Below are 56,959 nucleotides of genomic sequence, written 5' to 3'. Positions count from 1 at the left end.
CAGCTACTGGCCGGCCAACGCCGCCATCGACCCCGGCGGCGACCTGTACGCGTTCTACCTGCCGCCGGTCGACCCGGCCGCCGGCCGCCCGATCCTCGGCGCCGGTGTCTTCGCGGGCGCGTTCACCGACCGGCCCGAGGTCGAGGCGTTCTCGCTGTACCTGTCCACCCCGGCCTTCGCCGACAGCCGCGCCCGCACCGCCGGCATCGTCAGCCCCAACAAGGGCCTCGACCAGAACCTGCTCACCACGCCCATCGAGAAGCTCGAGGCGGCGCTGCTGGCCGACCCCGGGGTGACGTTCCGCTTCGACGGCTCCGACCAGATGCCCCCGGCCGTCGGCGCCGGCACGTTCTGGTCCGGGATGACCGACTGGATCAAGGGCGCGGACACCGCTACCGTCCTGCACCACATCGAGACCACCTGGCCGGCTTGATCCGGTGCGGTGGATGCCGATGTGAACACCGTGTTCGGACGCGTACGGCGACGGGTGGCGGATCTGCGGATCGCCACCAAGATCGTCAGCGTGTCCCTGGTCGTGACCGCGATCTTCACCGCGTCCGGCGTCGTCGGCCTGGTCAACCTCCAGCGCCTCGTCGACGAGCAGGACCGCGAGTATCGGGTCAACGTCGTCGCCCTGGACAAGATGACCACCGTCCGCTCCGCCGTCGGCGCCCAGCTCGAGGCGGTCCTGGCCTACATCCTGTCGGAGCCCGGCTTCTACCGCGACACCTACGCCGAGATCATCACCGAGTCCGACCAGGACATCGACGCCCGCATCGCCGAACTGCGGGCCATCGCCCTGCCGCAGTCCGAGCAGACCGGCCTCAAGGCGTTCGCCGCCACCGTCACCATGTGGCGCACCGCCCGCCAGGCCGCCCTCGACGCCGCCAACGCCGGCGACCAGCAGAAGGCGGCCCAGGTCGTCCTCGTGCGGTCCGAGGCCATCGCCCGGGCCGTGAAGGACCGCGCCAACTCGTTCCTGGACCAGCTCGTCGAGGCCGTCGCCGACGGTGCCCGGCGGGCCAAGGCCAACGGCATCCGCAACACCCAGCTCACCGCGGCCCTGCTCGCGGCGGGCGCGCTCACCGCGATCCTGCTCGCCGTGCTCACCGCCCGGGCCATCTCCCGCCCGCTGCGCGAGGTCGTCGACGTCCTGGCCCGGGTCGCGCGGGGCGACCTGAGCCGGCGGGTCGACATGGACCGCGGCGACGAGGTCGGCCAGATGGGCCGCTCACTCAACGAGACCCTCGGCGTGCTGCGGGCCGCCTTCGAGGAGGTCCACCATCGGGCCTCGCACGACGGCCTCACGGGCCTCGCCAACCGCGCCCTGCTCCGCGAACGCATCGCCGCCGCCCGCCCCAACGCCGCCGCCGGGAACCGCCCGGTCGCCATGCTCCTCATCGACCTGGACGGCTTCAAACAGGTCAACGACGCCTACGGCCACAACGCCGGCGACTTCCTGCTCACCGTCGTCGCCGAACGCCTCCTGGCCGGTGTCCGCACCGCCGACACCGTGGCCCGCCTCGGCGGCGACGAGTTCGCCGTCCTCCTCGACGGCGTCGACTCGGCCGAGGACGTCTACCTGATCGCCGACCGGCTCTGCACCGACCTGCAGGAGCCGGCCGTCTACCGCGACGGCTGCGTCATCACCCCACGGGCCAGCATCGGCGTCAGCGTGTGGGACGGCGAGACCCCGATCGACGCCCTCATGCACGACGCCGACCAGGCGATGTACGCCGCCAAGACCGGCGGCAAGGGCCGCGTCGTGCACGCGTAGCGCCCTAGATGGACACCCAGCCGTCGAAGCCGCTGGGGGACATGCAGTGCACGCGGTTGCTCAGTCTCAGAGACGGATCGCTCTGGTACCGCTTGGCCAGGGTCCGTTCCGCGTCGACGTCCCCGCGATCGGCCGACAGCAGCAGCTCGGCCAGCTCGTCGGCGGTCCGGTCGGTGATCGCGCCCCACTGGTCCCACAGCAGTGCCTCGTCGCACTGCCGGTGGGCGACCTCCAGCAGCACGTTGTCGAGGAGGAACTGGTGCCCGCGGAACGGCAGCCCCGGGTCCACGCCGTAGCGGTCGGCGTCGATCAGGCCGCGGCGGTGGGCGGTCCACGCCTGCGCGGCGGTGACGAACAGCGGCAGGTCGGCGGTGTTGAACGGGTAGTCGTCCGGCTCGAGCTGGGCGTCGGCGAGGACCCACCGGCGGCCGTTCCAGTATTCGGCGACGACGTGGTCGTAGTTCCAGTCCTCGGCGAAGTATGGCGAGAACCCGACCCGGCTGCGCGCCGGCACCCCCCGCCGCCGCAGCGCCGCGATCGTCAGCAGCGTGAAGTCCCGGCAGCACCCGAGGACCCGCTCCGCGACCGGCCGCGGCTCGCGCAGCGCCGACGGGAACCGCCCCTGGTCGAGCTCCAGCATCCGCGACGCCCACCGCGAGTCGATCTCCGCCAGCCGCGCCTGGTCGAACGACACCCCCGAGGCCCGGTAGTGCACCAGGACGTTTCGCACGCCCGCCATCAACCCGGGAACATCCTCGGGCAGCTCATCAAGAAGCCCCCCGAACCGCCCCGGCTCGCTGAAGCGCGACTGCTCGCGGTACCGCTGCAACATGGTTCGAACCTAACAACTTTTTCGCAGGATCCGCCCGAGGGCGGCGTGGGCTTTTGCGGCCGGGTGGGTGGGGCCGTAGTCGTCCGGGGCTGGTAGAGCGGTTGTGAACAGGCTGTAGACCAGGGCCGGGGTTTCGTTCTCGGCGAACATGATGCCGGCCTCGTGGCGGGCCGCGCCCCCCGCGTCGTGGTCGGCGCCGTGTTTCGTGGCTACGCTTCTGCGGGCGGGGCCGGACAGGTCGTGGCGGATGCCGTCGTGGTAGCCGGAGGGGGAGCGCAGGACGTTCAGCATGAACGCGGTGCCGGCGCGGCTCAGCAGGGTGCCGGCGGCCAGGCGGGTCAGCAGGTCGTGGGTCTCGCGGGGCGTGGTGTCGCCGAGGTAGAAGCGGGCCGGGTCCGGGGTCGGCTCCACGCGGGTGCGTTCGAAGCCGAGAGCCGCCAGGGTTTCGTTGACCTCCGCGGCCGGGACCAGCCGTCCGCACAGGCGGACCGCGGTGTTGTCGGAGACCAGGAGCATGGCGGTGAGGACGCCGGCGGCCGTGAGGTCGTCGCCGACGGCGGGCTGCAGGTGATACAGGCCGCTGCCGCCCAGGATGTCCTCCTCGCGCAGCCGGATGCGGCGCTCGAGCGGGACCCGGGTCAGGACGGCGGCCGCCACGAACAGCTTCTGGATGCTGTAGCCCTTGACGAGCTCGTTGTCGCGGTCGGCGACGACCGGCCCGCCGTGCAACGAGATCCTGGCGTGCCACGTGCCACCGGCCGCGGACTTGGCCCTCGTGTAGGCCCGGCGAATCCGGGTGACGGCCGACGGTGCGTTCACCCGCCGCAGTTTAGGGTGCTCGGCATGGACCTGGTGGCATACCTGCAGCGGCTGACCTTCGCCGACCGCAGCGCCGACGAGGTCACGGAGCTGCTGATCGAGGCCACCGTCGAATGGGCGAAGAGCGAGGGCTGGCGGGTGTACCGTCGTGCGTCGAGCGTCGTGCCACTGCCCCCGCCGTACGAGAAGCAGTTCTCCGTCGTCGACGTCGGGATCGCGCGGCCGGGCCGGCCGCCGCTCGTCGTCGAGGTCGACCACGCCGATCGGAAGCGAACCCTCGACAAGCTCGTCGCCGAGGCGGCCGCCGGGCGGGAGGCGCTGTGGGTGCGGTGGGGGTCGGGGCGGTTCGCGACCCCGCCGGAGCCGATCCGCCTCGTCCCGTTCCCGGTCGTCTCCCGCCGCGGGCCGAACGGCAAGCAGGTCCACTCGCACACGGCGGGCCTGGATCGGCCCGCGCCCGAGCATTCGGCGGCGGCCGGGGAGTATCAGATCGTGGCCATGGACCCCGATCAGGACGGCGGCTGATCCCGATACAGCTGCTCGAACAGCGGCATCGGGTCCAATGTCGCGTAGGAGCGGACCCGGGTGGCGAGGTTCTCGGTGACGAGCAGGGCCGCGCAGTTGCGGTCCACGACGATGACCAGCGGCCGTCTGCGGGTCTCCGGCGCGAACGTGACGACGAAGCTGAGCTGGTCGGTGAACGCCACCCGCAGGCAGGCCTGGTCGGTCTGGGGCGCGGGCAGGGTGTTGAGCAGCTGGACGAACGCGGCGACGGACTCGGCCCGGTGCAGGACCTCGGGCGGGGCGACGGCCGGGCCCGGGGTCTCCAGCAGCGTGTCGCAGCGGGTGATGGTGTCGGCGCCGTAGGCGACGAACTCGCCGCCGGCGTCCTGGGGCAGGACGCCGCTGCCGAGGCGGGGGATCGTCGCACAGTCGACGGCCTGGGCGCCCGGGCCGGAGACGACCGGGGAAGGGTACGCCGCCGGCGGCTCCATCGACGGTGATGCCGACGGGTTCAGCGGCGGCGGGAGGCCGACGGCCGACCGGGCGGCGACGAACGTCAGCCCCGCGGCGGTGGCCGCCGCGACCAGCGTGAGCGTGATCGAAGTGCGCATGACACTACTGAGTGTAGTTGTTTGAACGGTGGACGTCTTGAAGACAGCGTGAGGTTGCACGGAAGTCGCGTACTGTCGGTGATCGGACCTGACCGATGCACGACAGCATGTGTAGCTCAGAATTGCCCGGGTGAGCCCGACGCCCACCACTGCCCCGGTCGTCATCCCGCGGCAGCGGCCCCAGGAAACCGCCGGACCCATCGGACCCGCACCACCCGTCGCGACCCCACCTCACCGCACCCGGTTCGTGACGGCCGGGCTCGTGCTCGCCGGCCTCGCCGTGATGCTGCTGGGCTACCTGCGCCTGGCCCGCGCCAACGGCACCAACGCCGACGGCGCGGCCAATGCCCTGCAGGGCTGGGACATCCTCCACGGCAACGTGTTCCTCTCGGGGTGGACGCTCAGCGATGTCTCCTTCTTCCCGACGGAGCTGGTGCAGTACACCCTGATCGAGCTCTTTTATGGTCTTGACCCGGACGTCGTGCACGTCGCCGCGGCCACCACCTACGTGCTGCTCATCGTGTTCGCGGCGCTCGCCGCACGAGGGGACGCGACGGGACGTGCGGCGTGGGTGCGGGTGGCGGTCGTCGTCGCGGTGATGCTGGTGCCGGAGCCGCACGCCGGGTGGTCGATCGTGCTCAACACCCCGGACCACACCGGGACCGGGGTGCCGCTGCTGCTGACCGCCCTGCTCGTCGACCGGCGGGCCGTGTTCCGCCGCTGGTGGCCGGTCGCGGTGACGGCCGTCCTCGCGGTCGCGCAGCTGGGCGACCCCCTCGCCATGTACATCGGGGCGATACCCCTCGCCCTCGTCAGCGTCGTGCGGCTGGTCTGGTCGAAGCACCGCAAGGCGCTCGACGCCCACCTGCTGGTGGCTGCGGTCGCGTCGATCCTCATCGCGCACGCCGCGGTGAAACTGATCGGTTTCTTCGGCGGCTACCAGGTGCACCCGCCGATCGCGGAGTTCACGGAGCTCGAGGACGTCCCGGAGCACCTGGATCTGCTGTGGCGCACCGTCTCCATCGACTACGGCGCCTACTTCCCATACCTCGGCGAGGACTGGCGGGCCCTCTTCGCCACCGCCGCGGCGATCAAGGTCGCGCTGCTGCTGGCGGCCGCGGCCGCGGTCCTGGTGACGGTCGGGCGGCTGCTGCGCCGCGACCGCGAGCCCGACCGGGTGGCCCAGTGGCTGGCGGTGGCGATCCTGGTCAACCTGGCCGCCTACGTGGCCTCGACCCAGGCCGGGGACATGGCCAGCGCCCGCCAGGTGGTGGCCGTGCTGCCCTTCGGCGCGGTCCTGATCGCCCGGACCTTCGCCGACCGGATCAAGGTCTCCGGCCGCAACCGGATCGTCGCCGGCCTGGTCGCGGCCGTGCTCATCGGCGCGTTCGCCGCCCAGACGGCGATCGCCCGGCCGGCACCGACCGAGGCCGCCGAGGTGGCGGCCTGGCTGGAGCGCAACGACCTGCGCTACGGCCTCGGCGCCTACTGGGCGTCGAACAGCATCACGGTGCAGACCGGCGGGCGCGTGCGGGTGGCGCCGATCGTCGACGAATACCCGCGGGCGTTCCACTGGGAGTCGCGCCGCGAGTGGTTCGACCCCCGCCGGCACGACGCCCGGTTCGTCGTCGTCGACCGCGAGCTGGAGCGCTACGGCACGCTGAGCGGTGTCGTGCTACGGCTGGGCCCGCCGGTGCGGCAGGTCGACTTCCAGCGCTGGACCGTGCTCGTCTACGACCACAACGTCCTGCCCTACCTGCCCCGCCATCAGCTGGTCTGAGCGGCGGTCTCGGCCGCCTTGCGCAATCCCTCGGCCTCCATCCGGATGTACCGCCGGATCAGGCTCGAATACAGGAGCGTGACGATCCGGGCGAGGGGTCCGGCGAACGACAGCGTCAGCTCGGCCGTGCACGTGCCGTCGCCGTTGTCCGTCGCCCAGTGACCGCCGACGTTGCGGATGCCGGGCGCCGAGTCCGACGTCCACTCGAAGCCGCCGGTGTCTACCTTGGTCACGGTCCAGGTGGCCGGGCGGAGTTTGGGCTGGGTGACGACCACGGTCTCGCCGACCGTCAACGGGCCTGCACTGGACCGGACCGCCGAAGACACGGAGGCGGTCCAGGAGGGCCACTCCTGAACCGCCTTCATGATGTCGCCGGCCACGGACGCCGGGGCCGCGATGGTGATGGTGTCGCGGAAATCCACGCTCATCCCAGCAGCGTAGAACCGCCTAGCCGAGCTTGAGCCAGAGGGCACCGAGGGGTGGGACGCGGATCTCGGCCGACGCGGGCAACCCGTTGCGCGGCTCGCCGGACGCCTCGACCGAGCCCATGTTGCCGACGCCGGAGCCGCCGTAGACGTCGGCGTCGGTGTTGAGGATCTCCTGCCAGCGGCCGGTGAACGGCAGGCCGATGCGGTACCCCTCGTGCGGGTGGGCGGCGAAGTTGACCACGACCGCGACGACCGAGCCGTCCGCACCCCAGCGCAGGTAGCTGAACACGTTGCCGGCGGAGTCGTCGTTGTTGATCCAGCGGAACCCGTCGGGCGTGATGTCCTGGGTCCACAGCGCGGGTGTCGCCCGGTACACCTTGTTGAGGTCCTGCACGAGCCGCTGCAGGCCGCCCCGCAGCGGGTCGTCGAGCAGGCCCCAGTTGAGGCCCCGCTCCTCGCTCCACTCCTGCTCGTCGCCCAGCTCACAGCCCATGAACAGCAGCTGCTTGCCGGGGAACGACCACATGTAGGCCAGCAGCGCGCGGGTGTTGGCGATCTTCTTCCAGAAGTCGCCGGGCATCTTGCCGACCAGGGAGCCCTTGCCGTGCACGACCTCGTCGTGGCTGATCGGCAGGACGTAGTTCTCGCTCCACGCGTAGACGGTCGCGAACGTCATCTGGTTGTGGTGGTACTGGCGGTAGATCGGGTCCTTGCCGGCGTACGACAGCGTGTCGTGCATCCAGCCCATGTTCCACTTGAAGCCGAAGCCGAGCCCGCCGGAGTCGGTGGTGCGGGTGACGCCGAGCCACGCCGTCGACTCCTCGGCGATCATCATGATGCCGGGGTGGTGCTTGTAGACGGTCGCGTTCGCCTCCTGCAGGAAGGAGATCGCGTCGAGGTTCTCCCGGCCGCCGTACTGGTTGGGCGCCCACTGCCCGTGCTCGCGGGAGTAGTCCAGGTACAGCATCGAGGCGACCGCGTCGACCCGCAGCGCGTCCGCGTGGAACTCGTCGCACCAGTACAGGGCGTTGGCGACGAGGAAGTTGCGGACCTCGCTGCGCCCGAAGTCGAAGATCAGCGTGCCCCAGTCGGGGTGCTCGCCGCGCCGCCAGTCGCCGTGCTCGTAGAGCGGGGTGCCGTCGAAGCGGGCCAGGGCCCACGCGTCCTTGGGGAAGTGGGCCGGCACCCAGTCCAGGATCACGCCGATGTCGGCCTGGTGGAGCCGGTCGACGAGGTGGCGGAACTCGTCCGGGGAGCCGAACCGCGCGGTCGGCGCGAAGTAGCCGGTGACCTGGTAGCCCCAGGAGCCGCCGAACGGATGCTCCATCACCGGCAGGAACTCGACGTGGGTGAAGCCCATGTCGGTCACGTACTCGGTGAGCTGGTCGGCCAGCTCGGTGTAGGTGAGGCCGGGCCGCCACGAGCCGAGGTGCACCTCGTAGACGCTGATCGGCTGCTCGTGGCTGCGCTTCTCGGCCCGGGCGGCGATCCAGTCGCCGTCCTTCCAGTCGTAGGCCGACGCGTAGACGACGCTCGCGGTGGCGGGCGGGGTCTCGGTGTGCTGCGCGAGCGGGTCGGCCTTCTCCACCCAGTCGTTGTCCGGGGTCAGGAGCCGGAATTTGTACTTCTGGCCCGCACCCGCCCCCGGGACGTACAGCTCCCACACGCCGCTGCCGCCGAGCGAGCGCATCGGCAGGCCGTCGTGCGGGCCCCAGCCGGTGAAGTCGCCGACGACCCGCACGCCGCGGGCGTTGGGCGCCCACACCGCGAACGCGACGCCGTCGTCGTGGACCTGGGCGCCGAGGACCTTCCACAGCTTCTCGTGCCGGCCCTCCTGGATGAGGTGCAGGTCGAGCTCGCCGAGGGTCGGCAGGTGCCGGTACGGGTCGTCGTGCAGCGTGCCGTCGGCGTCGATGCGGTAGTCGTCGACGACGCCGGGGATCTCGGCCTCGAAGACGCCCTCGCCGTGCACCTTGGTCATCGGGTAGCGCTCGCCGCCGGTCACGACCGCCACGTCGCCGGCGCCACGGCGCAGGACCCGCACGACGGTGACGTCGTTGCCGGCCTGGTCGGCCGGGTGGGCGCCGAGGATGCCGTGCGGGTCGTGTGCCCGGCCGGCGATGAGGTCGTCGAGATTCATAGGAGTGCTCACCTTGTCGTCAGGTCGGAACCGTTCACCATGCGCTCGATCGACTGCAGCGGGATGCGCAGCCAGCCCGGCCGGTATCGCGCCTCGTACGCGCTCTCGTAGACCGCCTTGTCGAGCTCGTAGGCACGCAGCAGGGCCCGGTCCTCCCGCGGGTCGTATCCGGCGGCGGCAGCATAGCCGTCGCAGAATGCGTCCCGGTTACGGTCGACCCACTGCCGGGCCCGGCGGCCCAGCTCCTCATCGTCCTCCTGCCCGAGCAGCAGCTGGTAGGCCGCGTACTCGTAGGAGCGCAACATGCCGGCGACGTCCCGCAGTACCGAATCCGGCTTCCGTCGCTCTTCGACCGGGACACCGGGCTCCCCCTCGAAGTCGATGAGCAGCCACGACTCGGGGGTCCGCAGCACCTGCCCGAGGTGCAGGTCGCCGTGGATGCGCTGGGTCCGGACCGGCTCCGCACCGAGCGTGCGGAACAGCTCCGCGATGTCGTCGGCCATCGGCCGCAGGTCGGGGACGACCGCGAGGGCGGTGTCGAGCCGGGCCAGCATCGCCTCGACGGGCGGCGGGGCGGTTTCGGTGCCGAGTTCGGCGGCGAGGGTACTGTGCACGTGCGCGACGGCCTCGCCGAGCCGGTTGGACTCGCCGGCGAAGTCGCCCCCCACGTCCTCGGGGTTGAGGTCGTGCTCGGCGTAGAGGTCCCGGGCGCTGGTCGTGGCCATCGCCCAGCCCTCGGCCGAGTTCTGCGCATACTCGGTGACCATGGCGAGGGTCAGGTCGTCCTGCTCGATCGCGCCCAGCAGGCGGGCCACGTTCGGGCAGCCGGCCCGGGCCAGGACCCGGTTGAGCTCGAGGTCCGGGTTGATGCCCGGAGTCACCCGGCGGAAGACCTTGAGGATGGCCGCGGTGTCGAACACGACGCTGCTGTTGCTCTGCTCGGCCCCGGTGATCCGGGCCGGCGCGTCGACGGGCAGCGCCACCCCGGGCTCGGGGATGAACCGCACGCCCTCGACGACCGCGCCGGTGTCGATCAGCGCCAGGATGCGCTGCGCCGAGTGCTCGTCGTAGAGGGCGTCGGAGGCGGTGCGGTCACCGTCGGCGCCGATCAGGGCGGCCGCGGACAGCTCCGCGGCCACGTCGAGGTTCCAGCCGACGAAGAGCTGGTAGCGCTCCGAGCCGCCGTCCTCGTAGTGCGCGTCGAGCAGCACGTGGTCGAGCCCGTCGGGCAGGTGCGTGACCACGGCCGGTTCGACGTGCGTCAGGGTGCGCGTGCGCCCCGCGTACCACCGCTGATGCGGCAGCCAGTCGGTGTACGGCAGAGAAGTCATGGCTCTCCTCTAGCTCTGCTCTACCGGCGCGGTCAGCTGGAACCAGTAGAAACCGTGTCCCGGCAGGGTCAGCAGATACGGCAGCTGACCGATCGGCGGGAACTGGACGTGCCCCGTGAGCTCTATCGGCGTGTACCCGGCCCACGGCTGCAGATTGAGCTCGATCGGCTGGGGGAAGCGGGACAGATTGTTCACGCACAGCACGACGTCCTCGCCGTGCACCCGGACGAACGCCAGGACCGACGGGTTGGACCCGCCGAGCTCGCGGAACTCGCCGGCCGCGAACGCCTCGTGGCGGCGGCGGACCTGCAGCATCGTGCGGGTCCAGTTGAGCAGCGAGGTCGAGCTCTCCTTCTGCGCCTCCACGTTGACCGACTGGTAGCCGTAGACGTGGTCCTGGATCGCCGGCAGGTACAGCCGCCCGGGGTTGGCCTGGGAGAAGCCGGCGTTGCGGTCCGGGGTCCACTGCATCGGGGTCCGCACGCCGTCGCGGTCGCCGAGCCAGATGTTGTCGCCCATGCCGATCTCGTCGCCGTAGTACAGCACCGGCGAGCCGGGCAGCGACAGCAGCAGCGCGGTGAACAGTTCGATCTGGTTGCGGTCGTTCTCCAGCAGCGGGGCCAGCCGGCGCCGGATGCCGACGTTGGCGCGCATCCGCGGGTCCTTGGCGTACTCCGCGTACATGTAGTCGCGCTCCTCGTCGGTGACCATTTCCAGGGTCAGCTCGTCGTGGTTGCGCAGGAAGATGCCCCACTGGCAGTTGCCGGGGATCTGCGGGGTGTGTGCCAGGATCTCCGAGATCGGGAAGCGCGACTCGCGCCGCACGGCCATGAAGATGCGCGGCATGAGCGGAAAGTGGAAGGCCATGTGGCACTCGTCGCCGTCGCCGAAGTACTCCACGACGTCGGCCGGCCACTGGTTGGCCTCGGCCAGCAGCACCCGCCCCGGGAACTCGTCGTCGATGACCTTGCGGCAGCGGCGCAGGAACTCGTGCGTCTCCGGCAGGTTCTCGCAGTTGGTGCCCTCGGACTCGAAGAGGTACGGCACCGCGTCGAGCCGGAACCCGTCGATGCCCAGGTCGAGCCAGAACCGCAGCGCGTCGATCATCTCGCGCTGGACGTCCGGGTTGGCGTAGTTGAGGTCGGGCTGGTGTGAGAAGAACCGGTGCCAGAAGAACTGCCGGCGCACCGGGTCGAATGTCCAGTTGGACTCCTCGGTGTCCACGAAGATGACCCGGGCGTCGCTGTACGCCTTGTCCGTGTCCGACCAGACGTAGTAGTCGCCGTAGGGGCCGTCGGGGTCGCGGCGGGACTCCTGGAACCATTGGTGCTGGTCCGAGGTGTGGTTCATGACCAGGTCGGTGATGACCCGGATGCCCCGCTTGTGGGCCGCGTCGAGCAGGGCCACGAAATCCTCGACGGTCCCGAACTCCGGCAGCACTTTGTAGAAGTCCCGGATGTCGTACCCGCCGTCGCGCAACGGGGAGTCGTAGAAGGGCGGCAGCCACAGGCAGTCGACGCCGAGCCACTGCAGATAGTCGAGCTGGCCGATGAGCCCCTTCAGGTCGCCGGAGCCGTCGGCGTTGGAGTCGGAGAAGGCGCGGACCAGCACCTCGTAGAACACGGCCCGCTGGAACCAGCCCTCGTCCGCGGGCAGGACCCGCGCCTGGTCGAAGTCGCTGGACGACGGGTGCTCGACTGCGTCGCTCATGCTTAACCTACCTCTTGCTGCCCGTCGTCATCGGTGATGGCTCACCGGTGGCGATGCACCGTGAACACGTGCGCCGGCTCGTAGTAGGGGTCGAGCCGTACGGCGTTGTGCTGTCCCCACTCGAAGGTCGCGCCGGTGATCTCGTCGCGCACCGTGAACCGCTCGTGCCAGTCGAACCCCAGCGCGGGCATGTCCAACGTCGTGTTACCCCACTGCACGTTGTGGGAATCCAGCGACACGATGACCAGGACGGTGTCGTCGGTCTCCGGGTCGCGCTTCGACCAGCACAGGACCTGCTGGTTGTCGATGCCGTGGAACACCGTGTTGCGCAGCCGCTGCAGCGCCTCGTGCTCCCGCCGCACCGCGTTGAGCCGGCGCAGGTAGGGCGCGAGGGACTCGCCGTTGCGCTCGGCCGCCTCCCAGTCGCGCGGGCGCAGCTGGAACTTCTCGTTGTCCAGATACTCCTCGGCGCCCGGCCGGGGGAGGTGTTCGAAGAGCTCGAACCCCGCGTACATGCCCCAGGACGGGCTCAGCAGCGCCGCCAGCACCGCCCGGATCTTGAACATCGGCGGGCCGCCCTGCTGCAGGTGCACCGGCAGGATGTCCGGGGTGTTGGGCCAGAAGTTGGGCCGCATGTAGTCGGCGGCCGCGATGAGCTGCTCGACGTACTCCCGGATCTCCCAGCCCTCGACCCGCCAGGTGAAGTAGGTGTACGACTGGGTGAAGCCGATCTTGCCCAGGCCGTGCATCATCGCCGGGCGGGTGAACGCCTCGGCCAGGAACAGCACGTCCGGGTCGGCCGCCTTGACCTCGCCGATGATCCAGTGCCAGAAGCCGACCGGCTTCGTGTGCGGGTTGTCGACCCGGAAGATCTTCACGCCCTGCTCGACCCAGTGCAGGACCACCCGCAGAATTTCCGCGCGGATGCCCTCGGGGTCGTTGTCGAAGTTCAAGGGATAGATGTCTTGGTACTTCTTGGGCGGGTTCTCGGCGTAGGCGATGCTCCCGTCGGCCCTTGTCGTGAACCACTCGGGGTGCTCGGTGACCCAGGGGTGGTCCGGCGCGCACTGCAGGGCCAGGTCCATCGCGATCTCCACCCCGGCCTCGTGCGCGGCGGCGATGAACTTCTTGAAGTCGTCCAGGGTGCCCAGGTCCGGGTGGATGGCGTCGTGGCCGCCCTCGGCCGCGCCGATCGCCCACGGCGAGCCGACGTCCTGCGGGCCGGCGACCAGCGTGTTGTTGGGCCCCTTGCGGTGCTTGCGGCCGATCGGGTGGATCGGCGGCAGATACACCACGTCGAAGCCCATGGCCGCGACCTGGGCCAGCCGCGGCGTGGCGGAGGCGAAGGTGCCGTGCTTGACCGGCTTGCCGGACTCGTCGACGACCGCACCCTCGGAGCGCGGGAAGAACTCGTACCAGGCCGAGAACAGCGCCCGCTCCCGGTCGCACCACAGCGGCAGCGCGTCGGCCCGGGTCACCTGCTGGCGCAGCGGGTGCCGCCACAGCACGTCGGCGATCCCCAGGGCCGGCGACACCCGGGCGAACAGCGGGATGTCGGCGTCGTCGAGCGCGCCGGCCGCGCCGAGCACCCGGCCCCGCTCCGCCTCGGGCATGTCCTTGGCCGCCTCGCGCAGCAGCGCGGCCCCCTCGACCAGGTCGTTGGCGAGGTCCTCGAGGCCCTGGCCGGCGGCGATCTTCTTGGAGACCGCGCTGTGCCAGGTGAGGTACGGGTCGCTGAACGCCTCGACGGCGAACTGCCAGGCGCCGACCGCGTCCGGCCGTATCTCGCCGAGCCAGGAGTCGGTGCCGGTCGGGCCCGGGCGCAGCCGGTTGAACGGCCGCTCGGTGCCGTCGGGGGCGATGAGCACCACGTTGGTGCCCATCATCGCGTGGCCTTCGCGGTAGGACACGGCGCTGACCGGCACCGCCTCCCCGACGACGGCCTTGGCCGCGAACCGGCCCCCCTCGATCTGCGGGGTGACCTGCTCGATGGGGAACCGCTGCCCGACGCCGACCGCCGGCGCGTGGAAGAACGCGGCCGGCGACTCAGCCGTCTCCTGGGCCTCTACGGGCTCGGCGGACAGGGCGACCTCCGTCTCGGTCAGCGTGGTCGTCGCGATCTCGGTCTTGAGCGCCTCGGGGGGATTGCCCATGATCCTCACCGTATCGAATTGTTCGGGAACCTGCAGCGTTGTCAGAGTTCGACGCGTTGTCCTTTGCCGACTACCACGATGCCCCCTTCGGAGACCGTGAATCGCTCGCGGTCCCGCTCGAGGTCCACGCCGATCTCCGCGCCCTCGGGGACGATCACGTTCTTGTCGAGGATGGCGTTGCGCACCACGGCGTGCCGCCCGATGTCGACCCCCTCCATGATCACCGATCCCTCGACGTGGGCCCACGAGTGCACCTTCACGTTCGGTGACACGACCGAGTTCTCCACCAGCGCCCCGGAGATCACCGCGCCGGGAGAGATCATCGACCCGATCGCCCGGCCGACCCGCTCACCCCAGCCGTGCACGAACTTCGCCGGCGGCCACGGGGTGTTGCCGGTGTAGATCGGCCAGTCGAAGTTGTACAGGTTGAACACCGGCTGCACGTTGATGAGGTCCATGTTGGCCTCGTAGTAGGAGTCGAGGGTCCCGACGTCGCGCCAGTAGCCGCGGTCGCGCTCCGAGGTGCCCGGCACCACGTTCGTGCTGAAGTCGTACACCGCGGCGTCGTTCTTCTCCACGAAGTACGGGATGATGTTGCCGCCCATGTCGTGCTTGCTCGACGCGTCCTGCGCGTCCCGGCTCACGGCGTCGATCAGCGCGTCGGTGGTGAACACGTAGTTGCCCATCGACGCGTAGATCTCGTCCGGGCTGTCGGCCAGGCCCTTCGCGTCCTTGGGCTTCTCCCGGAAGGCGCTGATCTGCCGCCCGCCCTCACCGACCTCGATCACACCGAACTGGTCGGCCATCGACAGCGGCTGACGGATGCCGGCGACCGTCGCGGACGCCCCCGACTCGATGTGCTGGCGCACCATCTGCTCCGGGTCCATCCGGTAGATATGATCGGCGCCGAAGACGATGACGTAGTCGGGCCGCTCGTCGTTGATAAGGTTGAGGCTCTGGTAGATCGCGTCGGCCGACCCGGCGAACCAGCGCGGCCCCAGCCGCTGCTGCGCGGGCACCGGCGTCACGTAGTTCCCCAGCAGCGTCGACATCCGCCACGTCTTCGTCACGTGCCGGTCCAGCGAATGCGACTTGTACTGGGTCAGCACGACCATCTTCAGATAGCCGCCGTTGGCCAGGTTCGACAGGACAAAGTCGATCAAGCGGTAGATGCCGCCGAACGGCACCGCGGGCTTGGCGCGATCCGTGGTCAGCGGCATCAGCCGCTTGCCCTCGCCTCCGGCGAGGACGATCGCGAGGACGTTCTTGGCAGCCATGGGCCAGACGCTAAACGTGTCCGGCGTGTTGCGCCAGACGAACAGCACTTCTGGATCCGTGGGGGAGGCTCCGCCTCCACCCACACCCCCTCCCGATCCACGCCACCACGCCCCGGCCGCCCGGTGCTGAGCCGCACCGCCTCGCCAGGGCACGCTCCAACGCCGCCCCCGCCGAGCCGCCCAGCCAGCCCCCGCCCGCACCGACCTGCCTGGCCCGCGCCGGACCTGCTCCGTCCGCGTCGAGCCGTGCCGCGTCGAGCCGTCCGAGCCGAGCTGCTCCGTCCGCGCCGAACCTCCAGGCCGAGCCGCGTTAAGCCGCGCCGCGCCGAGCCATGCCGTGCCGCGCCGAGCCGTCCCGCTGCTCCGAGCCGTGCCGCGTCGAGCTGCTCCGTCCGCGTCGAGCCATGCCGAGCCGTGCCGTGCCGTGCCGCGCGGAGCCGTGCCGCGCCGGGCGGAGCCGTGCCGTGCCGCGCCGCGCCGCGCGGAGCCGTGCCGTGCCGCGCCGCGCGGAGCCGTGCCGTGCCGCGCCGCGCCGCGCGGAGCCGTGCCGTGCCGCGCCGCGCCGCGCGGAGCCGTGCCGTGCCGCGCCGCGCCGCGCGGAGCCGTGCCGCGCCGCTGCGCCGAGCCGTGCCGCGTCGAGCTGCGCCGCCGGCGACGGCATGCCGCGCCGAGCCATGCCGCGCCGAGCCGTCCCGCTGCTCCGCGCGGAGCCGCGCCGCGCCGCGCAGAGCCGTGCCGCTGCGGCGAGCCGTGCCGCTTCGAGCTGCGCCGGCGACGGCATGCCGCGCTCGGGGTCAGGCCGAGACTCTGTCGGCGGCCGGGTTGTGGATGGTGAAGGTCAGACGGGAGCCGGAGTCGGTGATGTCGACGGTCACGGTGGCGCCTGGGGTCAGGGTGGCGTCGAGGAGGCGGGTGGAGAGTTCGGTTTCCAGGTCGCGTTGGATGGCTCGGCGCAGTGGGCGGGCGCCCAGTCTGGGGTCCTGGCCGGCCTCGGCCAGGTGGAGGCGGGCGGCGTCGGTGACGGTCAGGGTGATGCCGCGGGCGTCCAGCTCCAGTGTGACGCGGGTCAGGTGGTGGTTGACGATCTCCAGCAGCTGCAGGGTGGTCAGCGGGTGGAAGACCAGGACGTCGTCGATGCGGTTCAGGAACTCGGGGCGGAAGTGGCGGGCGAGGTCGCGGGCGAAGGCGGTCGTCGACGGGGTGGGGGCGGAGCTGGCGGCGGTGGGGGCGGAGCTGGCGGCGGCGGTGGCGGCGACGCCGGGGGGCGTGGGGGCGGAGCTTGGGGGAGTGGGGGCGGAGCTGGCGGAGGTGGGCGCGACGCCGGCGGGGGTGAGGGCGAAGCTGTCTGGGGCGGGGGCGAAGCCGGCGGGAGTGGCGGCGGTGCCTAGGTTGGTGGTCAGGATGACGATGGTGTGGCGGAAGTCGGTTTTGTGGCCCTGGGCGTCGGTGAGGTGGCCGTCCTCGAGGATCTGCAGCAGGGCGTTGAAGACGTCCGGGTGGGCCTTCTCGATCTCGTCGAACAGGATGACCGAGAAGGGGCGGCGGCGGACGCGCTCTGTCAGCTGGCCGCCCTCGTCGTGGCCCACGTAGCCGGGCGGGGCGCCGACCAGGCGGGAGACCGTGTGGTGGTCGTGGTATTCCGACATGTCCAGCTGGATCAGCGCGTCCTCAGTGCCGAACAGATGCTCGGCCAAGGCCTTTGCCAACGAGGACTTTCCTACGCCGGACGGGCCCGCGAAGATGAAGCTCGCCGTCGGGCGTTTCGGGTCGCTCAGGCCGGTGCGGGCCCTCCGGATGGCCTGCGCTACCGCCGCCACCGCGTGCTGCTGCCCGACCACCCGGTGGTGCAGCATCGACTCCAAGGCCAGCAGGCGCGTCGCCTCGTCGGCGGACAGGGCGCCCACTGGGATGCCGGTCCATGCGGCCAGGACCTCGGCGATGTGGTTGCGGTCGACCAGCAACGATGACGGCACCACGGACGTTGACGCGGACGGAGACGGAGCGGCGGCGGACAGGGCGGCCCTCGCGCCGGACTCGTCCAGCAGGTCGATGGCCTTGTCCGGGAGACGGCGGTCGGGGACGTAGCGGTCGGACAGGGTGACGGCGGCGCTCAGGGCGTCGTCGGTGTAGGTCACGCCGTGGTGGGACTCGTAGCTCGCGCGCAGGCCGTGCAGGATCGAGATGGACTCCGGCACCGTCGGCGGCACCACCTCCACCTGCTGGAACCGGCGGTCCAGGGCGCCGTCCTTGGCGATGAAGCGGCGGTATTCGTCCGTCGTCGTCGCGCCGATCGTCTGCAGCTCGCCCCGGGCCAGCAGCGGCTTGAGCAGCGTCGCGGCGTCGATGGCGCCCTCCGCGGCGCCGGCCCCGACCAGGGTGTGGATCTCGTCGATGAAGACGATGACGTCGCCGCGGGTGCGGATCTCCTTGATGACCTTGCGCAGGCGCTCCTCGAAGTCGCCGCGGTAGCGGGAGCCGGCGACCAGGGAGCCCAGGTCCAGGGTGTAGACGCTGCGGCCCGCCAGGGAGGCGGGCACCTCGCCGGCGGCGATGCGCTGGGCCAGGCCCTCGACCACCGCGGTCTTCCCGACGCCGGGCTCGCCGGTCAGGATCGGGTTGTTCTTGCGGCGGCAGGTGAGGATCTGCACGACCCGCTCGATCTCCCGGTCGCGGCCGATCACCGGATCGAGGTCCCCGTTGCGGGCGGCCGCGGTCAGGTCGTGACCGAATTGATCAAGAGTTGGCGACGAGGCGGGCGCGGCGGGCGCGGCGGGCGCGGCGGGCGCGGCCGCCGCGGGGTGCCCCGTCAGACCGTCCATGATCTGGGCGCGCAGCGCGTTGGGTGCGGCCCCGAGGCGGATCATGACCTGGAACGCGGTGCCCTCGCCGTCGCGGATCAGCCCGAGCAGGATGTGCTCGGTGCAGACGTGGTTGTGGCCCAGGCGCAGCGATTCCCGCAGGGCCAGCTCCAGGATTCTCTTCGCCCTGGGCGTGAACGGGATGTGGGCGATCGGGGCGGACGGGCCCAGGCCGACGATCTCCTCGACCTCCCGGCGGGCCGCCTCGAGGGTGACGCCGAGGCCGCGCAGGGCGGCCGCCGCTATCCCCTCGCCCTCCTGGAGCAGGCCCAGCAGCAGGTGCTCGGAGCCCAGATAGTTGTGGTTGAGGACGCGGGCGGACTCCTGGGCCAGCAGGACGACCCGGCGGGCCCGGTCCGTGAAACGCTCGAACATCCGGCGCCTTCCCGGGCGGGCGACGAAACGGCACCCGCCCTCGCAGCAGTGGAGGGAAGATGCGCTGAGTCGAAGCCTCTTGACCGCCGGGAACAGCGGCTCGGGTCGGCGCCCGACCCAGGACAAACAATAACCCCACACCCGGCCGGAGTCGTTCTGCCGTCAGCGAACCCAGGTGGTACAAGAACGTGGTGACGGCAACGACGCTGTTCCAACGCACCACGGGCCCCCTCGGCGCGCCCTTTCTGCTGCTCGGCGGCTCGCTGGGCAGCAACCTCGACATGTGGAAGCCGCAGCTGCCACGGTTCGGCGACCGGCTGCGGGTCGTCCGCTTCGACCACCGGGGGCACGGCGGCTCACCGATAACGCACAGGCAGTACCACATCGGGGATCTGGGCTTTGACGTCCTGGCCATGATGGACCGGTTGGGGATCGAGCGGGCCTCCTACTGCGGCTCGTCGCTCGGCGGCATGGTCGGCCTCTGGCTGGCCGCGCACGCGCCCGAGCGGATCGAGCGGCTCGTGGTGATCGCGACCTCGGCCCACCAGCCGCCGGCGGAGGGCTGGCTGGACCGGGCCCGGCAGGTGCGGGCGGTCGGGATGGAGCCGGTCGCCGACGCCGTGCTCGGCCGCTGGTTCACGCCCCGCTTCCGGGCCGCGCTCCCGGCCCGGGTGGCACCGTATCGGGCGATGATCGCCGCCTGCCCGGCCGAGGGCTACGCGGGTGGCTGCGAGGCGATCGCCGCCATGGACCTCCGCGAAGACCTGGCCCGGATCACCGCCCCGACGCTGGTCATCGCGGGGGCGGACGACCCGGCCACGCCCCCGGAGCACGGCGAGTTGATCAGAAACACGGTCAAGAACAGTCGGCTGGTGGTGGTACCGAACGCAGCCCACCTCGCGAACGTGGAGCAGCCGGAGGCCGTCTCCCAGCTCATCGTCGATCACGTGATCGACTGATACACCGCCAGGGTCCGGTCGGCGATCGCCGCCCATGAGAAGTGGTCGACCGCGCGCTGGCGCCCGGCCCGCCCGAACGCCGCCGCCCGGGCCGGGTCCTCCAGCAGTGCCGTCATCGCGTCGGCGAGATCGGCCACGAACCGGTCGGGGTCCAGCGGGGTGCCGGAGCCGTCGGCGACCTGCTCGATCGGCACCAGCAGGCCGGTCTCGCGGTCGGCGACGACCTCGGGGATGCCGCCGGTGGCCGTGGCCACCACCGCGGTCTGGCAGGCCATGGCCTCGAGGTTGACGATGCCCATCGGCTCGTAGATGGACGGGCAGACGAACAGCGTCGCGTGCGTCAGGACCTGGATGACCTCCCGCTTCGGGAGCATCTCCTGGACCCAGATCACGCCGGAGCGGGTCGCCTTGAGCTCGTCGGCCAGGGCCGTGACCTCGGCCGCGATCTCGGGCGTGTCGGGGGCGCCGGCCAGCAGGACGATCTGGGTGTCGGCGGGCAGCGAGCGGGCCGCCCGCAGCAGGTACGGCAGCCCCTTCTGCTTGGTGATCCGCCCGACGTAGACGACGCTCGGCCGCGACGGGTCGATCCCGAGCCGCTCGAGCACGTCGGTGGCCGAGTCGGGCGCGTACTGCGCGGTGTCGATGCCGTTGTAGACGACGTGCACCTTGTCGGGGTCGACGTCCGGGTAGGCCCGCAGGACGTCGGCCTTCATCCCGGCGGAGACGGCGATGACCGCGTCGGCGGCCTCGATGGCGGTGCGCTCGGCCCAGGAGGAGAGCGCGTAGCCGCCGCCGAGCTGCTCGGCCTTCCACGGGCGCAGGGGTTCGAGGCTGTGGGTGGTGACGACGTGCGGGACACCGTGGAGGAGTTTCGCCACGTGCCCGGCGAGGTTGGCATACCAGGTGTGGCTGTGCACGACGTCGGCGCCGGCGCACCCGGCCGCCATCTCCAGGTCGACGCCCATGGTGCGCAGGGCGGCGTTGGCCCCGGCCAGCCCCGCGGGGTCGGCGTAGCCGGTCACGCCGGCCTCGTCGCGGGGCGCCCCGAAGCAGTGCACCCGCACGTCGAGCGGCAGGTTGCGAAGCTCCCGGGCCAGGTACTCCAGATGCACACCAGCGCCGCCGTAGACGTCCGGCGGGTACTCCCGAGTGAGCAGATCAACTCGCACACCCCAACCCTAAGGCAACCGCCAACGTTGCGACACGCCGCAGCACTGTGCCACGCCGCGCTAGTGGGCCAGGGCGGGGGCGTCGGACTCCTGTGCCGGTAGGACGACGATTTCCGCGGGGGAGACCGTGCGGGTGGTGGGGTCGTCGTCGTAGGCGATGTCGTATGTCGTGGGTGCGCCGGTCGCTGACCAGTTGGCGCCCAGGATCGTGCCCTCGCGGTGTGGGGTTTTGCCGGGCTCGCGGATCCTGGTGCCGGGGGCGTGGCCGTCCTCGGTGACGACCAGGAGGGCGTCCAAGGTCTGGCAGACTCCCGGCCACGGGGCCGGCCGGACCTGCGGGTCGCCGGTCGAGGTTTCGGTCGGCGTGCAGAGGCGGCGGTGGGCGAGGGTCAGGAGGTCGGCGGCGTATCTGGTGGCGGGCTCCGGGTGGTGCTGGGCCGCGGACAGGGCGGCGTCTATCCGGTCCCACCTGGCGGCCGGGTGGTCGGACAGGAAGGCGCGGGCGGCTCGGTCCAGGTCGGCGCAGGTGGTGTCGACGGCGGTCTCCTCGCCCAGCTCGGCGGTCCAGGCCAGGTCGAGCGGGGACGGGACGAGGCCGGGGTATTCGTGGGCCACCGCCAGGTAGACCATGGCCAGGAGCTCTGGGCGCAGGTCGCCGGCGTAGCAGGGGTGGCCGGCGGTTTCGGCCGGTGGGAAGCGGTCGGTCAGGTGCCTCGCGCGGCCGGTGGGGATCCTGGCGGCGATTCTGGTGGCGGCGAGTTTGTCGGCCGGGGTGCGGGCTTCCCGGGACAGGATGGTCCAGCGGCCGGGGGACAGGGCCGTCGGGTAGACGGTGCGGCCGGTGTTGGCCAGGGTTTCGCCGGCGGCCAGGGCGGCGGCGGCGAGTTGGCGGGCGGCTACCGAGTAGGCGACGCCGGTCTGGGCGGCGTGGGCCCTGACTGCGCGGCGGCGGGCTCGGTCGCGGCCGGAGCGGGATTTCGGCCGTCCGCGAAGCGGTGATGGGGGAGTGGAGACCGGGGCGGCTGGAGGCGACGGCTGCGCGGTGTCCGGGGTCGGTGGCGTGCTCGTCGCCGGTGCGGCCGGTGGTGGGTCGGCCGGCTCCACCTCCGGTGGGTCGGCATGCTGCGACTCCGCTCGGTCGGCAAGCTGCGATCCCGGTGGGTCGGCAAGCTGCGCCTCCGGTGGGTCGGCACGCTCCGACTCCGCTACGTCGGCAGGCTCGGACGCCAGTGAGTCGGCGGGTTCGGGCTCCGGTGAGTCGGCCGGGTCCGGCTCCGGTGGGGGCTGATGGGGCGGGTGCGTGGCCATGTGAGTCCTCCGGCGTCGACCCACGCTCGCACCGATCGGACGGCACCTGGTTGCCCGCCGGGCTGGAGTTGGCCAGCCCGAATCGGTGCGCTGAGTCGGAGACTCTTGGCCTCGGATCCGGTCGGCGTGGGCGGCCGGGTGAGGCTCGGGCAGGCGCACTGCCTTGCCCGACAGAGTACCCGTCCCGGCCCTCCCGCGCCCGCCCCACCCGCCGCGCACTACCCTCTGTGGTTACAGCGTTACCAGCGACCGGATCGCCAGGGTCGAGCCGACCACCAGGACCAGGGCGGCCGTACCGTTCGGAGCCCAGGCGGCCAGGCGCGGGGCCAGACGCGAAGCCACACGGAGGCGGGCCGGCCAGCGCCAGCGGTCCCGGATCCGGATCAGGAGCAGGCCGGCCGCGGTCAGGACGGCGGCCATGCCGGCGCCGTAGGCTAGGACCAGCAGGACGCCGAACCAGGTGCGGCCGAGTCCGATCGCGCCCAGCAGGACGACCAGCGCCGACGGGCTCGGCACCAGGCCGCCGGCGACACCCATGCCGACGATCGCCCAGCGACTCGGCCGATCGAGCCCATGCGAGTGCGAGTGGCCGGGAACAGCAGCGTGGTCGTGATCGTGCGAGAGCGAACCAGCGTGATCGTGCGAGTGCGAGTGGCCGTGCGAACCAGCGTGATCGTGCGAGTGCGAGTGGCCGTGCGAACCAGCGTGATCGTGCGAGTGCGAAGGGCCGTGCGAATGGGCCGAGCGACTGCGGAGCATGCCGACCCCCACCGCGGCCACCAACACCCCGCTCACCACCCCCAGCCACCCCAGCACCGTCTCGCCGGCGAGACCGGCCACCGTGGTCAGGAGCAGACCCAGGGCGAGCACCCCACCGGTATGCGTCAACGTAACGGTGGCCCCAACCGCCAGGGCGTCCCGCGGCCGCCCCCGCCGCCCGGCCAGGTACGCCGCCATCACCGTCTTGCCGTGCCCGGGCAGCGCCGCGTGCGCACCACCGAGCACCAACGCCAGCAGCACAGCCAGCAACCCCACCCAGGGTGTCAGCGAACGGGAGCCCACGAACCCCCGCAACGCCGTCTCCGCCCGTGCCGGCCAGGACGGCAGCGAAGGGGAAACCCCGGCACCGGGTGCGGCGTCGGTGGACCCGCCCGGCGCCACCGACAGGTGCGCGGCCCGCACGTCCGGCGGCGAGCTGAGCAGGTCGTCCGGGTAGGTGCGCAGTCCGTCGGTCCGCGAGCTGGTCGGCAGCGGCGAGTCGACGAGGTGGACCCCGGACGCGACCGCCGTCAGTTCGCGCCACCCCACGCGATCGTCGCGGTAGTGGCTGGCCACGTCGACGGAGACCGACCGATCCAACGGAGCCGGAGCCGACAGCGTGCACGACAACCGGCTGGTACGAAGGCCGCCGGACCCTTCGGAGTACACCAGCGAAGGAGAGAAAACCGAGAACGTCAGCGACGAACCGTCCACGCGGACGGCGAAACCGTGCAGGAACGTGTCGCATTCCGCCGGAGCGGTCAGCGACTCCTGCAACGTCGGCAGCTCGGCGAAGTCGACGGTCACCGCGACCGAGACCTGGGAAGGGGTGAACGTCAGCGCGGCCAGCTGGTTGACCGAGAAATTGCCGAGCGGGTGCGCCTGGGCGGCCGTGGCGGGCACGAGCAGTACCCCCGCGAACGTCACAACGAAGAGCAGCAGACGTTTCATCCGAGACCGGCCAGGGTCCGCGTGGCGACGGGGGCGTCGATGGGGTTGAAGTGCGGGTTCAGGGAAAGCGCCAGCTGCAACTGCAGGCGAGCGGTGACCCGGTCGCCGGCTGCGAGCGCGATCATCCCGTGGTGGAAGGCGACGGTCGGGTCGAGCTGCCCGAGCGCTTCGGCCTTCTGGATGTACGGCACCGCCTCCGCCGACCGCCCGGCCGTGTGCAGGCTCCAGGCGACCGCGTCGGCGACCTCGGCGAACTGCCGCCGGTCCCACTCGCGCCGGGCCAGCTCGACCGCCTCCGCGGGCCGCCCGGCCGCCATGGCCAGCGCGGACGCGCCCAGGTCGTCGGTGCCCCCGTTGGCCACGAACAGCTTGTGCGCCGCCTCGGCCAGGGACAGCGCCGGAGCCGGGTCACGGCCGGCCGCCGTGAGCATGCGGGCCTGCTCGACCAGCGCGTCGACGGTCGGTGTCCGGGCCACGACCTTGTCGAGATCTGTCAGCGCGGCCGCGAGATCGCCGGCGGCGGCGTCGACCCGGGACTTGAGCTGCCACAGGCCGGCGACAGCACCATCGGCGGCGAGGCCGAGCGTGATCTCGCTGGAGGCCGTGGCCACGTCGCCCGCCGCCCAGGCCAGCGCGGCCAGGTGCTGGTGGCAGAAGGCGATGTCGGCCGGCTCGGTCGCCGCGGTCAGGGCCTTGCGCATCAGCTCGATCGCGTCGGTCCGCCGGCCGTGCTGCTCCAGGTCGTACGACCCGCGCGTGTAGGAGGCGAGCCCGGGCTGCAGGTCGAGCATGTGCTGGACCGCGTCGGTGGCCTCCGCCGCCAGCCCGAGCTGGGTCGAAGCGTCGGCGAGCACGCCGTAGGCGGTGCCGGAGTACGGGTCGGCCGCCAGGGCCTGCTGGGCGAGCCCGCGCGCGGCGGTGAAGTCGTGCCGGGCGTTGGCGAGGGCGCCGAGGCCGGTCAGGGCGAGGGCGTTGCCCGGCCGGACCGCGAGGGACTTGTCGAGGGCGCCGGACGCCTTCGGGTAGTAGGACGGGTCGGCCGTGGCCCGGGCCTGCTCGAGATAGGCCGAGCCGAGGGCGGCCCAGGTGGTCCAGTCGCCGGGGACCTTGCGGAGCCGGTCCTGATAGGCGGCGATCGCCGCGGGAAGTTTCGCGGTCGGCCGGTCGGCACTGCCAAAAGCGGTTTCGGTGGTACTGCCGGTGCGTCCGGCGAGCGCGCCGAGCCCGAAGAGCAGCGCGGCGGCCAGCGGAACGGTGATGAGCATGCGAAGTCGCACGGCGATCGCCTCCTTTCAGGACGTCGGTCGGGTCAGGACAGGGGGTTGTTGCGGCGCCGCCACCAGCCGACGAACAGCGTCGCGCCGAGCCCGGCGGCCAGCGCCGAGGTGCCGACCATGACCGCGGTCGTGCCGGAGCCGGACTCGAACGCCGACGGCGTGGCGTTGACGGTGCCGGGAGCCGACGCGGCCGGCGAGGCCCCGCCGCCGGTCGAGCCCGACGAGCCGGACGAGCCCGAGGAGCCGGACGAGCCGGCGGCCTGGGCCTTCGTGGTGTTCGGCAGCGCCACGTACGGGAACGAGTCGCCGAACGCGTTGTCGTTCACGTCCACCTTGTCGCCGGTGGCGAGGGCGTCGACGAGCTTGCCGGTCTGGGCCGCCCCCTCGACCGCCTGCAACGAGATGTCGACGACGTCGTCGGCGAGCCGGCGGCCGTTGGGGAAGCCCTGGAAGTCGCCGGCCAGGACCCCGAGCCGGTTCGGCTGCGCGGTCACCGGCACGTTCAGGTTGAGCCGCAGCATCTCGGCGGGGCGGAAGCTCTTCGCATCGACGTCCGCGTTGTTGAGCTGCGAGTTCAGGTCGGCCTTGATCGGCCCGCCGGCCTTCGTGGTGATGCCGGTCAGGAAGATCTCGACCAGGTCGTTGCGCGGGCTCGGCGGGGCCGGGACCTTGTAGATCTTCTCGATGAGCTTGGGCAGCTCGGGGTCGGTGACCCGGGCCACGACGGCCGCGATGCCGGCGTCCTTGTCGGGGCTGATCGAGTTGAACGCGTCCTTGAGCGCGGCCGGCACGACGACCTCGTTGACGAGGGGGTTGCCGAGGCGGGACACCTGCACCCGCTCGCCGGTGCGGATGTCGGCCGCGCCGGTCGTGGCGGCCGGGCCGGTGATCCGGGTCTTGGCCCGCTCGGTGGTGGTCCAGACGCCGATGACGGGGTTGCGGGCCGGGTCGCCCTTGAGCGCGACGTCGGTGAACGGCACCTGCAACGCGATGGTGTTGACGTTGTAGCCCTTGAGCGTGTCCCGCCCGACCTCGCTCAGGTCGCCGCCGTAGAGCAGGTCGAACACGCGAAGGTCCAGGTAGAACGGGTCGTCGGCCTGGCCCGCGAACGTGTTCCAGCCGCCGGTGAGGCGCTTGTTCGCGTCATTGCGCAGCTTCGCGTAGTCGGGCATCGTGGCCTGACCCACGCGGGACGGCGCGACCGGGGCGCCGGTGACCCGGGTCTTCCACGGCTCGCCGTGGAACGAGGACTCGAGGGTGTATGTCTGGCGGAACAGCAGGTTCTCGTCGTCGAGGGACGTGACCGGGCCGTTGGCGTAGAGGAACGTGTCGCCGCCGCGCTTGTCGACGTTGCTGAACGTGTACCGGAAGACCGCGTCGGCCTTGGCGTCGCCGTCGCTGTCCACGTTGATGAGGTACGCCGCGTCGGTCGCGAACGGGAAGAAGTTCGGCCCGCCGTCCGGGTCCTCGAACGGCTGCCAGTTGGCGATGAACGTGACGTAGCCGGCCCGCTCGGGGCTGACGAACGCGTAAAGGTCGGTGTTGTCGACCGCCGGGTCGGCCGCGATGAGCGGGGCCTCCCGGTGGCTCGAGGCCGCCGAGCCGGCGGGCCCCAGGCCGGCCAGCGCGACGCCGCCGGCCAGCACCGTGGCGGCGCCGGCCCGCAGGACGGTAGCGAATCGCATCAGCGTGGTCCTCCCACATCGGTGGCGGTCCGGGCTGTCGAACCGCCTGCGGGAGGACTTCGGAACGGGCGTGCCGAGCGACTGGTGGTTGTCGATTTCCGGTCAGCGACCAATCCGGCGCGTCCGCGGCTCCGAACCGCTCAGTTGGTGAGGACCCGCAGCGTCTCGGTGCCGTGTTGGGGGAAGCCCCGGGCGCTGTAGTGGAAGGACGGTTCGGCGGCCGGGTCCAGCCGCAGCCGGGGGGCGGCCGTGAACAGCGCGGACAGCGCCGCCTTGGCCTCGAGGCGGGCGAGGGGCGCGCCGACGCAGTAGTGCGGGCCGGCGCCGAAGCCGAGGTGCGGGCCCGGGCGGTCGAGCCGGAACTCGTCCGGGGCCGGATAGACCGACTCGTCGAAGTGGGCGGCGGCGATCGCGAGATACACCATGCTCCCGGCGGCGAGCGGGGTGCCGGCGATCTCGGTGTCGCGCAGCACCAGGCGATACAGCCCGGCGGTGGGGGCCGCCCAGCGCAGGGACTCGTCGAGGGCGGCATCGAGCAGAGCCGGTTGCGCGTGTACTCGCTGGAGCGCGCCGGGATTGAGCAGCAGCGCGGCGATCGTGCCGGCCAGCAGCTGCACGGTCGTCTCGAAGCCGCCGAGCAGCAGCGCGACGACCGCGACCGTCACGGCCTCGGGGGAGTAGCCGCCCTCGTCGACGTGGGCCTGGACGATCCGGCCGAGCAGGTTGTCGGTCGGCCGGGCCCGTTCGGCCTCGACCAGCCCGGTCGTGTAGGCCTCCAGTTCGGCGAAGGCGGCGGCGCCGGGCCCGGCGAGGCTCGGGTCCATCGGCGCGCCGAGCCAGGCCATGATGGCGTTCACCCAGCGCAGACCCTGCGGGCCCAGGTCGTCGGGGACGCCGAGCAGGCCCATGAAGACCCGCATGGGGTATTCGGCGATGAGCGCGCCGACCAGGTCGACCGACCCGGCCGGCGCGCCGAACGTCCGCCGCGCGATCGGTTCGACGATCCGCGCGTAGTCCGCGGTGGCGCCCGGGCTGAAGAACCGGTTGTGGATCCGCCGCCGGCGGGCGTGCTCGGGCCCGTCGAGGGCGATCATCGCGGAGCTCATCGGCCCCAGGCCGTAGAACCGCGTGCTGAACGTCGCCGGGTCGCGCAGGGCGGCCGACACGTGCTGATGCCGCAGCACCAGCGGCGCGCCCATCAGCTCGTCGAAGACCACCGGCCGGTCGCGCCCGATCGCCGCGAGCGTGATGCCCAGGGCCGCGGGCGATGCGGATCGGACGCCGAACGCACTCTCCGTCATGGCAATCATGACGGTGAGTATCCGGCACTAGGGCTTGATTCCCACGCCTCCGTACCCGTGTGAGGTACGGTCCTCGCCCGGTTTGGGGTGCCATTCACCGATCCATACCAGCCCGGGGTCGACGAGCTCGAACCCGGCGAAGAAGCGCTCGATCCCGGCCCGGGTGCGCGGGATGATCGGGGCGTTGGACCGGCGGTACACCTGCGTGCCCTGCTCGGCCGGCCCCATGTCCACGCCGTCCAGGGTCAGGTGCGACAGGACGATCGCGCTGCCGGGGGCCAGGGCGCCGCGCAGCCGGGCGACGAGCTCCCACGGGCGGTCCTCGTCGGGCACGAAATGCATGATGGACACCAGCATCACGGCGATCGGCTCGGCGAAGTCCAGGTGCCCGGACACGTGCGGGTCGCTCAGCAGGGCGTCCGGTTCGCGCAGGTCGGCCTGGGCCACCGACACCCGCTCCGCGCCGTCGACCAGCGTGCGGGCCTGCGCGACCGCGACCGGGTCGTTGTCGACGTAGACCACCCGGCCGTCGGTCTGCTCGTGCACGTTGCCCTGCGTCGGCAGCCCGGCGCCGATGTCGAGGAACTGCCGCACGCCCCGGTCCGTCAGATACCGCACGGCGCGCTGCATGAACCGCCGGTTGCCATGGGCCGCGGCCGGCGTGTCGGGGAAGATCGCCAGGATCTTCTCCGCGGCCTCCCGGTCGGCGGCGAAGTTGTGGTAGCCGCCGAGGTAGTAGTCGTACATCCGGGCGACGTTCGGGACCGTGGCATCGATCGTCATGTGCGCCACCATATGGCCTGAACGGGTACCGTCGCGGCCCCTGGCTTTTGTCATGCGGAAAGTTCTTGTAAGGTGAGGGGAGTCCCACCCCGCCGGGTGACGTATATCCCCGTGCGGCCGGGCCCGTCCAGACAGCGGCGGCAACCCGGAGCGTGGCGACACCGGAGGTCTACGCCGGCGCTCAAGACCATGGGCGCAGCTGGCGTCTTCGACCGGGCATCTTCTTGCGGCGACACCTCGACTCCCACTTGGGATTCCCGGGTGCGCGTCGCTGAAACCCCGGTCTTTGCAGTACCAAATGGAAAGGCTTGACCCTGCCATGAGCATCGACGTGCAGCCGCAGCACGAGAACACCATCGAGACCCCCGCCACCGAGGCCACCCAGTCGCACGGCACCCGCGCCAACCGCGAGACCGACGCCAAGGCCAAGGCGCTGCTGTCGCTCCTGTCCGATCTGCCGGCCGGCACCGACCGGGCCCGCGTCCGGGCCCGGCTGATCGAGCTGTACATCCCGCTCGCCGAGTACCTGGCCCGCCGCTTCCGCAACCGCGGCGAGCAGCTCGAGGACCTCACCCAGGTCGCCCACCTCGGCCTGATCAAGTCGGTCGACGGCTTCGACCCGACCCGCGGCGCGGCGTTCACCAGCTACGCCATCCCGATGATCGTCGGGGAGCTCAAGCGGCACTTCCGGGACAAGGGCTGGGACGTCCGCGTGCCCCGCCGCCTGCAGGAGCTGCGCCTGGAGATCTCCAAGATCTCCGGCGACCTGGCCCAGAACCTCGGCCGCTCGCCCACCGTCGCCGACCTGGCCCTGCGGCTGGGCGTCAGCGAGGAAGAGGTCATCGAGGGCCTGGACTGCGGGCAGGCGTACCGCGCGCTCTCCCTCGACGCCCCCGTCGGCGACAGCGGCGACGGCGGCGCGAACGGCCTGGGCGACCTCCTCGGCGGCGACGACCCCGACATGCGCAACGTCGAGAACCGCGAGGCCCTCCGCCCGCTGCTGGCCCGCCTCCCGGAGCGCGAGCAGAAGATCATCGCGATGCGCTTCCACGGCAACCTGACCCAGTCGCAGATCGCGGCCGAGCTCGGCATCTCGCAGATGCACGTGTCGCGGCTGCTGGCCGGCTCCCTCAAGGCGCTGCGCGAGCAGCTGACCCGCGAGGACTGAGTCTGACGCTTTCGGGTGGCCCCGTCCGCGTGTGCACCACGCGGGCGGGGCCGAGCCCGTATCGTAGTCCGCCGAGGGGGTGGGCGAAATGGGTAAATCGGGCAAATCGCGCGAACTGAAGTGGGTACTCCGGCCGAACCACACGGACCTGGCCGAGCACGACGGCAAGGAGATCTACGCGTTCGGCGACACCGACGCCGTGGGCCGGGTCGAGGTGACGCTGACCGACGGCACCCGGGTCAAGGTCCGGCGCACCGAGCTCATTCCCTGCTGACACGGCCATCGGCCTGGATACACCGGCCGATGGCGGGGTCGAGCGGGTAGGGGCGCTCCGGCGGCAGCAGGCGTTGGGCCTTGGTGTGCTGCCCGGACCGTACCAATGCGGCGATCTTCTGCACTGTCGGCGTGAGGTCGGTCAGCCCGGTGACCCACTCCTCGGCGAACGTGCGAATGAGCTCCCGGCGGATCCCGACCTGGATGCTGTAGTGGTTGAGCGCCGCGCCGCGCAGCGAGCGCTCCGGGTCCCACTGCACGTGCACGGCCGCGTCGGCGAAGGCGGCACTCCAGGCGGCGGCGCTGCCGTGGATGGCCGGCACCGGCGCGGTCAGCACGGCCCCGGCCAGCGCCCGCTCCCACCCGGCCCGCGTGATCCGCACCGCGAGGATCCGCTCCTGCCCGGCCTTGCGGCCCCAGTTGCTGCGGTGCGTCAGCCACAGCAGCGACGGCTTGATCCAGGTCATCCGGGTGAACGAGAACGGCGCCACGAACCGTCCGGCAGCCAGGGCCGCGTCGGCGATGGCCGGCGGATACGCCTGGTACATCACGATCGTGCCGGCGTCGAAGTCGGCCCGGATCTGGCGCAGCATCGCGGCGAGCCCATCCTCTGTCGTCCGGCGGCCCGGTCGATCGACTCTGGCACCGGACCCCACCCTGAACAACCGGTTTCCGGCTCCTGCGAATAGTCCTAGCATCGGACATGTGGGCAGTTTCGGTGTCACCCATCGCGCGTATGTCGATGGCTCCGGGAACTGCGTATGCCCGGAACTGATGTCACGCCGCTACATTGATCCGGGCGCGCGCCTGCGACCGCAGTCACCGCGTGGGCGACGCGACCACGGTTGTACCCACGCACCATTACTGCTCCTGCAACCACGCGGCGAACCCCTGCGCGTTGTGCAGTCCGCCGTACCATTGCGACCAGCTGCCGGGTAAGGCCACGACAGGCTGCGCGATCAGGCGAAGCGCCGTCTCTTCGTCGCCGGCCCGAATCGCCTCCTCGATCCGACGGTGGTGGGTGAGCTCCGCCTCCATGCCGGGAATCACGACTGTCACCAACAGCCGGGAAAGCACTTCCAAGGCCGCGTCGGCGTGCTCCGGCGTGACGGTCCAGATCACGTCGCCGATCCCGGCGACGCCGGGCGGCCGCTTGACGTTGTACTTCCAAAGCACGGCGAGTTCGACCAGGTCGGCACCCTGCCGGAACTGCGCCCAGGTGCGCTGCATGAACCGGATCCAGTTCGCCGTCGCCGCCGCGGAACGGACCATGAAGTCGCTGCGCCCGGCCATGCCGACCGGTGTCGCCTGGAACCGGAGGCCGAGGACGTCGCCGCCCGTGATGCGGTAGAAGACGTCGCCCTGGCGCTTGAAGCCGGCCTCCGCCAGGTCGGGCGCGACCTTGCTCAGCACTGTTTTGAGCCGCATGAGCCGGCCTCTCAGCGGTGGAAGACCTGGCGGTAGGTGGTCGGGGTGACGCTGGTCTGGCGGGCGAAGTGGATGCGCAGGTTGGCGGGGGTGCCGAAGCCGGTCCGGTGGGCGATCCGCTCGATCGAGTCGTCGGTCGTCTCCAGGAGCTCCTGTGCCAGGCGGACCCGCTGGCCCACCAGCCACTGCAGCGGGCTCGTCCCCACGCTTTCGCGGAACCGCCGGGCGAACGTCCGCTGGCTCAGCCGCGCCTCCCGGGCCAGGTCGGCGACGGTCAGCGGCTGGTCGAGGCGGCGGCGGGCCCAGTCCAGCGCGCCGCCCAGCGAGTCCGGGGTGCGTGGTCGCGGCGGGGGTGTGGCGAACTGGGACTGGCCGCCGTCGCGGTGCGGTGGCACGACCATCCGGCGGGCGACCTCGTTGGCGACCGCCGCGCCGTGGTCGAGGCGGACCAGGTGCAGGCAGAGGTCGATCGCGGCGCCCGTCCCGGCCGAGGTGAAGATCTGGTCGTCCTCGGTGTAGAGGACGTCAGGATCGAAGGTGACGCGGGGGTACCGCTGGGCGAAGTCGAACGCGTTCATCCAGTGCGTGGTCGCCCGGCGCCCGTCGAGGAGCCCGGCCGCGGCGAGGACGTAGGCGCCGGTGCAGATGGCGACGATCCGGCGGCCGCGCTCGTATGCCGAGCGGACCGCTTCGACCAGGTCCGGGGGCGGCTCGACCTGCCGGGCCCGGGTGCACGCGGGCAGGAGCACCGTGTCGGCGTCGGCGAGGCTCTCGAGGGGGTACGGGGCGTCGATGCTCAGCCCCGACCGGGCCGCGTGCCGGCCCGGCGACGTGGCCGCGAAGCGCAGCTCGTACCAGGGGTCGGCCAGGTCGCCGCGGTCGATGCCGAACACCTCGCAGGGGACGGCCAGCTCGAACACGGGCATGTCGGCCGTGACGGCGACGGCCACGACGTGGCGGGCAGAGGTCATGGCCGGAATCTATCGCGAATCGGCATTCCTGCCACTGGGTCCGGGCGATCGCAGGCCCGAAGATCAAGGGCGTGCTCACCGTTCCCCAAGGGGCCGCGCTCTCCATCGGAGCCGTGCTCGGTACCGGCGTCATCGCCCTGCCCGCTCTCGCCGCCCAGACCGCCGGCCCGGCCGCGCTCGTGGCCTGGGGCATCCTCATCGTGCTGTCCGTGCCTCTGGCGGCCACGTTCGCCGCGCTCGGCGCCCGCTATCCGGACGCCGGGGGCGTGGCCACCTACGCGCGGCGGGCGTTCGGGCCCAGAGCGGCGGCCGTCGTCGGCTGGTCGTTCTTCTTCGCGGTACCCGTAGGAGCCCCCGCCGCCGCGCTGTTCGCCGGGGCCTACGTGGCGTCGGCCGTCGGCGGCGGCACCAGGACCACCCTGGTCACCGCCGTCGTGATGATGGTGCTCGTCACCGCCGGGAACCTCGGCGGCATCCGGGTGTCGGGGAAGCTGCAGCTGGGACTGGCGGCGCTGCTGATCACCCTCCTGCTCACCGCCACCGTCACCGCGCTTCCGCACGCCGACCTGGGCAACCTGCGGCCGTTCGCCCCCCACGGCTGGTGGGCGATCGGGCCGGCCGTCGCCGTGCTCGTCTGGGGGTTCGCCGGCTGGGAGGCGGTCACGTCGCTCGCCGCGGACTTCAGGACCCCGAGCCGCGACCTGCCCCGCGCGACCGGCATCGCGCTGGTGGTCATCTCCGTGCTGTATCTGGGCATCGCCGCCGCCTCCACCCTCGTCCTCGGGCCGGGGCTGGCCGCGGACGGGCGGACCGGCGGGGCGCCCCTGGCCGAGCTGCTCGCCATCGGCGTCGGCGGCCAGGTGCGCACGATCGCCGCGGCGGCCGCGGTGCTGCTCACGCTCGGGACCATGAACGCCTACTACGCCGGGGCGGCCAAGCTCGGCGCGGCCCTCGGACGCGACGGGGCGCTGCCGGCGTGGTTCGGGCGGGGCGCGGCGCCCGGTGCGGTACCCCGGCGGAGTCTGGTCGTCGTCGCGCTCCTCGGCGCGCTGTCGCTGGTCGTGGTCACGGCGACCGGCACCGGAACCCGGGCCCTGGTGCTGCTCACGAGCGGGTGTTTCGTCCTGGTGTACGTCCTGGGCTCGGCCGCCGCCGTGAAGTTGCTGCCGGCCCGGTCGAAGGCGTGGGCCTGCGCGGTCGTCGCGCTGGCGGCCTCGATCGGCCTGGTCGTCGTCACCGGCTGGTACATGCTGGGCACGCTCGCGATCGGGGCCGGAGCCGCCGTGTACGCCCGGAAAAGAAATTCCGGCCGCGTTGTCGATTCCGAGCCGGCCCGGTTGACGTAGGAGTGTCAGGAGACATTCTCGTGAGGAGACCGCGATGGCTCAGTACCTGATCCTGATCTACGAGGACGAGGCCGGCTACGCCGCCGGCGGCGAGCAGGTGTACAAGGAGGTCATGGACGCCCACAACCGGTTCGCGGAGCAGGTCGGCCCGGCGCTGCTGGGCGGCAACGCGCTGCGGGAGACCAACACGGCCACGTCGATCCGCGGCGACGTCGTCACCGACGGGCCGTTCATCGAGAGCAAGGAGGTCCTCGGCGGGTACTACCTGGTCGAGGCCCGCGACCTCGACCACGCCCTGGAACTGGCCAAGCTGTGCCCGGCCCGCTTCGGCGGCGTCGAGGTCCGCCCGGTGATGACGTTCGAGTAGGTCGCGGCCACACGTGCACGACCACGTCCGGTCGGCGATCGCCGACGCGCACCGTCGCGAGTGGGCCCGGGTGCTCGCCGCGACGGTGCGCGTCGCGCGCGACCTCGACCTGGCCGAGGAGTGCGTGCAGGACGCGTATGTGGCGGCCATGGACGCGTGGCTGCGGCAGGGCGTTCCGGACAATCCGGCCGCCTGGCTGACAACCGCCGCGCAGCGGAAGGCCTTGAACGCGCAGCGGCGGGCGGCGACGCTCCGCACGAAGCTGCCACTGCTGATCGTGCCCGACATTTCTGACATTTCCGAAATGTCGGTCTCAGGGGGTTTCGTCGACGATCGGCTGCGGCTCATCTTCACCTGCTGCCACCCGGCCCTCGCCCGGGAAGCCCAGCTGGCCCTGACGCTCAGGCTCGTCTGCGGGCTGACGACGGAGGAGATTGCGCACGCGTTCCTGGTCAGCGAGCCGACGATGGCCGCCCGGGTCACGCGGGCCAAGAAGAAGATCGCCGCGGCCCGGATCCCGTACCGGGTGCCCGAGCCGGCCGAGCTGCCCGAGCGCCTGGACGCCGTGCTCACCGTCGTGCACCTGGTGTTCACCACCGGGCACGCGGCCCCGACCGGCGATGCTTTGGTGCGCGGCGACCTGGTGGAGCGGGCCCTGCACCTGGCCGGCACGCTGTGCGCGCTCATGCCCGACGAGCGGGAGGCACTGGGGCTGCATGCGCTGATGCTGCTGCACGACGCCCGCGCCGCGACCCGCGTGGATGCCGCCGGTCGTCTGCTGCTGCTCGAGGATCAGGACCGTACCCGATGGGATGCCTCGAAGATCGAGCATGGCCTGGGACTGGTGCGGGCCGCATTGCGCGGTGGACGGCCGGGGCGGTTCGCACTGCAGGCGACCGTCGCCGCGCTCTACACCGAGGCGCCCAGCTACGCCGAGACCGACTGGCGCCAGCTTCTCGCCGTCCACGACCTGCTCCAGGCCGCCTGGCCGTCGCCGGTGGTGGCGCTGAACCGGGCGATCGTCGTGGCGATGGTGGACGGGCCGGCGGCCGGGCTGCGGATCCTGGACGGGCTGGCGGAGGATTCGCGGCTCGGGCAGTACCACTATCTGCAAGCGGCCCGGGCCGACCTCCTGCGCCGGCTGGGCGAGACCGCCGCCGCCCGGCGGGCCTATGGATTGGCCCTGCGGCACTGTGACAATGCCGTCGAACGTGCCTTTCTGGAGGAGCGACTGCAGCGGACGGGCCGGCCACCCCACTCCCCGGGGTGACCGGCCCGTCCGTGGCACCGCACCGGCCCGTGGCATGTTCCGGTGCGGCGCTCCCACAGGAGGGAGGTCAGTCGGCCGCCGGCTCGGCCTGGTGCGCGGCCGGCTTCACCAGCGACGCGACCGCCCCGATCAGGGCCATCGCGATCGCCAGCCAGAACACGATGACCAATCCATCGTGGAAGGGGCCGGACACCAGGTGCGGGAAGAACTCCCGGCCGACCAACGTGTCGGCATTGGCCTTCGGCAACGTGCCCAGCAGCTGCGGGCCGAGCAGCGACTGGATCGGGTTGTAGCCCAGGAACGCGGCGAACAGCGTCCCCACCGGCGGCAGCCCGGCGATCTGGCCGGCCGCGGCGGCCGGGACGCCCTGCGCGGTCAGGCCGCTGCTGAGCGACGTCGGCAGCGACGAGGACAGACCGGCGACCATGAGGGAGAAGAACACGCCGATCGACAGGACCATGCCGGCGTTCTGGAACGTGGCCCGCATGCCCGACGCGGCGCCGCGCAGGTGGGCCGGGACGCTGGACATGATCAGCGAGGTGTTGGGCGCGGCGAAGAGGCCGCCACCCAGGCCGTTGAGGAAGATCAGCCCGGCGAAGGCCCAGTAGTTGAAGTCGGTCGGCACGATGAGCAGGCCGCCGAACGACAGCGCCATGACGATCAGGCCGAACGCGGCGAACAGGCGGGGGCCGTACTTGTCCGACAGGTGCCCCGCGATCGGGCCGGCCGCGAGGAAGCCGACGGTGAGCGGCAGCAGGTAGATGCCGGCCCACAGCGGCGTGGACTCGTAGGAGTACCCGTGCAGCGGCAGCCAGATGCCCTGCAGCCAGATGATGAGCATGAACTGCAGGCCACCGCGGGCGATCGCGGCGAGCAGGCCGCCGATGTTGCCGTACGCGAACGCCCGGATCTTGAACAGCCCGAGCGGGAACATCGGCTCGGAGACGTGCCGCTCGATCCAGACGAACAGGGCGAGGACGGCCACGCCGCCGATCAGGCCGGTCAGCACCCACGGGCTGGTCCAGCCCTGGCTGTGCCCGCCGTAGGGCTGGATGCCGTAGGTGATCGCCGCGAGGAGCCCGGTCAGGCCGACGGCGAAGGTCAGGTTGCCCCACCAGTCGATCCGGCCCGGGCGGCGCAGGCCGGTGTCGTGCAGGCTGCGGTACGCCCAGACGGTCCCGATGACACCGATGGGCACGTTGACCCAGAAGATGGCCCGCCAGTTCCACTCCGCGAGGAGCCCGCCGAGGACGAGGCCGATGAACGAGCCCGCGATGCCGGCCACGATGTTGACGCCGAGGGCCATGCCGCGCTGCGCGGCCGGGAACGCGTCGGTGAGGATGGCGGCCGAGTTGGCCATGAGCATCGCTCCGCCGACGGCCTGCAGGACCCGCCAGCCGATCAGCCACATGGCCCCGCCGCCGCCGTCGAACGGGTCGAGGGACAGCGCGATCGACGTGACCGTGAACAGCGCGAAGCCGAGGTTGTAGATGCGCACCCGGCCGTACATGTCGCCGAGGCGGCCCAGGGTCACCACGAGCACGGCGCTGACGAGCATGTAGCCCATCAGCATCCACAGCAGGTAGGACACGTTGCCGGGGGCGAGCGGGTTGAGGTGGATGCCGTTGAAAATGGCCGGCAGGGAGATCAGCACGATCGATGAGTTGATCGTCGCGATGAGCATGCCGAGCGTGGTGTTGGACAGGGCCACCCACTTGTAGTGCGGGTGGTCGCTGCCGCCGGACAGTGCGCCGCGCAGGCCGCGCCGGCCGCCGGGCGCTTCCAGGGTGTCGGTCACTTGGCGAGCCTCTCCAGCGCCGGCAGCGCAGCCGCGATCAGCGCCTCATCGTCGTGGGACAGATCGGCCAGCAGGGTGGCGAGGTGCTCGGCGCGTACCGTGCGGCGGCGCTCGAGCAGCCGCGACCCGGCGCGGGTGATCCGGACCAGCACGACCCGGCCGTCCGCGGGGTCGGCGGCCCGGTCGGCCAGCCCCTCCCGCTCGAGGCGCTGGACGAGCTGGGTCATGGCGGGCTGGGTCGCGCCCTCCGCGGTGGCGAGCTCGGTGAGCCGCCGCGGTCCTTCACGCTCCAGGCGCCGCAGCGTCGAGGCGGCCGTGAGGCTGATGTCGTTCGGTGGGTTGCCCTGCCGCAGCTGACTGAAGACGCGCTCGACGGCGACCGTCAGGCGCGCAGGGTCCAATGCGGTCCGAGCGGTGGGCATACCCCAATTCGTATCACGTCCTTATAGAAGTGGCTTATCGACTGCGACGTTGTTCACCCGCTCTTGACAAGGAAAACGCCGGCTGGAGTACCCCCCAACCGGCGTTTCGCGTTGTTTGTAATGGACTACATGCAGTTCGGCGCCTCGGTGATCGTGAGGCCGTCGACCAGGTTGCCGTAGCCCTCGTCGGTCGAGGCGCTCTCGTCAGCGGTCAGCGTGACCCGCGTCGAGGTCTGGTTCGGGCCGGTCTTGTACCAGCCGTAGAGCCGCTTCCACTTCACGTCGTCCGACGAGTTGGAGTAGGCGAACTGCCCGTTGACACCGTTGATGCTGGTGTCGTTCTTCGGGGTCTTGCTGAAGTGGATCGACGTGGCGTCGACGTCCTTGCTGTCCGAGCTGTCCCGGGCCCGGATCCAGAACGACCAGTAGATCTTCGTGTTCGGCTTGGTCTTGATGTCCTGGTAGATCGAGTTGTAGGAGCCGGTCGCGTTGATCTCGGCGAACTGCTTGCCGAACCGCGGCGCGACCCCCATGTTGCCGCCCCAGATCTCGATCTTGCCGTCCGGGTCGTCGGTGCGCCAGCCCGGCACGTCGTCCACGTCGAACTGCATGTAGTCGTCGCCCTTGCCGAGCTTCGGCGTCTCGAAGCCGCCGTCGACCGTCAACTCCCGGCACTGCATCGGCGCGGCGTTGCTGTGGGCCTGGTGCTTCGGCTGGTTGAAGGTCATCGCCCCGCCGCCGTTGCCCGAACTGCCCGGCCCGTTGCCGGCCGGGGCCGCGTGCGCCGGTGCGCCGAGCAGTGTCGCCAGGAGCGTCGCCGCGCCGATGGCCGGCAGCAACGCTCGGTTGCGCTTGAGCATTCTCATTCCCCCGTCGTCCGCCACGGCAGCGCTGCCGTGGCACCTCCGACGTGAGCCAAACACGCTGCTCACGGCCAGATCCGGCAGATGAGGGAAATTCCGCATTTCGGGCATACTTGGACAGCCATTCGCATAAACCCGACTGTTCTTGCGGAGGCTGTGCGCGCGGCGGCGGGTTTCGTGCGGAGGCTCTGCGCGCCGCCGGTGCCTCGTCAGCTGGTCGAGGCCGGCGTGCGGCGGGCCGAGCGGCGGCCGAGGCGGCGGGTTTCGTGCGGAGGCTCTGCGCGCCGCCGGTGCCTCCTCAGCCGGTCGAGGCCGGCGTGCGGCGGGCCGAGCGGCGGCCGAGGCGGCGGGCGAGGGGCTCGGCGGCCCGGGCGGCGATCGGGCCGACGATGGCCAGCATCAGGACGTACGCGGCGGCCAGGGGGCCGAGGCGGGGATGGCTGCCGGCGGCGACCGCGAGCCCGGCGATGACGATGTTGAACTCGCCGCGGGGGAGCAGGGCGGCCCCGGCCCGCACGCGCCCGGTCAGCGCGACCCCGGCCCGTTTCGCCGCGATCCAGCCGGTGGCCAGTTTCGTCGCGACCCCGCACAGCGCCAGCAGCGCGGCCACGCCGAGCACCGGCGGGAGCGCCATCGGGTCGGTCTGCAGGCCGAAGAAGACGAAGAACACCGCCGCGAACAGGTCCCGCAGGGGGGTCAGCAGCTGCCGCGCGGTGTGCGCCAGCGGGCCGGACAGCGCGATCCCGACCAGGAACGCCCCGACCGCCGCCGAGACCTGCAGCAGCTCCGCGGCCCCGGCGACGAGGACGGTCAGCCCGAGCACCTTCAGCAGCAGCACCTCGTCGCTCTCGCTGGCCACGAACCGTTCGACGGCCTGGCCGAACCGCAGCGCGATGAGCAGCACGAAACTGATCGCCGCGGCGGCGAGGGCGAGGGTCGCGGATCCGCCGAGCAGCCCCACGCCCGCCAGCAGGGCCGTGAGGATGGGCAGGTACAACGCCATCATCAGGTCTTCGAAGACCAGCAGCGAGAGCACCACCGGCGTCTCCCGGTTGCCGAGCCAGCCCAGGTCGCCGAGGACCTTCGCGGTGATCCCGGACGAGGTCACGTAGGTGACCCCGCCGAGCGCGACCGCGGCCGTCGGACCCCAGCCGAGCAGCAGCGCGGCCGCCACCCCGGGCAGCGCGTTGAGCACGAGGTCGACCAGGCCGGCCGGGGCCGAGGAGCGCAGGGTGCCGACGAGCTCGGGCGCGGTGTACTCCAGCCCCAATGTGAACAGCAGCAGGATCACACCGATCTTCGCGCCGGCGGCGATGAACTCGGTGCTGGTGTTCAGCGGCAGCACCCCGCCGGCCCCGAACGCCAGCCCGGCGATGAGGTACAACGGGATCGGCGAGATCGAGAACCGCAGCGACACGGCACCGAGCAGCCCCAGGGCGAGGATGACGGCGCCGAGCTCGACCAGGATCGTGTCGTGCTCCACGGTCGCCTACCCGTCGGCGAGCAGCGCCGCGACGCCCTCGACCCCGGCCGCGGTACCGACCGCCACGATCAGGTCCCGCGCCTGCAGCCCGAAGTCCGGCCGTGGACTGGCGATCACGTCGTTCCCGCGCACGACGGCCACGATCGAAGCTCCGGTCCGGGTCCGGGCCCGCGTGTCTCCCAGCGTCCGCCCCGCGTAGGGCGACCCGGCCCCGATCACCAGCTGCTCGGTGACCAGCCCGGCCACCTGCCGCTGCATCTCCGCGAGCTGCTCGATGATCCGGGCGGTCCCGAGCAACTCGGCGACGGTCCCGGCCTCGTCGGCGCTGAGCGCCACGGACACGATGGAGGTGTCAGGATCGTCTTTGTCATACACCACCAGATCCCGCCGCCCACTGCGGTGCGCCACGATCCCGATCCGCCGCCCCCGCGCGGTAGTGACCACATGACTGGTCCCGATCCCGGGCAGGTCAATCCGCTCGACGTCCATGACAAAAAGCCTAAAACCGATAAACCTCCGCATTTGGTACTTCCTGAAGACCGCCCGTGCCGAAACGCCCCTCGCCGCGCCGGCAACCCCGCCCAGGCGCGCCGCCCCGAACAGCGCGCCCGCCAGCGCCGTTCAGAGCAGCCCACCCTCGTCGTGCAGCCAGTCGACGAACCCCAGCGCGATCACAGCAGCGCAGTCGACCACCTCGTCGAGCAGCGCGTCGTGCGCACCCGCCGCGACCGGGAGCTGCATTTCGGCGTAGAGCGGCAGCTGCCGCCGGTCGGTCGGGTCACCGACGTAGGCCTTGTAGAAGCGGCGGGTGTGGTTCCACTCGTTGACCACCCGGTAGGAACGCTCCGCCCATCCGGGCGGCACAGTGGCGTGCGGCCGCGCCCTGATCACCAGGACATCGTCCGACGGCCCCTCGAGCGCGAACAGCACCGCGTGCCGTTCCCACAACGCCAGCAGGCTTCCGTCGCCATCGGTGAGATAGCGGATCCGCAGCCGATCGAGGGCGCCCGCGACCCGCAGCAGCGTTACCGGCCGGACGACGGCCCCGCCGCCGTGCCCCGGATCAGGTCGAGCATGTGCCGGCTCGTTGCCCGGTGGCTCGTCCTCGTCGGTGCGCACGGCGACCGCGGCGGGCCGCGCCCACCACTTCCGCTTGGCCCGGCGCCCCCCGTCCGAGGCGACCGTACCCTCGGCCGGGTCCGCTCCGGCCGGTGGTCCCGCGGCCGGCCTCGCCGGAAGCGCGACGATCCGGCGCAGCCGCGCCGGCAGATCCAGTCGCCGTTCCAAGGCCGCCCGGGCCCGTCGGCCAGACTCGGCCAGCCGTGTATCGAGCAGCTGATCGGCGTCGTCCAGTGCGCGCTCCACGTTGTGCTCGGGCAGGTGGACCGCGGCATCCAGGCGAGCGACGAGATCGTCGAGTTCGGCATTGACATCATCGTGGCTCATGCGCTGGTTCCTTCCTGCGAGTCTTCGCCGCCGTCGGTCCGTTCGCGAGCCGGCTTCCGGTGCGGCGGGGGCTCGGGCCGCGGTGGACGTTCAGCAAGATCCGTCGCACCCTCGGCGTCGCTGCCGTTGAGCAGATCGGCTCGGTGCGCGGCGGACTGCTCCGGCGACGCGGCCGGCTCACCGGGCCCCGGCTCGTTGACCGGCGCCTCGACCGCGAGCCCGGCCAACTCATCCAGCGGCCACCGCTGCCGGACCTCGCTGTCACTCAGCAGGACCTGTTTGAGTCGACTGCGCGCATGCCGGAGGTGCGATCGTATCGTCGAAGTCGACACGTCCATGATGGCGGCGATCTCGGCGATGCTGTAGCCGTCATAGATCCAGGCCATGACGTGCCGCTGCCGCTCGGGCAACTGCCGCAGGAGGTTGATGACGAGGCGCTCGTCGTCGTCGAACAGGGTGATTTCGGCCGCGGACGGTTCGCGGCCGGCATGTTCCTGGTGCCGGCGCTCTCGCGCTTCCCGGACCGCCTGGTCGGCGTGAATGCGGATCGCGACCGTGCGGACCCAGGCTCCGGGATGGCGAATCCTTTCCCACCGTTCCCGCGCCCGGCACATCGCTTCCTGTGTCGCATCCTCCGCGTCGGTGAGGTCGGTGCCGTTGCGCATCAGGAAGAGCGTCACAGCACCGAACTGGGCAGTGAAGAACGAGGGGAAGTCGCCGGAGTCGTAAGCGTCCATGCCGACCGGCCTTTCTGCACCCGGAGGTGAGGGGCATCAATATGGGATCACGACCGACGAGGAGGGCGCGGCGCTCGCGCAAGTGCGACAGTGCCGAGCGCGCAGGCGACCACGGCGGCAACGCTCGTCACCGCGATCGAGCTGGTGGCCAGGTACACCACACCCAGCCCGGAACAAGTGGCATTGATGAGCAGCAGGACGTGGCCGGTGCCGGAGCCGCCCGGATCGGCGATGTCCGCGGGTGGGGGAAACTGAGGGTCCACGCTCATAAGAGGCCCGCCGACGGTCCGGCGTGCAACCTCGCATGGCGGCAGCGGGCGACCCGCGTCGGCGTGGCGCGGCGGGCGGGGATTGTGCGGGGGTGTGGGTGGGGGCGAAGTCTTCCCCGCCTAGGCCAGCAGAGCAGCCAGGTCGTCGGCGGCTCGGCGGAGGGCGGTGGTCAGGTCCTCGGTGTGGTCCGGGGTAAGGCGGGACAGCGGGACGCAGCAGCTGATCGCGTCCGTGACCGGGCGGGCCGGGGGGCGGACCGGGGCGGCCAGGCAGCCGACGCCGGGGATCACTTCGCCGCGTTCGTAGGCGACGCCGCGGGTGCGGCAGTCGGACAGGGCGGCGTAGAGCTCGGCCCGTTCCACGACGGAGTCGGCGGTGTGGGGTTCCACGCCCGCGTCGAGGATGGCTTCGACCTCGGTGTGGGAGCGGTGGGCGAGGATGGCGCGGCCGCTGGCGGAGGCGATGGCGGGGAAGCGGCGGCCGACGGCGGGGCCGCCCGGGTCCTGAGCGGACTCGCGGCCGGCCAGGCAGACGATGGCGGCGCCGTCCAGGCGGACCAGGCGGAACGACTCGTCGAGCTGGTCGCGCAGGCGGGACAGGATCGGGCCGGCCAGGCGGGCGGTGCGGTCGGCCGAGAGGTAGGCGCTGACCGGGCGTAACGCGCCGACGCCGATCGAGTAGGACCGGCCCTCGGCGTCGGCGTCGACCCAGCCGCGGGCGACCAGCTGGGCCAGGCGGCCGCGGACCAAAGGCTCGGGCAGTCCGATCTGGCGGCAGAGGGCGTCGATCGTCATCCGGTCGGGCGCGGCGGCCAGCCGTTCCAGGAGGTCCAGGGTGGGGCTCTCATCGGCCATTCGGCCTGCGTTTCCCCTCCTGAACATCAATAAACATGAATCTTGACCCGTTCCAGTCTAGCGGAGGCCGGCCCGCCGCTCACCGGCCGGGCTTGACCAGCGGAAACGGCAGGGTCTCGCGGATCGTGCGGCCGGTCAGCAGCATGACCAGGCGGTCGACGCCCAGGCCGAGGCCGCCGCTCGGTGGCATCGCGAACTCGAACGCGTCCAGGAAGTCCTCGTCGAGCTCCATCGCCTCCGGGTCGCCGGCCGCGGCCCGCAGGGACTGGGCGGTGAGGCGGGCCCGCAGTTCGACCGGGTCGACCAGCTCGGTGTAGGCGGTGCCGAGCTCCATCCCGAACGCGACCAGGTCCCAGCGCTCGGCCAGGCGCGGGTCGTCGCGGTGCTGGCGGGTCAGCGGCGACACGTCGACCGGAAAATCCACATAGAACGTTGGGTGTACCGTCGCCCCCTCGACCAGGTGCTCGTAGAGCTCGAGGACCAGCTGCCCGTGCGTCCACGGGTCCAGCCAGGCGATGGCGAGCTTGTCGGCCAGCTCCCGCAGCTCCGCGACCGTCGAGTCGGGCGTGACGAGAGCCCCGGCCGCCTCCGACACCGCGGTGTAGACGGGCACGACGGGCCACTCGTCGCGCAGATCGACGACCTGCGCGCCGCCGGCGAAGTCCCGCCGCAGGACCGGCGCGTCCCCGGCCGCGGCCAGGATCAGCTCGCGGACGAGGCCGCGCATGGTCGTGTAGTCGCCGTACGCCTCGTAGGCCTCCAGCATGGTGAACTCGGGATTGTGGGTCGCGTCCACGCCCTCGTTGCGGAAGTTGCGGCCGATCTCGAAGACCCGCTCCACGCCACCCACCGCCAGGCGCTTGAGGTACAACTCGGGCGCGATTCGCAGGTAAAGCCTCATGTCGTAGGCGTTGCTGTGCGTCACGAACGGCCTGGCGTTGGCGCCGCCGTGGATCGGCTGCAGGACGGGCGTCTCGACCTCGACGTAGGCGTGCCCGTGCAGCACCTTGCGCAGCGCGAACGAGACGGCGGAGCGGGTGCGGACCATGTCCCGGGCCGGCTGGTTGACGATGAGGTCGACGTGGCGGCGGCGGACCATCGCCTCCGGGTCGGCCATGCCCTTGTGCTTGTCCGGCAGGGGCTGCAGGCACTTCGCGGTCAGCTCCCAGCCGTCGGCGAAGACGGAGAGCTCGCCGCGTTTGGTGGTGCCGACCTCGCCGCTGACACCGACGTGGTCGCCGAGGTCGACGGTGGCCGCGAAGTCGGGCCGGCCGGTGAGGACGACCTGCAGGTCACCGGTCCAGTCGCGCAGCGTGGCGAAGCACAGGCCGCCGTGGTCGCGCACGCGGATGACCCGGCCGGCCACGGCGACCCGCTCACCCGCGGGAACACCGGCCCGGATCTGGGCGACGCTGTGGGTGCGTCCGAAGCCCGGGGGGTACGGCTCGATCCCCGACGCCCGCAGCGCGTCGAGCTTGGCGATGCGGATCCGCACCTGCTCCGGGCGCTTGCGGACATCGGCGACGGGTGGCGGGGCGAGCTCCTCCTCGGTGAGGACGAGCTCGCGGCGGTCCTCGGAGAACGGCGCCGAGGAACCCCTTCGCAGCAGCGTACGCAGCCGCGGTACCACCACGAAGCCTTCCGCGACGCCGGAGGCGAGCCCGACCTTGGCCAGGTCCCGCACGTCCTCGAAGCACAGGAACCGCGGCAGCCACTGGGGGCTGTACTTCACGTTCGAGCGGTACAGCGACTCCAGCTGGAACCAGCGGGACGCGACCAGCAGCAGGGCCCGCCACAGCCGCAGCACCGGCCCGGCCCCGATCCGGGCGCCCTCCTCGAACACGGCCCGGAACACCGCGAAGTTGAGCGACACCCGGTGCACGCCGATGCGGGGCGCCTCCCGCATGAGGGTGGCCACCATGTACTCGATCAGGCCGTTGTCCGACTGCCGGTCCCGGCGCATGAGGTCCAGGGACAGCCCGCCGATGCCCCAGGGCGTGAACGACAGCAGCGCGACCTCCCGACCGGCGGCGTCGTGGGCCTCGACGAGTACACACCGGCCGTCATTGGGGTCGCCGAGCCGCCCCAGGGCCATCGAGAACCCGCGTTCGGTCTCCGTGTCGCGCCACTGCGCGGCCAGTTCGATGATCCGGGCCATCTCCTCGGCGCCGATCTCGGCGTGCCGGCGGATGCGCACGGTGTAGCCGGCCCGTTCGACCCGGTGTACCGCCTGGCGGACCTGTCGCAGCCGCGGCGACTCGAGGTCGAAGTCGCGCACGTGCAGGATCGCCTCGTCGCCGAGCTCGATGACCCGCAGGCCGCCGCGGGCGTAGGCGGTCGCGCCCTCCTCACTGGCGCCCATCACGGCCGGCGTCCACGCGTACTCCCTGGCCTCCCGCAGCCACGCCTCGATCGCGGGCGGCCAGGCGTCGGGGTCGCCGAGCGGGTCGCCGCTGGCCAGGGACACCCCGAACACGACCCGGTAGGTGATCGCGGCCCGGCCGGTGGGCGAGAGGACGACCTCCTTGTCGCGGCGGGTGGCGAAGTAGCCGAGCGAGTCGCGCTCCCCGTGCTCGGCGAGCAGCCGGCGCACGGCCCGCTCCTCGTCCGGGTCGAGCGAGGCGATCATCCGCTGCGAGCGCAGCAGCGCGAACAGGGCGGCGAACAGCGCGATGGCGCCGAAGACGCCGAGCACCAGGTTGACCCAGCCCGGAGCCCGCCCGTGGCGGTCCACGTCAAAACCGAAAGCACCACCCAGAACGACGCGGCCACTGTACTCGAGCCGCTGGATCCCAGGCCCCATCGAACCCGGGAACAGCTCGACGATCCCCCAGCCGACCGCGGTGAAGCTCACGAGCAGGATGCCGAGCGTAGCGACCGCCTTGGGCAGGCTGGCCGGCTGGACCTTGGCCCGGAACTGCCGGCGGGTGAGGACGAGCAGGCCGAGCAGTACGACGGTCACGCCGAGGTTCACCGCCGCGGCCGTCGTCCCGTGGAACGGCAGCCGCAGCTCCCGGGCCTCCTCGCCGCGCTCGGCCGGCGTCGCCAGGACGATCACGTCGTAGAGGCCCTGGACGGCGAAGATGAGCGCGAGCATCCAGAACGCGACGCGTTTGCGGTTGTTGACGCCGGCCGCGAGCGTGATCAGGAACGCCGCGTAGCCGACGTTGGCCGGTGCCGGGACCAGCAGCGCGTCGATGCTGGCCCGCACCGGGTGGACCCGCGCGCCGAGCGCCACGCTGATCGCGGCGGCGGCGCACAGGACCGCCACCACCAGGAGGCCACCCGCGAACCAGTCAGGTATTCGTGCTCGCTTCACCGGGACATCATGCCCGGTTGGTTCGGAGACTCCGTCTCGGTCCAGCCCCCTGGCTCAAGAGTGCTCGCGGATGTACTGCTTAGGGTCCTTGTCGGTGAAGGTGAGCCCCTTGCCGCTGGGGTGCTCGCCGTAGAACGTCACCCACTGCGCGCCGAGGTCGATGCGCAACTCCATGCCGGCGTGCTTGCGAAAGTCGGGGAGCACCTCGTCCTCCTCTTCGGTCAGGTGCTCGCTGTTCTCCTTGCGCGCATCCCAGACCGCCTTCCACCACTCGTCGGAGCCGGCCTTGTGCTTGCGGGCCTCGTCGATCGCGTCCCGGATCTTGTTGTGGTCGCGGATCGCGTCGTCGGTCTCCTCCTCGGCCTCATCCGTGTGCTCCTGCAGCAGATGGGGGTAGAGGATCCGCTCCTCGGCCTCGGCGTGGATCTCCAGGTGCAGCGCGAGCGCGTCCCAGACGGCGGCGAGCTGCTCCTCGCCCTCGGCGTCGTCGAGCCGGGCGAACCCCCGCCGAAACGCGGCGTGGTCGTCCAGGATGAGCGCGGTGATGTCGTCCATGCTGCTCTAGTCACCTCACCTGGCGATTTTCAAACCGGCTCCAGATCGTAGCCCCGCTTGGTGAGCTTGGACTCCAGGGTGTGGCAGACCTGTTCCAGCACGGCGACGCGGGCGTAGCGCTTGCTGTCCCCCGGCACCACGTGCCAGCGGGCGCGGGGCCGGTCGGTGCGCTTGAGCATCTCCTCGACCGCGGCCTCGTAGTCGCCGCGCTTCTCCCGGTTGCGCCAGTCCTCGTCGGTGAGCTTCCACGAGCGCAGCGGGTCGTTGGCGCGGTCCTCGAACCGGCGCAGCTGCTCCTCCGGCGAGACGTGCATCCAGAACTTGATGAGGATCATGCCCTCGGCGGTCAGCGTCCGCTCGAACTCGGCGATCTCGTCGTAGGCGCGCTTCCACTGCTTGACGGTGGCGAAGCCCTCGACGCGTTCGACGAGGACCCGGCCGTACCAGGACCGGTCCAGCACGGCCATCCCGCCCCAGCCGGGCAGCACGCCCCAGAACCGCTGCAGGAAGTGGTGCCGCTTCTCGTCGTAGGTGGGCGCGGCGAACTGCGCGACCCGGACGTGCCGCGGGTCGAGCGGCGCCACCAGGCGCTTGATCGTCCCGCCCTTGCCGGACGCGTCCCACCCCTCGAACACCACGCACAGCGGCGGCCCGATCTTGTGCTCGCCGAGCTGGCCCCCGAGCAGCAGCCGCAGCCGCAGGAGCCGCTGCTGGGCCGCCTCGAGCCGCTGCTCGCCCTCGTCGCGGGACAGGTCGGCGGACAGGTCGACCTTCGAAAGCCTTGCCATGTCCCTGAGCGTGGCACAGGCCGCGCCCATCGGCACGCTCGCCGGCCGGGGTGACGTGCGTTACCCACGATCTTCGCCGTTTTGCTACCGAACGGTGGGATCGTGATCTCGTGGGCAAGCGACGGAAGGCGGCGCTGCGGGCCTTCGGCCTGCTCCTCGTGCTGGCCGTCGCCGTGCTCACGCTGCGCAAGAACCTGCCCGACCTGGGCCAGACCCTCGACGTGCTGCGCTCCGCGCACCCGTGGTGGCTGGTCCTCGCGACCGCCGCCGAAATGACGTCACTGCGGCACTTCGCCCTCCAGCAGCGCCGCCTCCTGGCCGGCTTCGGCGTCCGCATGTCCGTGCCGAGGGCCATCGCGGTCACGTTCACCCGCTCGGCGATCTCCTTCAGCCTGCCCGCCGGCTCCGCGGTCTCGGCCGGCTTCGCGTTCCGCCAGTTCCGCACGGCCGGCGCCACCCGCCGCTCAGCCGGCGCCGTCGCGGTCCTCTCCGGCGTCCTGTCCGGGGTGGCGCTCCTGGTCATGTACGGCGCGGTCGTGCTCATCCCGCGCGGCGGCGCCACCGGCAACACCGACACCTTGATCCTGGTCATCGCGATGCTGGTCATCGCCGGCGCGGTGTTCCTGCTCGACTTCCTGCTCTCCCCCCGCCGCCCGACCCCACCCCCGGACTTGGCCGACGAGGACCCCGACGAGACCGCCGGCCGCATCGCGAGGTCCCGCGCCGCGGTCCGCCGCACCTGGGACGACCTGCGCCGCCTGCCGAAACGCTCCTGGGTCCTGTCCCTCGTCCACGCCACGGTCAACTGGGGCCTCGACTTCGCCTGCCTGGCCGCCACCGCCGCCGCCTTCGACATCGACGTCAGCCTGGTCCGCCTGGCCACCGTCTACCTGACGGTGCAACTGGTCCGCCAGATCCCCTTGAGCCCCGGCGGCATCGGCGTCGTCGAGGTCGCCCTCCTGGCCGGCCTGGTCTCAGCCGGCGCCGGCCACGGCCCCGCGGCCGCCGCCATGCTCGTCTACCGCCTGCTCTCCTGCTGGATCATCATCCCGCTGGGCCTGCTGGCCTACGCCACCCTCCGCCGCGGCCCGAAGGTCCCCGACACCCCGCCGCTGCAGCCCCCGGCCATGGCCAACCACCGCTGATCCCCTGGGGCCGCTCCAGCCGGATTTCCGACAGCCCCGCCCGGGCTGGCGGTTCCTATGGTTGAGGGATGCAGGTCGATGAGTTCCAGGAGCTGTCCGATCGCAGCGTCGTGCTCGCACTGCAGGAACTGGCCGCGGAGCTGCCCATGGGCCCGGTCCGGTCCGAGGACGACGCCCGCGCCGTCGTCGGCGAGCTCCTGCGGATCGCCGATGTCGCCGCGCCGGACCCGGACACGCTGCTGCAGGCCGAGCCGGAGGCGAACGCGGCCGCCCGGCGGGCCTTGGCCCTGGCTGTGCGGGACCCGGACCTGGGTCCGGCGGCGGCCGCGCTGGTGGCCGACCCGCCGGCCGACGAGCAGCTGGCGGTGGACCTGCTGATCGCGGGCGGGGCGGTGCTCGCGGTCCTGCTCGGCTGGTTGCAGACCAAGATGGACCTGCGGATCAGCCGGAAGGACGGCCGGACCGAGTTCAGCTTCCGGCTCGGCAAGGCGGCCGCCAGCCCGGAACTGCTGCAGAGCGTGGCCGGCACGATCGCCGCGGTGATCGGCGCGCGACCAGCCGCTCCGGTGGTCGGCGCGCGGCCGGCCGGTGCGGCGACGGCTGCTCCGATGGACGGTGCGGCCGAGGCCGGTCCGGCCGCGGACGCCGGAGGCTGACGGCGATGGACGATCCCGGCACCGACCTGGCCGGCCTCGAGGAGCAGGCCCGGCGCAGCGGCGACCCGGCCGACTGGCACCGCTACGCGCGCGCCCTGGCCGCGGAGTCGCCGGGAGCCGCCCTCCGCGTCGTGCGCGGGTTCTACGGCACCGCGGCCGACCCCGATCCCGCGGTGCTCGACCACCTCGCGCTGAGTGTGGAGATCGCGGCCGCCGCCGGCCTGGTCGCCTACGCCGAGTATCAGCTGCGGCTCATGGTCGGCCTGGCCACCGACGACGCCACGACCGCGACGATCCAGCGCAACCTCGCGACGCTGCACAACTGGCGCCACGACCGGGACCGGCAGCGGCAGTTCCGCCGGCTGCAGCTGGACTACTTCGCCGAACGCGCCGCCCACGGCCGGCACGGCCCCGAGCACTACCTGCCGCTGGCCCAGGCCACCCTGGAGGCCGGCGCGGCAGACAAGTTCGGGTCCCGCCTCGGCGCCGCCGTCGCCGTGCTCGACGCCGCCCTCGAGGTGAACCCGCAGGACGAGCGCCTGCTGGAGACCCTCGTGCACCTGCTCACGGACCTGCGGGCGGAGGACCGGCTCGACGCCGCCCTGCACCGGCTGGAACGGGTGAACCCTCGGTCGGTCCTGGTCCGCGAGTTCGCCGCCGCCGCCCCGCCGCTGCCGGCCGACGACCGGCCCGGCACCGCGTCGTTCGAACTCAGCGAGTTCCTCGTCGAGCTGGCCGGTTCGCCGGACTCCGGCGAGGTCGAGGCCGCCCTCGCCGAGTTGCGGGCGCGGGTGGAGGAGTTCCCGCGATCGCCGTCGGCGCGGGCCATGCTCGGGTGCGGGCTGCTCAACGCCGGGCAGCACGAGGCCTGCGGCCGGGAACTCGAGTTGATCGAGGAGCTGGCCCCGGGCGGCCACTGGGCCCGCAGCCTCGCCGAGCTGGCCGGCCGCCGTGCCTGACCCGTTCTACGCCAACCTGGTGCTCGGGCTGTCCGAACGCGCCTCCCTTCAGCACGTCGCCGAGGAGTTGCGCGCCGACGGCATCGAGCCGGCCGAACTGTCCGCGGCCTTCGCCGCCGCCGTCGCCGAGGCCCAGGCCGAGGGGCGGCCGGCGCAGCACGCGCTGCTGGTCTTCCTGCGGAGGTTCGCCGAGGGCGTGCTCAGCCCGGCGCCGCCGGACGCCGCACTCCCGATCGACGCGCCCGTCCTGGAGGCGCTGCGGCGCGCCGGGGCCGCCGCCTCGCCGCTGGCCGCCTACCGGGCGCTGGCCGCGGTCGGCGCGGGGCTGACGGCGGAGACCTTCGACCTGGTCGAGCGGAGCCGGCTGCCGGCCGGCGGGATCGCCGACTCGAGGACGGCCGGGCTGCTGCACGCCGTCGCCCTCGCCTCCGGCCGGCCGCCGCTGCGGGTCCGGGCACTGCTGCTGGCGGCCCGCCGGTTCGTCGAGGACCAGCGGTACACCGCGGCGCGGACGATGTACCGCCGCGCGGTCCGCGTCGCCGACCGGGCCGGGGATCCGGAGCTCCAGTACACCGCGGCGGTCCTCTACGCCGAGTGGTTCATGATGGTGGAGCACCTGCCGGGTGCCGTCGAATGGTTCGAGCGGGCCTTCGCGATCCGGGACGGGCTGCCGCAGGACGAGTATCCGGACGTCGGCGTGCTGCCTTCGCGACGGGCCCAGGCTCTGGCCTACCGGGCCGTCGGTCGCTACCGGGACGCCCTCGAGGTGGTGGACACGGCCCTGGCGACGAGCGCCGAGGCGCGCGACGTCACCGCCCTGGCCCGGCAGCACGGGCTGGCCGTGCCCGCCACGGATGGCTGGGAACGGTCCGAGTTCGACCTGCGGGTCCTGCGCGTCTCGCTCCTCGACGACCTGGACGACCCGGAGGCCGCGGCGGCGGGCAGCGCCGACCTGATCGCCCGGGCCGAGTCCACCGGCCGCCGCGACGCCGTCTTCCAGGCGCTCACCCTGGCCGGGTCCGGCGCCGAGCACCGGCACGACTTCGCGGCGGCGGAGGGCCACTACCGCCGGACCCTGGCGCTCGGCCAGCGGTGGGGATCGGCGTCGACCATCGCGTCCGCGTTCAACAACCTGGGCAACCTCTACCTCACCACCGGCCGGGCGGAGCGGGCCTACCAGGCGTTCGTCAGCGCGGTCTGGCACGCCGGCGAGGCCGGGGCGCCGATGCCGACCGTCGGCATCGCGCTGATCGGGCTCGGCGACGCGTGGACGGCCCTGGACAATCCCGGCGCGGCCGAGTCGGCCTACCTGTACGCCATCGAGCGGTCGGCCTCCAACGCCGGCCTGCTGCTGATCCTCGCCATCCGCCTGGCGAAGCTGGGGCCGCAGTGGCAGGAGCGCGCGGCCGTGGTGTTCGAGCAGCACATCGGCTCCGAACTGACCCCGGCGACCGCCGTCCACGCGGCCGCCGGCACGTACGCGTTCATGCTGGCCGAGGCGGGCGAACTGGACCGGGCCGTCGACGTGCTGCGCCGCGGCCAGGCCGCCATCGGGCGGACCGCGCCCGACGCGCCGGACCGGGCGGCGCTGCGGCTGGACCTCGGCACGCTACTGGCCCGCCGGAGCGAGACCGCGCCGGAGGCGTACGCGACCCTGTCGGAGCTGGTGGCCACGCAGCAGCGGCGCATCGACGACGCCCAGTCGGGCGAGCGCCGCTCGGAGCTGGTCGCCGACCTCATCCGCGGCTACGGCGCGCTCATCGGCCTGCTCGTCGAGCACGGGGCCGCGCTGCCCGACCCCGGCGATCCCGAGCTGCGCGCGTTCGCCCTGCACGAGGCCGCGAAGGCGCGCTCGCTCGGGGCGCAGCTGGGCCGGGCCCCGCTGCCCCTCCCCGACGGCGTCCCCGCCGACCTCGCCGGGCGCGAGGCCCGGCTGCTGGAGCTGGCCGAGTCGGCCCGCCGGGGCGGCCCGGCGTCGGGACACCCCGGCGCCGAACGGCGCCGCGCGCTCGACGCCGAGCTGCACGCCTGCTGGGAGCGGATGCGCCCGCACGCCGAGCACTACGTCCGGATGCGGATGGGCGAGCCGGTCGCCCCGGCGCAGGTGGTCGAGGTGCTCGAAGGGATGCCGTACCGGGTCGCCCTGGCGTCGTTCTTCTGCGACCGCGACACGACGACGTGCTTCGTCCTGCGCTCCGGCGAACCGCCGGCCGTGACCCGGGCGCCGATCGGCCGGGACACCTGGGCCGAGGCCGGTGCCGCGCTGCGCCGGCAGTTCAACGGGGCCCGCAGGAGTGGCCGCCGTACCCGCCGATCCGCGGCGCCCGCCCGCACCTGCGCGACCTGTCGGTGCTCGACCGGCTCAGCGCCGGCCTCGTCCCGCTGCTGGCCCCCGCGGCCGGGGTCGACCTGCTCTGCGTCGCCCCGCACGGCCCGCTGCACGTGCTGCCGTTCCACGCCCTGCGCGGCGCCGACGGCCGCTACCTCGTCGAGGCGCACGGGGTGACGTACGTCCCGAGCCTGACCGTGCTCCGCCTCATCTACGACAGCCCGTCGGCGCCGCCGAGCGACGGCTGGTCGGCCTTCGTGGCCGGGGTCGCCGCGCAGGGCGACGCCCACCCGGAGTTCTTCGAGCACGACGACGAGGTCCTCGCGGCCGCCGCGGCCCGGGTCTCCGTCTGCCGCGGCCCCCGCCAGGTCACGCCGGACCGGGTCCTGGCCGGGATCGCCGAGCACGACCTCGTCCACCTCACCTGCCACGGCTTCTATGACGAGACCGACCCGCTGCGCTCCGGCCTGATGCTGGGCGACGGCACCGCCTCCCCGCCGCGGACGGTCCGCTCGATCCCGCCGCGGGCCCGCCACCGCTTCCTGGCCACGGCCGAGGACGTCCTGGCCACCAGGACCACCGCCAACATCGTCACCCTCCGGGCGTGCTCCACCGGCCTGGTCGGCGAACGCAACGCCGGCGACGAGTTCGACGGCCTGACCCGCTCGTTCCTGCAGGCCGGCGCCCGGTCGGTGCTGGCCGGCCAGTGGAACGTGGACCAGCGCTCCTCGCGCCGGCTGGTGCAGTCCTTCTACCGCGCCTGGCTGGGCACCGGCGCCGCGAAGTGGCAGGCGCTGCGGGCGGCCCAGCTCGAGCTCCTGACCGACCCCACCGACCCGGCCCTGGCCCACCCGTACCACTGGGCGGCCCTGTCATTGCTCGGCGACTGGCGCTGAGTCCAGCTCTACCTCACACGCTTCTTTCAAATCTCACACGGGATCTGTTAGATTCGGGCCGTGCCTGTTGCGGATCGGCTCGACCTCACGTTGCGGCTCGTTCGGGGTGGCGGGCGGGTCACCCTTGGTGAGCTCGCCGAGCGGCTCGGGGTGTCGGAGATGACCGTGCGGCGGGACCTCGATCAGCTGCAGGAGCAGGGCCTCGTCCGGCGGGTTCGCGGGGGTGCGGTCGCACTCGACGTTCCCGCCGAGTCGGCCGGGTTCTCCGTTCGGGAGCGGTGGTCCAGCGCGGTCAAGGCCCGGATCGGGACGGCCGCGGCCGAGTTGATCGAGCCTGGCAGCACTGTGCTGCTCGACGCCGGGACCACCACCGCCGAGCTGGCCGCGCAACTGCCCGGACGGGGACCGCTGACGGTCGCGGTGCTGAGTTTGCAGGCTGCCGTCCGGCTCGCCGACCAGCCCGGGATCCGCTTGCTGGTCATCGGCGGGGAGTCGCGGGCGGGGGAGCGGAGCCTGGTCGGGCCATTGGCTCTCGGTGCGCTCGATCAGCTGCGGTTCGACACGTTCGTGATGTCCATCGGGGCCGTGCATGCGGAGCTCGGGTGGTCCGAGTTCGACCTCGACGACGCCGCCGTCAAGCGAGCGGCGCTGCGGCGGGCCGGTCAGACGATCGTCGTGGCCGACTCCACGAAGCTCGGGGTGCAGGCGTTCGCACGCGTCGCCCCGCTCGAGGCCGTCGACACGCTCGTCACCGACGGGGGCGGAGACATTCCCACGCTCGATGCCATTCGCGCCGCCGGAGTGCGCGTCGCACTGATTGAAGGAGAAGACGCATGATGATTCTGGTGGCCGGTCCGTACCGCTCCGGGACCGGGGACGATCCCTCGAAGCTGCGGGCCAACGTCGATGCCATGAACGATGCGGCCGTGCGGCTGTTCCGGGCCGGGCACCTGCCGGTCACCGGGGAGGCCCTGGCCCTGCCGCTGATCGAACGGGCCGGCTCCGCCGGTGTCGGCGATCCGGTGTTCGACGAGATCTTCCACCCGATCTCCGAGCGTCTGCTCGAGCGCTGCGATGCTGTCCTGCGCATCGGCGGGGACTCGGCCGGCGCGGACGCGATGGTCGCCCAGGCCCGATCCGAGGGCAAGGCCATCTACGCGTCCGTTGCCGACGTGCCCGCAGCATGACCCAGCCGGGCGCCGTGCACATCGCCGCGGCTGGGAGTGGTGATGTGCAGGTGGTGCGAGAGATCGTGCTGGCGGCGTTCTCGCACTACGTCGCGCGGATCGGGCGGGAGCCGGCGCCGATGACGGCGGACTATCCGGAGCTGGTCGCGGGTGGTCACGTCTGGGTCGCGCGGTTGGGGACGGGGGCGGTCGGCGCGCTTGTGGCGGTACCGATGCCGGATCATTTGCTGTTGGAAACGATTGCCGTTCTCCCTTCGGCGCAAGGGCGCGGGGTGGGGGCGGCGTTGCTGGCGTTCGCGGAGGCGCGGGCGCGGGCGGCCGGGGTGGGGGAGATCCGGCTGTACACGAACGCGGCAATGCACGACAACCTGGCTTACTACCCACGCCGCGGCTACGCCGAGACCCACCGCTCCGGCGCCAGCGGTTTCCGGCGGGTGTACTTCCACAAGACGCTCTGACACCCCGGAGTGCCCAAGCCCGAAGACGCGCCCACTCCTGCCGATGCCGCGTCGAGCGCGATTCCGGTAATCGGCGACGCTCGCCATCGGGGTCCGGAATGCTCGATGCTGAGGACCCTGTCTGTGGATCCTGCGGGTGGCGGGTCGGGCGTTCGGTTGTGACGGAGCAACCGCAAGCTGGCTCCATCAGGACGGCGATAGTTGGCCCACCGAGAGCCGACGTAAGACGGGCAGTAGTTACCGAACGAAGTTGGCGCCGTTACCCGCTCACCGTCAGTTGCAAATCAGCGCGCGTTGTCTGCGGCATGAGCGCGCACGTGATCAAGTAACTCCGGGGTGGTCGCCCGCGCCCCGGACGTTCGGAAAGCAATGCCCAATCGCCCTTGACTGGAGGTGCTGATGCAAACAGATGAGCCGGCCGTGGGTGAGATGGAGCGTGCGACAGCGGACCTGCTTCGCCTCGCGTTCGTCGAAATCAGATTCCTGACCGAGGATCGGCAAGAGGATCAGTCACCCGAAGCTGTCATCCGGCGCCGCAAGCGCGTCAACGCCATCGCCGACATCTGCCATAACCTTCCTGGCCTGCTCGCGCCGGGTCGGCGTGACCGTCTGGCTGATGGACTGCGGTATCTGGTGGAGCACTGCCAGCGCGGTCAAGCGGCGTTGGCTGGTCAGCAACTGGGATCACCTCGCCTATGACTACTGGTGGCTCACCGCGCCGACACCAAAGGTGAGAGCAGACGCCGCCGAGTGACGGTTCGCCGTAGGACAGCAGCACGCCGGATAGCGGCTACTTATTTACTGGATCTACGACCGCAGCCCGGCCAGGCTTGGTCGAGGTGATCGGTGGGGTCGCTCGCATTCAGCGGCTGCCCGTCTGTGGTTGGGGCGTGGCTCTCATCTGGCATGCACCCTGCCGGTCACCGCGGCGTGGAGTGGCTCCAGAGGGGACTGCCCAGCTCAAAGTAGCGTTGCCCTCCCGCTGAATCCCGGTTCGGTCAAGCGAGGAGGAACGCGTGGGACGCGTCATCATCGGCATGGACCCGCACAAACGGTCCGCGACGATCGAGATCATCGACGACCGGGAACCGATCCTGGCGGGTGACCGGTTCGGCACCGACCGGGACGGCTACCGAGCGATGCTCGCCCTCGGCCGGCGTCACCCGGACCGGATTTGGGCGGTG

General features: G+C 71.9%; 50 protein-coding genes (1 of these 50 cut by a window edge). 19 read left to right on the top strand and 31 right to left on the bottom strand.

Annotated features, from left to right (window positions below):
• Both ACIA8L_RS47845 and ACIA8L_RS47840 read left to right on the top strand, forming a co-directional pair.
• Window positions 1–433: the 3' portion of an ABC transporter substrate-binding protein gene (locus ACIA8L_RS47845; protein WP_395915621.1), read on the top strand. Its footprint begins 896 nt before the window's first position; the window shows 433 of its 1,329 coding nt (coding positions 897–1,329); the start codon falls outside the window, past its left edge; it ends in the stop codon at window positions 431–433.
• A 30-nt stretch (window positions 434–463) separates the two neighbouring features.
• On the top strand, window positions 464–1,777 hold the full coding sequence (locus ACIA8L_RS47840) for a diguanylate cyclase domain-containing protein (protein ID WP_395915619.1): 1,314 nt from the start codon (window positions 464–466) through the stop codon (window positions 1,775–1,777).
• Window positions 1,778–1,781: 4 nt separating this feature from the next.
• On the opposite strand, the gene ACIA8L_RS47835 is transcribed toward ACIA8L_RS47840, so the two are convergent.
• Both ACIA8L_RS47835 and ACIA8L_RS47830 read right to left on the bottom strand, forming a co-directional pair.
• A complete protein-coding gene (locus ACIA8L_RS47835) occupies window positions 1,782–2,609 on the bottom strand; it encodes a transglutaminase-like domain-containing protein (protein ID WP_395915617.1) in 828 nt (275 codons plus the stop codon).
• 9 nt (window positions 2,610–2,618) lie between these two features.
• The gene (locus tag ACIA8L_RS47830) at window positions 2,619–3,428 is read right to left on the bottom strand and encodes a serine hydrolase (RefSeq protein ID WP_395915615.1); all 810 of its coding nucleotides are present in this window, start codon (window positions 3,426–3,428) and stop codon (window positions 2,619–2,621) included.
• Window positions 3,429–3,452: 24 nt separating this feature from the next.
• Between ACIA8L_RS47830 and ACIA8L_RS47825 the strand changes: the two genes are divergently transcribed.
• Window positions 3,453–3,953, top strand: coding sequence for a hypothetical protein (locus tag ACIA8L_RS47825; RefSeq protein WP_395915613.1), 501 nt, complete (start codon window positions 3,453–3,455; stop codon window positions 3,951–3,953).
• Here the strand turns inward: ACIA8L_RS47825 and ACIA8L_RS47820 are convergent.
• Window positions 3,938–4,543: a hypothetical protein gene (locus ACIA8L_RS47820; RefSeq protein ID WP_395915611.1), complete on the bottom strand. Its 606-nt coding sequence runs from the start codon at window positions 4,541–4,543 to the stop codon at window positions 3,938–3,940. The two genes, ACIA8L_RS47825 and ACIA8L_RS47820, sit on opposite strands and share 16 nt — an antisense overlap.
• Before the next feature lie 130 nt (window positions 4,544–4,673).
• Between ACIA8L_RS47820 and ACIA8L_RS47815 the strand changes: the two genes are divergently transcribed.
• Window positions 4,674–6,323: a hypothetical protein gene (locus ACIA8L_RS47815; protein WP_395915609.1), complete on the top strand. Its 1,650-nt coding sequence runs from the start codon at window positions 4,674–4,676 to the stop codon at window positions 6,321–6,323.
• Here the strand turns inward: ACIA8L_RS47815 and ACIA8L_RS47810 are convergent.
• From ACIA8L_RS47810 to ACIA8L_RS47780, 7 genes are all read right to left on the bottom strand, one after another.
• The gene (locus ACIA8L_RS47810) at window positions 6,311–6,751 is read right to left on the bottom strand and encodes an SRPBCC family protein (protein ID WP_395915607.1); all 441 of its coding nucleotides are present in this window, start codon (window positions 6,749–6,751) and stop codon (window positions 6,311–6,313) included. The genes ACIA8L_RS47815 and ACIA8L_RS47810 overlap by 13 nt on opposite strands.
• A gap of 19 nt (window positions 6,752–6,770) precedes the next feature.
• Window positions 6,771–8,891 (bottom strand): 1,4-alpha-glucan branching protein GlgB, encoded by a 2,121-nt coding sequence (gene glgB / locus ACIA8L_RS47805; RefSeq protein WP_395915605.1) that lies wholly within the window; start codon window positions 8,889–8,891, stop codon window positions 6,771–6,773.
• Window positions 8,892–8,899: 8 nt separating this feature from the next.
• Window positions 8,900–10,222 (bottom strand): maltokinase, encoded by a 1,323-nt coding sequence (locus ACIA8L_RS47800; protein ID WP_395915603.1) that lies wholly within the window; start codon window positions 10,220–10,222, stop codon window positions 8,900–8,902.
• A 9-nt stretch (window positions 10,223–10,231) separates the two neighbouring features.
• Window positions 10,232–11,932: a maltose alpha-D-glucosyltransferase gene (gene treS / locus ACIA8L_RS47795; protein ID WP_395915601.1), complete on the bottom strand. Its 1,701-nt coding sequence runs from the start codon at window positions 11,930–11,932 to the stop codon at window positions 10,232–10,234.
• Between the two features lie 41 nt (window positions 11,933–11,973).
• A complete protein-coding gene (locus ACIA8L_RS47790; protein WP_395915599.1) occupies window positions 11,974–14,085 on the bottom strand; it encodes an alpha-1,4-glucan--maltose-1-phosphate maltosyltransferase in 2,112 nt (703 codons plus the stop codon).
• A 41-nt stretch (window positions 14,086–14,126) separates the two neighbouring features.
• Window positions 14,127–15,362 (bottom strand): glucose-1-phosphate adenylyltransferase, encoded by a 1,236-nt coding sequence (gene glgC, locus ACIA8L_RS47785; RefSeq protein WP_395915597.1) that lies wholly within the window; start codon window positions 15,360–15,362, stop codon window positions 14,127–14,129.
• A 794-nt stretch (window positions 15,363–16,156) separates the two neighbouring features.
• Window positions 16,157–18,595, bottom strand: coding sequence for an ATP-dependent Clp protease ATP-binding subunit (locus ACIA8L_RS47780; protein WP_395915595.1), 2,439 nt, complete (start codon window positions 18,593–18,595; stop codon window positions 16,157–16,159).
• 191 nt (window positions 18,596–18,786) lie between these two features.
• Between ACIA8L_RS47780 and pcaD the strand changes: the two genes are divergently transcribed.
• Complete coding sequence (pcaD, locus tag ACIA8L_RS47775; protein WP_395915593.1) at window positions 18,787–19,554, top strand: 3-oxoadipate enol-lactonase; 768 nt, start codon at window positions 18,787–18,789, stop codon at window positions 19,552–19,554.
• Here pcaD and glgA read toward each other — a convergent pair.
• The 7 genes from glgA to ACIA8L_RS47740 form a co-directional block, all read right to left on the bottom strand.
• Window positions 19,539–20,723, bottom strand: coding sequence for a glycogen synthase (gene glgA / locus ACIA8L_RS47770; RefSeq protein WP_395915591.1), 1,185 nt, complete (start codon window positions 20,721–20,723; stop codon window positions 19,539–19,541). The genes pcaD and glgA overlap by 16 nt on opposite strands.
• A gap of 60 nt (window positions 20,724–20,783) precedes the next feature.
• Entirely contained in the window at window positions 20,784–21,827 is a 1,044-nt protein-coding gene (locus ACIA8L_RS47765; RefSeq protein ID WP_395915589.1) for a hypothetical protein, read from the bottom strand.
• 435 nt (window positions 21,828–22,262) lie between these two features.
• The gene (locus ACIA8L_RS47760) at window positions 22,263–23,741 is read right to left on the bottom strand and encodes a nickel/cobalt transporter (RefSeq protein ID WP_395915587.1); all 1,479 of its coding nucleotides are present in this window, start codon (window positions 23,739–23,741) and stop codon (window positions 22,263–22,265) included.
• Entirely contained in the window at window positions 23,738–25,018 is a 1,281-nt protein-coding gene (locus tag ACIA8L_RS47755) for a hypothetical protein (protein WP_395915585.1), read from the bottom strand. Before ACIA8L_RS47755 ends, ACIA8L_RS47760 begins: the two co-directional genes overlap by 4 nt.
• Before the next feature lie 32 nt (window positions 25,019–25,050).
• Window positions 25,051–26,703: a DUF4331 domain-containing protein gene (locus tag ACIA8L_RS47750; RefSeq protein WP_395915583.1), complete on the bottom strand. Its 1,653-nt coding sequence runs from the start codon at window positions 26,701–26,703 to the stop codon at window positions 25,051–25,053.
• A gap of 140 nt (window positions 26,704–26,843) precedes the next feature.
• Window positions 26,844–28,013: a cytochrome P450 gene (locus tag ACIA8L_RS47745; protein ID WP_395915581.1), complete on the bottom strand. Its 1,170-nt coding sequence runs from the start codon at window positions 28,011–28,013 to the stop codon at window positions 26,844–26,846.
• 18 nt (window positions 28,014–28,031) lie between these two features.
• Window positions 28,032–28,787 carry an SAM-dependent methyltransferase gene (locus ACIA8L_RS47740; protein ID WP_395915579.1) on the bottom strand — a complete coding sequence of 252 codons (756 nt, stop codon included), beginning with the start codon at window positions 28,785–28,787 and terminating at the stop codon, window positions 28,032–28,034.
• A gap of 319 nt (window positions 28,788–29,106) precedes the next feature.
• Here ACIA8L_RS47740 and ACIA8L_RS47735 point away from each other — a divergent pair, with 319 nt between their 5' ends.
• Window positions 29,107–29,955 (top strand): SigB/SigF/SigG family RNA polymerase sigma factor, encoded by an 849-nt coding sequence (locus ACIA8L_RS47735; RefSeq protein ID WP_395915577.1) that lies wholly within the window; start codon window positions 29,107–29,109, stop codon window positions 29,953–29,955.
• Window positions 29,956–30,043: 88 nt separating this feature from the next.
• Entirely contained in the window at window positions 30,044–30,229 is a 186-nt protein-coding gene (locus tag ACIA8L_RS47730) for a hypothetical protein (protein ID WP_395915575.1), read from the top strand.
• Here ACIA8L_RS47730 and ACIA8L_RS47725 read toward each other — a convergent pair.
• The 3 genes from ACIA8L_RS47725 to ACIA8L_RS47715 all read right to left on the bottom strand — a co-directional run bounded on the left by ACIA8L_RS47725 (window position 30,216) and on the right by ACIA8L_RS47715 (window position 32,627).
• On the bottom strand, window positions 30,216–30,821 hold the full coding sequence (locus tag ACIA8L_RS47725; protein ID WP_395915573.1) for a DUF4291 domain-containing protein: 606 nt from the start codon (window positions 30,819–30,821) through the stop codon (window positions 30,216–30,218). The two genes, ACIA8L_RS47730 and ACIA8L_RS47725, sit on opposite strands and share 14 nt — an antisense overlap.
• Window positions 30,822–31,089: 268 nt before the next feature.
• Window positions 31,090–31,656, bottom strand: coding sequence for a DUF4304 domain-containing protein (locus tag ACIA8L_RS47720; protein WP_395915572.1), 567 nt, complete (start codon window positions 31,654–31,656; stop codon window positions 31,090–31,092).
• An 11-nt stretch (window positions 31,657–31,667) separates the two neighbouring features.
• Complete coding sequence (locus ACIA8L_RS47715) at window positions 31,668–32,627, bottom strand: GlxA family transcriptional regulator (protein ID WP_395915570.1); 960 nt, start codon at window positions 32,625–32,627, stop codon at window positions 31,668–31,670.
• 71 nt (window positions 32,628–32,698) lie between these two features.
• On the opposite strand from ACIA8L_RS47715, the gene ACIA8L_RS47710 reads away from it, so the two are divergent.
• The 3 genes from ACIA8L_RS47710 to ACIA8L_RS47700 all read left to right on the top strand — a co-directional run bounded on the left by ACIA8L_RS47710 (window position 32,699) and on the right by ACIA8L_RS47700 (window position 35,610).
• The gene (locus ACIA8L_RS47710; protein ID WP_395915569.1) at window positions 32,699–33,973 is read left to right on the top strand and encodes an amino acid permease; all 1,275 of its coding nucleotides are present in this window, start codon (window positions 32,699–32,701) and stop codon (window positions 33,971–33,973) included.
• A gap of 34 nt (window positions 33,974–34,007) precedes the next feature.
• Entirely contained in the window at window positions 34,008–34,340 is a 333-nt protein-coding gene (locus tag ACIA8L_RS47705) for a YciI family protein (RefSeq protein WP_395915568.1), read from the top strand.
• Between the two features lie 70 nt (window positions 34,341–34,410).
• A complete protein-coding gene (locus tag ACIA8L_RS47700; protein WP_395915836.1) occupies window positions 34,411–35,610 on the top strand; it encodes an RNA polymerase sigma factor in 1,200 nt (399 codons plus the stop codon).
• Window positions 35,611–35,677: 67 nt separating this feature from the next.
• Here ACIA8L_RS47700 and ACIA8L_RS47695 read toward each other — a convergent pair whose 3' ends face one another.
• The 11 genes from ACIA8L_RS47695 to ACIA8L_RS47645 all read right to left on the bottom strand — a co-directional run bounded on the left by ACIA8L_RS47695 (window position 35,678) and on the right by ACIA8L_RS47645 (window position 48,145).
• Window positions 35,678–37,408 (bottom strand): MFS transporter, encoded by a 1,731-nt coding sequence (locus ACIA8L_RS47695; RefSeq protein ID WP_395915566.1) that lies wholly within the window; start codon window positions 37,406–37,408, stop codon window positions 35,678–35,680.
• Window positions 37,405–37,830, bottom strand: a complete 426-nt coding sequence (locus tag ACIA8L_RS47690) for a MarR family winged helix-turn-helix transcriptional regulator (RefSeq protein WP_395915564.1) — start codon at window positions 37,828–37,830, stop codon at window positions 37,405–37,407. The genes ACIA8L_RS47695 and ACIA8L_RS47690 overlap by 4 nt, the downstream gene beginning before the upstream one ends.
• Before the next feature lie 125 nt (window positions 37,831–37,955).
• On the bottom strand, window positions 37,956–38,696 hold the full coding sequence (locus ACIA8L_RS47685; protein ID WP_395915563.1) for a hypothetical protein: 741 nt from the start codon (window positions 38,694–38,696) through the stop codon (window positions 37,956–37,958).
• A 295-nt stretch (window positions 38,697–38,991) separates the two neighbouring features.
• Complete coding sequence (locus ACIA8L_RS47680) at window positions 38,992–40,176, bottom strand: cation:proton antiporter (protein ID WP_395915562.1); 1,185 nt, start codon at window positions 40,174–40,176, stop codon at window positions 38,992–38,994.
• Window positions 40,177–40,182: 6 nt separating this feature from the next.
• Window positions 40,183–40,665 carry a cation:proton antiporter regulatory subunit gene (locus ACIA8L_RS47675; RefSeq protein WP_395915560.1) on the bottom strand — a complete coding sequence of 161 codons (483 nt, stop codon included), beginning with the start codon at window positions 40,663–40,665 and terminating at the stop codon, window positions 40,183–40,185.
• Between the two features lie 132 nt (window positions 40,666–40,797).
• Window positions 40,798–41,295: a YbjN domain-containing protein gene (locus tag ACIA8L_RS47670; RefSeq protein WP_395915835.1), complete on the bottom strand. Its 498-nt coding sequence runs from the start codon at window positions 41,293–41,295 to the stop codon at window positions 40,798–40,800.
• Between the two features lie 323 nt (window positions 41,296–41,618).
• Window positions 41,619–42,359, bottom strand: a complete 741-nt coding sequence (locus tag ACIA8L_RS47665; RefSeq protein WP_395915559.1) for an RNA polymerase sigma factor — start codon at window positions 42,357–42,359, stop codon at window positions 41,619–41,621.
• Window positions 42,360–42,748: 389 nt separating this feature from the next.
• Complete coding sequence (locus ACIA8L_RS47660; protein WP_395915557.1) at window positions 42,749–43,483, bottom strand: IclR family transcriptional regulator; 735 nt, start codon at window positions 43,481–43,483, stop codon at window positions 42,749–42,751.
• A gap of 79 nt (window positions 43,484–43,562) precedes the next feature.
• Window positions 43,563–46,802, bottom strand: coding sequence for a bifunctional lysylphosphatidylglycerol synthetase/lysine--tRNA ligase LysX (lysX, locus tag ACIA8L_RS47655; RefSeq protein WP_395915556.1), 3,240 nt, complete (start codon window positions 46,800–46,802; stop codon window positions 43,563–43,565).
• 54 nt (window positions 46,803–46,856) lie between these two features.
• Complete coding sequence (locus tag ACIA8L_RS47650) at window positions 46,857–47,357, bottom strand: hemerythrin domain-containing protein (RefSeq protein WP_395915554.1); 501 nt, start codon at window positions 47,355–47,357, stop codon at window positions 46,857–46,859.
• Window positions 47,358–47,386: 29 nt separating this feature from the next.
• Complete coding sequence (locus ACIA8L_RS47645) at window positions 47,387–48,145, bottom strand: polyphosphate kinase 2 family protein (RefSeq protein ID WP_395915552.1); 759 nt, start codon at window positions 48,143–48,145, stop codon at window positions 47,387–47,389.
• A gap of 110 nt (window positions 48,146–48,255) precedes the next feature.
• Here ACIA8L_RS47645 and ACIA8L_RS47640 point away from each other — a divergent pair, with 110 nt between their 5' ends.
• From ACIA8L_RS47640 to ACIA8L_RS47600, 9 genes are all read left to right on the top strand, one after another.
• On the top strand, window positions 48,256–49,290 hold the full coding sequence (locus ACIA8L_RS47640; protein ID WP_395915551.1) for a YbhN family protein: 1,035 nt from the start codon (window positions 48,256–48,258) through the stop codon (window positions 49,288–49,290).
• Window positions 49,291–49,358: 68 nt separating this feature from the next.
• A complete protein-coding gene (locus ACIA8L_RS47635) occupies window positions 49,359–49,946 on the top strand; it encodes a hypothetical protein (RefSeq protein ID WP_395915549.1) in 588 nt (195 codons plus the stop codon).
• Between the two features lie 5 nt (window positions 49,947–49,951).
• Window positions 49,952–50,905: a hypothetical protein gene (locus ACIA8L_RS47630; protein WP_395915547.1), complete on the top strand. Its 954-nt coding sequence runs from the start codon at window positions 49,952–49,954 to the stop codon at window positions 50,903–50,905.
• On the top strand, window positions 50,898–53,411 hold the full coding sequence (locus tag ACIA8L_RS47625) for a hypothetical protein (protein WP_395915545.1): 2,514 nt from the start codon (window positions 50,898–50,900) through the stop codon (window positions 53,409–53,411). The genes ACIA8L_RS47630 and ACIA8L_RS47625 overlap by 8 nt, the downstream gene beginning before the upstream one ends.
• The gene (locus ACIA8L_RS47620) at window positions 53,348–54,130 is read left to right on the top strand and encodes a CHAT domain-containing protein (RefSeq protein WP_395915833.1); all 783 of its coding nucleotides are present in this window, start codon (window positions 53,348–53,350) and stop codon (window positions 54,128–54,130) included. Before ACIA8L_RS47625 ends, ACIA8L_RS47620 begins: the two co-directional genes overlap by 64 nt.
• A 60-nt stretch (window positions 54,131–54,190) precedes the next feature.
• A complete protein-coding gene (locus tag ACIA8L_RS47615) occupies window positions 54,191–54,967 on the top strand; it encodes a DeoR/GlpR family DNA-binding transcription regulator (RefSeq protein WP_395915543.1) in 777 nt (258 codons plus the stop codon).
• The gene (locus tag ACIA8L_RS47610) at window positions 54,964–55,317 is read left to right on the top strand and encodes a DUF4406 domain-containing protein (RefSeq protein ID WP_395915542.1); all 354 of its coding nucleotides are present in this window, start codon (window positions 54,964–54,966) and stop codon (window positions 55,315–55,317) included. The genes ACIA8L_RS47615 and ACIA8L_RS47610 overlap by 4 nt, the downstream gene beginning before the upstream one ends.
• A complete protein-coding gene (locus tag ACIA8L_RS47605; RefSeq protein WP_395915541.1) occupies window positions 55,314–55,775 on the top strand; it encodes a GNAT family N-acetyltransferase in 462 nt (153 codons plus the stop codon). The genes ACIA8L_RS47610 and ACIA8L_RS47605 overlap by 4 nt, the downstream gene beginning before the upstream one ends.
• 399 nt (window positions 55,776–56,174) lie before the next feature.
• The gene (locus tag ACIA8L_RS47600; protein ID WP_395915539.1) at window positions 56,175–56,474 is read left to right on the top strand and encodes a hypothetical protein; all 300 of its coding nucleotides are present in this window, start codon (window positions 56,175–56,177) and stop codon (window positions 56,472–56,474) included.
• The last annotated feature ends 485 nt before the right edge of the window (window positions 56,475–56,959 follow it).

It is taken from the genome of Dactylosporangium sp. NPDC051541 (assembly GCF_044454505.1).
Classification (GTDB): domain Bacteria; phylum Actinomycetota; class Actinomycetes; order Mycobacteriales; family Micromonosporaceae; genus Dactylosporangium.
This window is presented reverse-complemented; position numbering and strand designations above follow the sequence as displayed.

What these genes read in the sequence shown, in the direction of transcription:
- ACIA8L_RS47835 (WP_395915617.1), bottom strand. Translation starts at nt 2,609, where the DNA reads ATGTTGCAGCGGTACCGCGAGCAGTCGCGCTTCAGCGAGCCGGGGCGG.
- ACIA8L_RS47825 (WP_395915613.1), top strand. Translation starts at nt 3,453, where the DNA reads ATGGACCTGGTGGCATACCTGCAGCGGCTGACCTTCGCCGACCGCAGC.
- ACIA8L_RS47820 (WP_395915611.1), bottom strand. Translation starts at nt 4,543, where the DNA reads ATGCGCACTTCGATCACGCTCACGCTGGTCGCGGCGGCCACCGCCGCG.
- ACIA8L_RS47810 (WP_395915607.1), bottom strand. Translation starts at nt 6,751, where the DNA reads ATGAGCGTGGATTTCCGCGACACCATCACCATCGCGGCCCCGGCGTCC.
- glgB (WP_395915605.1), bottom strand. Translation starts at nt 8,891, where the DNA reads ATGAATCTCGACGACCTCATCGCCGGCCGGGCACACGACCCGCACGGC.
- ACIA8L_RS47800 (WP_395915603.1), bottom strand. Translation starts at nt 10,222, where the DNA reads ATGACTTCTCTGCCGTACACCGACTGGCTGCCGCATCAGCGGTGGTAC.
- treS (WP_395915601.1), bottom strand. Translation starts at nt 11,932, where the DNA reads ATGAGCGACGCAGTCGAGCACCCGTCGTCCAGCGACTTCGACCAGGCG.
- ACIA8L_RS47790 (WP_395915599.1), bottom strand. Translation starts at nt 14,085, where the DNA reads ATGGGCAATCCCCCCGAGGCGCTCAAGACCGAGATCGCGACGACCACG.
- glgC (WP_395915597.1), bottom strand. Translation starts at nt 15,362, where the DNA reads ATGGCTGCCAAGAACGTCCTCGCGATCGTCCTCGCCGGAGGCGAGGGC.
- ACIA8L_RS47780 (WP_395915595.1), bottom strand. Translation starts at nt 18,595, where the DNA reads ATGTTCGAGCGTTTCACGGACCGGGCCCGCCGGGTCGTCCTGCTGGCC.
- ACIA8L_RS47760 (WP_395915587.1), bottom strand. Translation starts at nt 23,741, where the DNA reads ATGAAACGTCTGCTGCTCTTCGTTGTGACGTTCGCGGGGGTACTGCTC.
- ACIA8L_RS47750 (WP_395915583.1), bottom strand. Translation starts at nt 26,703, where the DNA reads ATGCGATTCGCTACCGTCCTGCGGGCCGGCGCCGCCACGGTGCTGGCC.
- ACIA8L_RS47745 (WP_395915581.1), bottom strand. Translation starts at nt 28,013, where the DNA reads ATGATTGCCATGACGGAGAGTGCGTTCGGCGTCCGATCCGCATCGCCC.
- ACIA8L_RS47740 (WP_395915579.1), bottom strand. Translation starts at nt 28,787, where the DNA reads ATGACGATCGATGCCACGGTCCCGAACGTCGCCCGGATGTACGACTAC.
- ACIA8L_RS47735 (WP_395915577.1), top strand. Translation starts at nt 29,107, where the DNA reads ATGAGCATCGACGTGCAGCCGCAGCACGAGAACACCATCGAGACCCCC.
- ACIA8L_RS47730 (WP_395915575.1), top strand. Translation starts at nt 30,044, where the DNA reads ATGGGTAAATCGGGCAAATCGCGCGAACTGAAGTGGGTACTCCGGCCG.
- ACIA8L_RS47725 (WP_395915573.1), bottom strand. Translation starts at nt 30,821, where the DNA reads ATGCTGCGCCAGATCCGGGCCGACTTCGACGCCGGCACGATCGTGATG.
- ACIA8L_RS47720 (WP_395915572.1), bottom strand. Translation starts at nt 31,656, where the DNA reads ATGCGGCTCAAAACAGTGCTGAGCAAGGTCGCGCCCGACCTGGCGGAG.
- ACIA8L_RS47715 (WP_395915570.1), bottom strand. Translation starts at nt 32,627, where the DNA reads ATGACCTCTGCCCGCCACGTCGTGGCCGTCGCCGTCACGGCCGACATG.
- ACIA8L_RS47705 (WP_395915568.1), top strand. Translation starts at nt 34,008, where the DNA reads ATGGCTCAGTACCTGATCCTGATCTACGAGGACGAGGCCGGCTACGCC.
- ACIA8L_RS47690 (WP_395915564.1), bottom strand. Translation starts at nt 37,830, where the DNA reads ATGCCCACCGCTCGGACCGCATTGGACCCTGCGCGCCTGACGGTCGCC.
- ACIA8L_RS47685 (WP_395915563.1), bottom strand. Translation starts at nt 38,696, where the DNA reads ATGAGAATGCTCAAGCGCAACCGAGCGTTGCTGCCGGCCATCGGCGCG.
- ACIA8L_RS47675 (WP_395915560.1), bottom strand. Translation starts at nt 40,665, where the DNA reads ATGGACGTCGAGCGGATTGACCTGCCCGGGATCGGGACCAGTCATGTG.
- ACIA8L_RS47665 (WP_395915559.1), bottom strand. Translation starts at nt 42,359, where the DNA reads ATGGACGCTTACGACTCCGGCGACTTCCCCTCGTTCTTCACTGCCCAG.
- ACIA8L_RS47660 (WP_395915557.1), bottom strand. Translation starts at nt 43,483, where the DNA reads ATGGCCGATGAGAGCCCCACCCTGGACCTCCTGGAACGGCTGGCCGCC.
- ACIA8L_RS47650 (WP_395915554.1), bottom strand. Translation starts at nt 47,357, where the DNA reads ATGGACGACATCACCGCGCTCATCCTGGACGACCACGCCGCGTTTCGG.
- ACIA8L_RS47645 (WP_395915552.1), bottom strand. Translation starts at nt 48,145, where the DNA reads ATGGCAAGGCTTTCGAAGGTCGACCTGTCCGCCGACCTGTCCCGCGAC.
- ACIA8L_RS47635 (WP_395915549.1), top strand. Translation starts at nt 49,359, where the DNA reads ATGCAGGTCGATGAGTTCCAGGAGCTGTCCGATCGCAGCGTCGTGCTC.
- ACIA8L_RS47630 (WP_395915547.1), top strand. Translation starts at nt 49,952, where the DNA reads ATGGACGATCCCGGCACCGACCTGGCCGGCCTCGAGGAGCAGGCCCGG.
- ACIA8L_RS47610 (WP_395915542.1), top strand. Translation starts at nt 54,964, where the DNA reads ATGATGATTCTGGTGGCCGGTCCGTACCGCTCCGGGACCGGGGACGAT.
- ACIA8L_RS47605 (WP_395915541.1), top strand. Translation starts at nt 55,314, where the DNA reads ATGACCCAGCCGGGCGCCGTGCACATCGCCGCGGCTGGGAGTGGTGAT.
- ACIA8L_RS47600 (WP_395915539.1), top strand. Translation starts at nt 56,175, where the DNA reads ATGCAAACAGATGAGCCGGCCGTGGGTGAGATGGAGCGTGCGACAGCG.